This window comes from Sphingomonas sp. BK481 (assembly GCF_014194875.1).
GTDB lineage: Bacteria > Pseudomonadota > Alphaproteobacteria > Sphingomonadales > Sphingomonadaceae > Sphingomonas > Sphingomonas aerolata.
Genome location: NZ_JACIAP010000012.1, coordinates 1 through 55,363, shown reverse-complemented (window position 1 = coordinate 55,363; position 55,363 = coordinate 1). Strand labels below are relative to the sequence as shown.

Sequence of the window (55,363 nt, the reverse complement as noted above, 5' to 3'; positions counted from 1 at the left end):
CATGTACCGGGCGGCGCGATCTCGATCGCGGCTGAGATATTTGGTCGCCGGCACGGCCCATCCCTGTGAGATGAGTTGTTCACCGAGATCAGATCCGTTCACGTCCACGACGGCGACCGGCCGGCCATAGCTGCTGTTGCCGACCAAATGGATCGTCGCCTCGCCGGAGCGCAGCATGCGCGCGGTCGCGTCCTGAGCAAGCTTGCCGCAGGGGTAACAGCCGCTGGCAATCTCGCAGAGCTGCTTCCGCTCGAACGCGTCGGCCCCGGAGAAACGGAAGTCGATGCTGACGGTATCGCCATCGAGTGCGCGGGCTCGCCCGGTAAGATCGTGGGCGAGCTCAGCCTGGGGTTCAGCCGCGCCACATGCCGCAAGGGTGATGACCGCAAGGAGAAGTATCGTTCTCATGCGTAACGCAGTTCGAGTTCGACGTTGGGACCATCGACAAGGGCAGGAACGACCTGGAACGGCTGCAGTATGTCTCCAGTGCGCACAACCGAGACGTGGCGCGCTCCTGCGGCAAACATGCGGGCGGCGACCGCCTGCGCATTGGCGCGGCTGCATAGACGCGAGCGTTTCGGACTCAGCGGGGCGGTGAGGTTATCGTGGCGAAGCATGGGTTTGATCCTGATGCTGGACGGCGTGGCGATCAACCGAACACCGTCTTGTGGACGCGGGTCTGGGTCGGTGGCGGTACGATAGTCCACGGCATGTCGCGCAGACCGGAAATACGATAACCCGCATAATCGCAACCGAGCTTGGCGAGCGCGATTTTCCGACCGCGCTTGTGAACGACAAAGTCGGTGCCCTCGTATCCGTCGACGAACTTGATTGGGTGCGGCAGTCGGATGTGCATGCCATGCTCGAGCGGGCGGTCCGTTCGCCGGGCAAGTCGATCGAGGCAGCGTCGTCGCCAGTTGAGCGCGGACGGGTTGTCGGTGTCGCCAAGCAGTGAGAGGATCCGCTCGGGGCACTCGGCCTCGTTCGGACCCATGGTCTCGTCCAGTCGGGTAGGGTTGGTGCTGCTCAAAGAGTCAGCCCTGACCCCCCCGCCGAACCGTACGTGCAGCTTTCACTGCATACGGCTCTCCGCTGCGATAATACCATTCATGTTCCGGGTATCGGACAAGCGTCCACGGTGTAGGTCAACATGACACAGGTCGCACAGGACTCTCGTCCTGCGTGACCGCGCAGCCTTCATCTCCGCAGCGAAACCACGTTGTGCAATATCGGCCAACCCTTCGACGTGATGAACCTGACACGGACGGTCCGTCCGCCCGCACGCCGAGCATTGCTTGGCGTTCTGACGATCGACTCAATCCGTCCGTGAATGGGAATAGATTTGAGTCCGCGGTGGGATATCCACCTTGGCCTTATCTACCCACCCACGGTCCAAATACATCAGCTTCCAGACCTTAACCGACCGAGGCTGGCCGTCGACCAAATAGTCGACGCGATATTCCTGCCCCGACCTCATACGGGCGGCAACAGCACGTACGCTACTCTTGTGCTTGCTGGCCATGGTTTTGAACATACTCCAGCGTTGGATGAACTCTAGCCTGTTGAGCTTTTGCTTCACGTCCCTCGCCAAGGCGTAATAATTCGCAAACCCCCGTAGTTCGGCATTATATGCAAGGACGATCTCGACATCGCTACAGCTAAGAAGGATGTTTCGATGCTTGGCCTTCAATACAGCCATGTCACCATACCCCTTCCTTGCGGCAAACCCGAAAACCTTCTCCCAAGGAACGCTGAGTTGCATCACCTCTGACGGAGGCCGACGGCTGAAGTGCTGCGAGCCGCGCTGGCTCCGCACTGTCCATTGACGTCCCGTATAGGTTCGCACCTCGTAACCGAGGAAGGCAGCTCCATCGCTCGCCTTTCGAATACCGCTTTTCTCCTCGGATACGCTCAGTGCCAACTCGGTGGTCAGGAACGACCCAACCTCCGCGAAGATACGTCGTGCATCGTCTTTGCTGCCGATCACACCGATAAGGAAATCATCAGCATACCGGCAGTAGCGAAGTCGGCGATATCCGGCGTCCATGGCGTCTCGCGACGGCAAGGTACGCATCTGTTTCGACAAAGCTTTGATCTCGAAGATTAAGACCTCGATCGCTGCCAAGTCAGCATTATCGCTGGCCTGTAGACGCTTGAGCCGCGCTCGCCTTTTAGCGATGCGTGCTGCCACTCTCCCGTACTCCGGGTTCGTGGCACGGACCTTTCCCTTCTCGAAGGCGGCTATCCGGCCTGCGATGAACTCATCGAGCTCATGCAGGTAGATGTTTGCCAAGATTGGAGACACGATCCCGCCCTGTGGAGTGCCGCTGTAGGTCGGATTATGCGTCCGCCCCTCCATGACGCCCGCCTTCAGCATGTCACCGATCAGGCCAACGAACTTTTCATCGTCGATCCGTTTCCGCAACAGCTTGAGCAGGACGTCATGGTCAATGTTCTCGAAGAACCCAGCGACATCCACGTCAACAAGCCATTTCACGCCCGTCCAGACGGCTTTAACGTGTTCAAGCGCCGTGTGACAGGATCTCCTCGGCCGGAACCCATGCGAGGCGTTCGAGAACACCGGCTCATAGATCCTTTCGAGGAGTTGGCGCGCCACTTCCTGGACGAGGCGGTCGTCGCGCGTGGGTATCCCCAGCGGACGCCGCTTACCCTTGCCTTTCGGGATGAATACCCGACGCACTGGTTTCGGTTTGTAGGCTCCAGCCACCACACTGGCGATCAATGGGTCGAGGTCTTCAGGACCGAAGTCCGCGAAGGTCTCGCCATCGACACCCGGCGTCATCGCCCCCCGATTGGAGACGATCTTCTTGAGTCCCTGCTCCCAGAGAAGCCGAGACCCCATCAGACGATGAAGCCCATTTACTCGTTTGCCCGACGCTGCCAGCGTCGGAATGGCCTCCAACCGGGCCATCACAGTTTCAGGTAGCATCAGCACACCCCATGATTTCGGTTGAAGTATCGCAACTGCCGCCCTTCCCCCGGCGGTCTCCGCTTTCGGCCCGGTCGCCCGTTCCTTATGCGGATGCACCGTCTCCCCGACTGGGAAGCTGTCCCGGGCATTACCCCGGGCGTTTGAGTACTATGGCGGCTCCGTACCCATGCAGGTCGGCCGAAGCCGCCTGTTTAGGGCATCCCGTAGTTACACTGATCGGAGATACGACGCGGTTAGGTGTCCCGTTCATCCACTAAACCCCTCGACGAGAGGCGCGCCGGACGGGCTGAGGAGCAAAGAGCCAAGACATGAGACTCTTGCCATCGTCCGGGACTGGCGTGTCAGTCGCTTTCGCCAGCTTCCGCTATATAAAACGCTGCAGACTGGGATTTAAGCAGTGTAGCTTTCACCTTACGCGTCTTGCCCTGACCGGCATCGCTCCTTTACGACTGGAGCGCCTTCGGCCTTACTCCAAGCATGCTGTTGTCCCCTGTCCGTTTCCGGATTTCAGGTCTTTCGAACCCAAGGTTAGCTTGGCGGGCAGAGGTTTCCTCAACTTACCTCATCATTACTGATACTCCTTTCAGCGCCACAACGGCGCACTATCCTTATACGCAAAGACGTAGCCGTCTTTCGCGCGGGGGTTCCAGCTAACTAGGCAGACCACGGCGACGGTGGGCTCGTCGATGCCGTCGTTGCTGGGGGTCACGGCTGCGTACCAGACCTTGTTGCGGAGGCACGACGAGGCGACGACACGCAGTGCCCTGCCCTTACCTTCCGTATCGCGTCGATCGAATGTGAACTGTGCATCGAGGTAGCCCTTGGGCGTCGAGTGGGGGGCCATCGACGACATTGGCATGCTGAGCCAACCCATGGAGTGCTCCTTTCGGGAGGAATGTAGGGGCAGGATCGATCAACCGGCGAGAAGCGCTTGGGCCTGTACCATCGGCGTCAGCCGCAGTTCTCGACGAAGCCGTCCGGCGAACTTTTCGGTTGCGAGGAGCTCGCGGGCCATGGCGTATCGGGCACGATCGCCCAGGTGATCGTGACGGCCGCGGACGCGGCGGTAGTTCACCTCGTGGCCTGGACCGAGTGCGGTAAGCGAGAGTTGCACCCGGACCTCGTCGGTCTGCAGCGTGATCTCGCCCGATTGCGAGACATGGCCACGGTTCGATCGTAGGTCGAAGTCGCCCTCCCTCAGCCCCAGTGCGACAGCCAGGCGGTACAGGGCAGCTCGTCCCTCAACATGGAAGAGGTTCTTGGCGGCCTCGTCGTACGCGACCCCCCGAATAGCGAGTGTGGCGAGCGCCGGGTGTTGCTTCAATTCGGCGATCTTGTCTTCGCAACGACGCCTGAGGAGTGTGTCGTCCGAGCCCGCACCGGCTATGTGGCCCAGGTGACGGGCGAGAAGCAGCACGCCGGGATCGGCATCGAACGGCACGCCGGCGTTTCGGCAGTCGTCGATCGCGGTGGTGACGGCATGGAGGGCGGCGACGATTGTCGTCAGCGCGCTGGGATCAAGCGCCTGCTGATGACGGAAAGCGACGTCGTAGGGCATCTCTGAGGTCTCCCGAGCGCCCAATTGCGCTCGAAATCTCGCTCCCCCTTCCCTCTACTCCGACTGGATGTTCGGCCGCGCCTCAAGGCTGTCGGCGACCTCGTCAAGGAGAGCTGCATCAATCTCCTCGCCAGGCTGCAAGGGACGCAAACCGCGTTCTGAATCGATCGCACCCTGCAGGAGACAGGCGGCGCTGGACGCACCGTCGCCAGCTGCGTCGTAGAGCGACAGCGCCCGTGTCATCAGTTCGAGACGAGTCGTCATGTCTGCTCCGGGAGATCAAGGATGCGTGGGGGTGGCGTAGCAGTTGCTACATCACTCCGAGCGGAAGGCTCCGCGCCCCAATCGAAACGCACCGACGACGGATCCACCATCCCAGTGACCGCCAAGGATGCCGCGTCGTGGCACGCTGCCGACTGGATAACGGCGAGCAGCGAGCAGCCGAGCTCGACGCGTGTCGCGGTCGACAGGCCTGTTCGTCATGAAGTGGGTAGCGAAGCGAAGGGCTAGCATGGGTCACCTCCTATCGAGCCTGATGCAAGTGTTCATGCCTTTCACAGCATAAGGCCCAGCGGATCGCTGGAACGGCGGGCGGCGTCGAAGCCGCGGTGCCAAGCGCTGGCACGGCGGCTGCCGGCACGGTAGCAGCAGACCAGATTGCCCATGACCTGGGCGCGCCAGCCCGCCTTCTCAGCCTCCCATTCCGCGTCGGGCGGACCCGACGCGAGCAGGGCCAGAACATTGTATGTCACGGCCCGTTGTTGAGCTCGTCGGCAGCGATCATGATTGTGATCGCTGCTTCCAGGGCGGCTTCATCGTCGTTCACGACCCGCGCGGCGGGCTTTTGCCGCTGGACAGCCGATGCCACAGCCGCGACCGATCGGCCCTTCAGCGGGTATGACCAGACCTTACCGGCCTCGATAACGACCAGCTTGGTGCGGAAGGCGCGCCGCAGCCGCTTCGTCTCCTCGATCCGGGTCATCAACGCGGCGACCTCGAACTCCAGCGTGTGTTTCAACACCGTGTCGCCGATGCGCGTGGGCGCGCGATTGTCGGCAAGCCACGCGTCGACGTTGGCTTCGCTGACCTGACCGACCGGGTGAAACATGTCGGCTGCGCCGTGGCCATGGTTCGAGGCGAGGAAGGCGCGCTGCCCATCCACCCAGACCTCCGCGGTGTAGCAGGCTGTCTCCTCGGAGAGTGCAGCGATGATCTTCAGCTTTCGCAGCTCGATGTGCATGTCGAGGGCTCCTGAGAGGTTGCGCGGTCATGCCGCGAGGGCTTGCATGTTGCGGGCGTCGGCCCCTTCGCCAGCAGCGTTCTTGAGCCAGGTGACGGCCTGCTCTGCTTTGGACGCGGCTTTGATGATCGCGCTCGAATCCCCTTTGAGGATACGCAGCCAGTGGTCGATGTAGCTGGCGTGATTGTCGTGCAGCTCGCCCGGCAAGCCGAGGTCGGCACAGATGAGGCACTGACCAATCGATGCGACAAGTTCCTCGAACGCGTAGGCTTGGTCGCCGAACTTCTTGCCGAACTCTCGGTCGAGCCGCGATTGGGCGCCCGAATAGTGCACGTACTCGTGACCGAGCGTGCTGGCATAGTGATCGTCCGAGCGGAACATCGTTCGATGCGGCATCTGGATGTAGTCGCCGATCGGCGAGAAGAACGCCTGATCCCCGCCATGGCGTACGGTAGCGGGCAGAGCGTCGAAGAACCCGTCGATAGCGGCCCGATGCACGCTTTCGATCCGCGGTTCGGGCGGAGCAGAGACCGGATAGTAATAGACCGGTAGTCCGTCGATCTGGTCGACGTTGAAGACGGTGTACGAGCGCAGGAAGCGAACGCTCTTGTTCGCCTCTTCGCCGGTCACCCGGTCTGTCTCGGTCTTGGAGAAGCTCGAGAAGTAGACGCTGTGCGAGCCGTGTTCGCCACGGCGGACCTGGCCACCCAGCTCCTCGGCCTGACGGTAGGTCATCCAGGTTCGCGCCGAGTAGCCGCAGGCGTCGCCGATCGCCCAGAGGTAGAGGTTGTTGATTCCGGTGTACGGCGTTCCGCAATGTCGCAGCGGTCGACCGCCGGCACCGGTCAGGCCCCACGGGCGAGACCACGGCAGCACGCCGGCTTCGAGTTTCTCGATGATCAGGTTCGTGATCTCGGCGGCGACATCGCGGCGAGGCTTGTCGGAAGGTTTGCGACGGAAAGTCATGTCGGGATCTCCCCAGAAACGGAAAAGGCGGCCGCCCCGGTGTCGAGGCGGCCGCTAGTCGGGCCCGAGATGGGCCAGGCAGCGTGTGGACGGCGGACCTATTCGGCCGCGATTAGCGTCGCATCGTCGTTGACGGGCTCGAGTGCGTCCTCGTGATCGTCGTGGCCGTGGTCCGCGAGCTCCTCGAGGGGATCGTCGCTGGTGAGACCGCCCTCGGCATCGCCGGCGTCCTCATCGTCGAGGGTCTCGTCAATGTCCGCGTCGCCAAGCGAGGAGACAGCATCGAAGCGCATTGCATCCGGAACCCAGGCAAGAGCCGCTTCCTTGGTCTCCGCCTCGGTGATGGCCTCGCCCGCGAACAGCTTTTCGCACGACGTCGAGATCTCGCCCTTCTTTGAGCCGACGTAGCGTGCGGCGAGCACCGGCCCCCCGACCTCCGTGAGGAGAGCAAGCAGCGTACCTTTCGACACGCGGTCGAAGAAGTTCGCCGATGTCGGCCGCCACCACTTGGCAACGTCGATCTCGAGGATCGATGCGAGACGGCCGTGTAGCGGGTTGGTTTTTGCCGAGCTGTAGTCCGGCTTCGCCTCGAGCGACGATGCGACTGTGACCGCAAGCCAGGATGCCTTGGCGTCGTCATCCAGCGCGCGGAACGCCTCGAACCTCTCGACCGGGCTGGCTGCCGTGGTCCAGTCGCTGACCAGCGCCTCACGCGCCTCACCGATCGCGAGCTGTGCCTGGGTCGCCGGCTGGTCCTTTGGCATCTGGGGATCCTGCGGGCGCCCGGCCGTGATCGTCGTGCCGTAGCGACTATAGCTGCGACCTTGGTCCGCCATGGCGAACAGCATGTAGTCGAGAGCCAGGGCGGGATCGGCAAGGATCGATGCCGCGAGGATATCGCGGCGCTGCACCGCGAGTTCGTCATGAAGCCGCGCACTCAACGGCTTGCCGCCAGGTGCAACCGCCTCGGGCGGCAGCGACGAGGTGTCGCGAGCGCTGCGGCTCGAGCTGGTCGCACCGTCGCCGGTTGCACCTTTCAGCGGCGTTTCGCTGAAGTACGTGGACTCGAGCGTCATTTTGCCGTCGCGGCCGAGCGTCAGGAAGGTGCCGACCTTGCCCTTCATCTCGTCGGCCAGCACGGGCGGTTTGGAGTGGAGCGCCTGATATTCCTCGCGGAGCCGCTCGAACTCCTCCTCGAGCGCTGCGTACGCCGCTTCTTCGAGATCCTCGTCTGCCATCTGCTCCTCGAGTGCCTCGCAGCGCTCGACGATGGCGTCGGAGCGTGCCGCCTCCTCGTCGTCGAGGGGTGCCGGCTCGAGCGTGACGCGGTGCAGGTCCGCGGTCGCGCCGTACAGGCTGGTGTTCGCGATCGGGCGAACCCAAGCGAGCCCCTGCTCCTCACCGACGCGCTTTGCCTCGGCCTCCATGATGGCAGCCGCGAGGGTTTGGGCAAGTTCCGGATCTGACCAACGGTCACCATCCTCGCTGAAAAGGTCGCACTCGACCTTGCCGCCTGCGGCGACGTAGGCGTCGGCGCCGACGAGCATCGCGACAGGATCGCTCGCCTTCATCGTGTCGTTCGCGATCGCGCGGCGGATCTGATCGGCGTTCACGTAGGAAGAGTGACCATACTGCTGGAAAACGCGCTCCTGCTTGGCCTTGTCCTCGGTGGAGCCGTAGGCCTTCGCCATTTCCAGCGTGATGCGCCCCTCGCTCAACGCTTCGAAAATCGGCTCGGCGAGATTGGCAAGCCGGAGTCTCCCCTCAATGAAGCGCCGGGTCTGTCCGAACCGGTTTGCGACCGCGTCGATGTCACCGTCGGATTTGAGGAAATGCTGAAATGCGACGCACTCCTCCGCCGCTGTCATCGGCTCGCGCTGGAAGTTCTCGGTGAGCGACACCTCGCGCAGATCCGCGTCGTTGCCCGAGACGATTTTGACCGGCACGTCGTAGGTGGCCGCGTCGATCTCACCGGCATCGGCGAGCATCATAGCGCCGAGATAGCGCCGATCGCCGGCGATGATCTCGTACGTGCCCTTCGGGCGTGCGGCGGTGACAAGGAGGTTCTGCATGATGCCACGGGCACGGATGCTCGAGGCCATCGCCTCGATGTTCCGCGGCGGCGTAGTACGGACGTTCTTCTCGGAGCGCTTCAGCTTTGCGAGTGGCACGGTCTGGGTCATCGTCGTCTCCATCGGGTGCCCGGCCGCGCGACGTCTCGCCGCACCCCAACCGGACACCCTCTCGCTCCCCCTCTCCTTCCCTGTCTCGGGCGCTCCTGTGCCCGCGCTCGTGCGCGGGTGGCTGATGTGGAGCGCTCTTGCGACGTTGGAGGCGTCGACGTCATCGAGGTCTGAGCATACGCTCCAGAACCGCGGCAGCCTCGGGCACCGGCACGAACACGCGTGTTTTGTAGGCGATCACCTCGGTGAAACAGCCGATCGACTTGAGCCAGGCGAGTTGGTTGGCGGGAGGGCCGACGATCTCGATGCGTGGTAGGCTATTCACCCGCGCGCGCTTGACCTCGCAGGCGAATGGACGCTTCAGCGGAATGGCATTGCCGCTCTCGACCGCCTGCACGACCTCGCTCGGCGACAGCGAGCTCTCCTCGGTAAGGCCGAGCTTGCCGAACAGCTGATGAAGGTCCCCGGGGAACACGATGCGTCCAAGCCAAGATCTCCCGTCGGCGTCGACGATCCGGCTGACAGCCAGATGCGTACTGGGAAGCGCGGACCAGATTGGTAGAAGAAGCCCCGTCGCGAGCCGGATTGTCTCGGTGTCGACGTGGTTGCGGGCCTGCTCTTCTTCCTCCGCCCACGCCTTGGAGAAGGTATCGCGAGGGCATTCCTCCCAGGCTGTCTCATAGAGGTCGTCGGCAGCCAGGTACTCCCGGCGCGTTGGCCGCATCAGTTCGATGCGCGCCACGGGCATGCCATCCTCTGTCATACCAGCCCGCGCAGGCGTCTTGAGGGCGACCTTCCCGGATTTCGCGTTGCGCACGAACACCGCGGTGTCGTCGGCATCCACCAGGCGCAGTACTCGGTCGAGCGACACCGGGTGGCGACGCCGGGTTACCTCGATAGTGAGCAGATGCGAGGTCGCGCCGCTGACCGTGTCCGTCCGCAGGACCCGATCGTCGAGAACGGTCGCGGTTTCCACCAGCATGGTCTCGACACCGACGTCGAGAGTTCCCGCCTCACGCGCGGCCGCAACGCGCGTTTCGACCAGTGCGAGAAACTCGTCGAAGATGAGGTTTTGCAGGCCGATCGGCAGCGCCAGCAGACGGTTGAGCCAACGCTGGATGGGCGGAAGCTCTTCCTTCAGAACACCGTCCTGGTCGGTCAGTTCGAGCCCGGTGCGGTGGGTGAAGTCCTGCAGGTTGGTGCTCTTCAGCTTCCCGCTTCGGAGCAGGTGATACCAGCTGATCAACGCTGCCTTGGCGTACTCGCTTTCAAGATTGTCGGCAGGATCGAACAGGTTTTGCCCGCCGGTCTGACGCTGCCCGCGGGTTAGCGCACCGAGGCTGTCGAGCCGACGGGCGATGGTGGAGGTAAACCGCAACTCACCCTTGCAGTCGGTGGTGACGGGGCGGAACAGCGGTGAGCAGGCTTGGTGCGTACGATGGGTACGACCAAGCCCTTGGATCGCGCGGTCGGCGCGCCAGCCCGGCTCCAGCAACAGGTGGACTCGCTGCTCCTGGTTCGCCGCGTCAAGGCTGGCATGGTAGGATCGTCCCGTCCCGCCCGCGTCCGAGAAAACGAGGACCCGCTTGCTTCCCGCCATGAACGCCGCAGCGTCGGCCTGCGTCGAGCGCCCCGATCTTGTCTCGAGCTTTTGGGTGCCGTTTGCAGCCGGGACAAGGCGCTTCGTCCGACCGGTCACTTCAGCGACGGTATCGTGGCCGAAATGGGTAAGGACGCCGTCGAGAACCGCGGCGATCGGCGGGAGCGCGCAAAGCTGTTCGATGAGATCGTCGCGGGCCGCTTCCGCCTCGGGGTTAGTGACCGAGTGACCGTCGTCGTCGATGAGCGGACGTGAGCGCACCTCGCCGGTATCGTCACGGTAGTCGCGCATCTGCTGCACCGGAAAGGCGCGGGTCAGATAGTCGATGACCGCCTCGCGCGGCGACAAGTCGATATCGAGCTCCGCGCGCTGATCGGGAGTGAGTTCGCCTAGGCGTCGATTGAGGATCGCCTCGGCGGTGCTGACGAGTTGAAGGACGACCGACTGGCCAGCATCGAGATGCTGGCGAACGGCTGCGAGCACGGTTGGCAGCTTGCAGGACAGGAGCAGGGAGCCGAAGAAGCGTTGCTTGCAGCTCTCGAAGCGCGATCGCGCTGCCGCCTTGGCGCCGGCATTCTTGGTCGCACCGTCCAGTGCGTCGACGACGCCGGTGATCTCAAGCGCCTTCTCCATGTTGCGGTGGATGATACCCCAGGCGTCGGCGTAGCGATCATACACGTCGATCTGATCGGGGGTCAGCTCGTGTCGCAAGATGTCATATTCGACACCTGCGAAACTTAGCGCGCGCGCCGTGTAGAGGCCGGTTGCCTTGAGGTCACGTGCAACGAGCTCCATCGCCGCGATGCCACCCTGGCGTATTTCGGAGATGAACGCTTCACGGTCGGCGAACGAGGTTTCCGGTCCCCAGAGTCCAAGCCGAACGGCATAGGCGAGGTTGTTTACCTCGGAGGCGCCGGTGGCAGAGGCGTATAGCACACGGGCGGCAGGGAGACGGTTCTGGAGGAGGACGCCGGCGATGCCTTGCAGTGAGCCTGCTTTGGTGCCCATTGCCCCTTCGCCGCCGGCAACCCCGCCCATCTCATGAGCCTCGTCAAAGGCGATCACGCCATCGAAGTCGTCTGCTGCCCATGCGATGATCTGTTCGAGCCTCGAAGCGTCGCCCCGACCCGATCGCAGCGTCGGATAGGTGACGAACAGCACCCCCTCGCTCATTGTGACGGGCTCATCGATCTTCCAGCGCGACAGCGGCTGCACATCTGCCGCCATGCCGCCAAGCGCCGTCCAGTCGCGTACAGCATCCGCATGGAGTGCCTCATTCTTTGACACCCAAATCGCTTTGCGTCGTCCAGCCAACCAGTTGTCGAGGATGATGGCAGCAACCTGGCGACCCTTGCCCGCTCCCGTGCCGTCGCCAAGGAAGAAGCCTTTGCGGTACTGGCGGCCGGCAGCGTCGAGAACGAGACCGACCCCTTCCTTGTCGCAGGTGAACATGCCCGGGATGAACTGCGTCCAGGCGTGACCGGCGTAGACGACGGTTTCGAGCTGCGACGACGACAGAAGGCGTTCCGATACGGTCCGTTCCGGCAAATGTGGGATGTGTGACGGGATCGGCGCTGGAATGGAACCCATGGCCACGGACTCGACCAGCGACGTCGGGTGCTCCCCGGCCGCCTCGAAGACGATCCGGCTGGGGCGGTACGGCAGATAGACGCCGACCTGCTCCGCGATCGGCGCTGGTGTCTCGAGCACTTGGTAGCCGACCGGCAGTACCTCGTTGCGGGTCGGCGCGCGGAAGATGCGCGGCGCTACAGCCGGCCGCGATTTCATGGCTCGTAAGAGCGAAACGGCCCCTCCCCGCTTAACTGGGGTCCCCAGGGCTTCGATTTGTGGCGATCCCCGCTTCGGGACGATAAGCGCTTCGATCAGTTCACCGACGTTCCGGCGCGATATCGTGACGGTCGTGGTATCACCCACTGCCTTGTCGATCACGTACAGCCGGACCGAGACCCCGGTCCCGTGTTTTCCATAGCCGTTCGTCAGGCGGATCGAGGTTCGCAGCGCCATGCCGGCGAACGTCATGGCCCAGATATCGGCCATCCGTGCGGAGTTGGCGAACCAATCCGGCATGACGGCGACCAAGCGCCCTCCCGGCAGCAACCGCTTCAAAGCAGCCTGGAGATGGCGGACGGCCGCAAGCGCGTCGGAGCCGCGGCCGACGGATCGGGAGAACGGCGGATTCATGAGGATGAGGCTTGGACGGGGCAGATTGGTCATTGTGCTGCCGATCGCCGCCCCGTCGTGGCCGGAAACCTCGGCACCGGGGAAGGAAGCGGCAAGCCGCGCGCGCCGGGCAGGGTCGATCTCATTGAGGTGCAGAGCAGCCACCCTCGGTAGTTGGGCGACAAGCAGACCGTTACCTGCGCTCGGTTCGAGAACGACGTCGGTCGGCTGCGCCGCGGCAAGCAGGACCACAACCGCCGCGATGTCGACAGGCGTTGAGAACTGCTGCCAGTCGATTTGATCCTCGCTGCGTACAGTCTGCGTCGGCAGGCGGTCGAGCAGGTCTAGGGCGAACTGGATGTCAGCCGGTGACTGCAGCGCCGGAGCGCTGCTCACAAGGTGGAGTGCGAGCGCATGTTCGAGGACCTCGAAGCTGTCACGCTGGGTCCAGCACCCGTCAGCGTCGGTGCCTCCATAGGCCGCAACCATCGCGTCGTTCAGGTCTCGGCGGCTGAGCTTCGTATCGCCGCTGAAGAGCGGCAAGAGGCTGCGCGCGGCGTCGGTGCAAGCGGATGCACGGTCATCTTTGGGGTCGAACAGGTCGGTCATGGTGCGGGTCTCCGGGACTGGCTGCGTGCTGCAGCTCAGTCCCCCGCTCCCCCTCCCCTTCTCAGCCCTTGGGCTTCAGTACGTCGGCCCAGTCGCCGTATTGTTGCGGCGGCGCCATGCGGGCGAGCGTCAATCCGCGTTCCCGATAGGCGCGCCAGGCCTTGGTTCGCGCTCGACGTCCTTCGGGATCGTTGTCTTCGGCGATGATCAGCCGTGTCACGTCTGTCGGGATCTGAATGCGGTCGAGCCGCGCCGCTCCGAGGGTCGCCCAGCACGGTATCTGGTTGATCTGGGTGAAAGCAGCGGCCGTCTCGAAGCCTTCGGCGAGAGCGAGCGTGTCGCCTGTCCTACTGCCACACCACGCGCCCGCACCAGGAGTGCCAAGCATCACCTTGTCGAGATAACCGCCGTGCGCGACGTCCAGGAAGATCCGTTGGATCGCCCGAAGAGTGTTGCCCTCGTGGACTGCTACAATGAGCGCCGGGAGAAAGCGGGTCGAAGGCTTGGGACCCCACGGGCACCGGGGATGAAACCGGAGGTTTTCGAGGGGCAAGCGGAGCCCGCGGCTGGAGAGGTATTCAGCAGCTGGCGTGGCGTCGACCGGTAGCCCCTCGTGCCAGATACGGCCGACGTTGCTTCCGCTGGACACCCTTCTCGAGGGAGGAGGATGAAAGCTCGTGGATGGACGCACCCGAGAGATCTCGCGGAGCACATCGCCTGGATCGCACCCAGCGAAGCAATGAACGAGGATCCCGTCGTGCCCCTGTCTGACGGACAAGCTGGGATCGCGGTCCTCGTGCGCGGGGCAGCGGCACGTCGCGATATAGCCACGCCAAGTGCCGCCAAGGGCACCTACAATGTCGACGACGCGCTGGGTTGGTCTGAGGGCAATCAGGGACATTCCCGTCTCCTTTCACCCCCTTTCACCCCCTCCCCTTCCTACAGAAAGGCACATTACCGCTTCTACGAGTAGACGGCGAAGCGTGAAGCCGATAAGCCGCTTTTGCAGTTTGCAGGTTTTACGATTACACGCTTTCACGGAAGGTGGCTTGGCCATGATAGTCGCATTGCTCAATCAGAAGGGTGGCGTCGGAAAGACGACGCTTAGCGTCAATCTAGCCTCCAGTTTGGCGCGCGATGGGTCGCGCGTCTTGCTGATCGATGCGGATCCGCAGGGCAGCTCGCTTGACTGGGCCGCTGCCCGCCAGGATCAACCGATGATCTCGGTGGTCGGTTTTCCTCGCCCCACGATCCATAAGGAACTGGATCAGATCGGCCATGGATATGACCATGTCGTCATCGACGGTCCTCCCCGGGTAACCGAACTGGCACGATCGGCGATCATGGCAGCAGACGTGGTGTTGGTTCCCGTCCAGCCCTCGCCGTACGATATCTGGGCAGCCGACGAGGTGGTGAAGCTGATCGTCGAAGCTTCAGTATTTAAGGAAGGGCTGAAGGCCACATTTGTGGTAAATCGTAAAGTCGCAAAGACGGCGATTGGGCGGGACGTGGTCGAGGCGCTGGCAGCTTATCAGATCCCAACCATGACCGCGCAGATCGTGCAGCGGGTGGTCTTCGCCGAAGCGGCTGCAACGGGGCGCGCCGTTTTCGAGATCGACAGCAAGAGCGCGGCCGCAACGGAGATAGAGGCTGTCCGCGCCGAACTGATGGAGTTCGTGGCATGAGCAAGAAAGTGACCATCGGGCCGCGGCCGTCGATCGCTGCAGCACCGCCCGCGGAGGCCGACGCTTGGGTAGGGGCCGGTGCGGAGAAGGCGGCGGAGCCGCGCGCCGCGGACGTTAAGATGAAGCGGCTTACGATCGACATTCCCGAAGGCCTGCATCGCGCGATCAAGTCGCAGTGCGCCATGAGGGGTACAAAAATCGCTGATGAGGTACGCGACCTCCTAATCCAGAAATACGACGCGTCGTAAAGGCGTAATTCCGGTTATCCGTAAAGCCTGCGATACGGGAACACGAAAGGGCGCATCGTCGTATTTGCGGGAATCTGGGTAGCCAGCTTTCCGCAAAAGCCGGTCCGCAGTGTTCGCCGCGCTGCAGGCCTCGATGAACCGCATCGTCGAACGCTCGTCGACAGGGTAATTTTTTTCCACGTTGACCACGCTCGGCGATGCTGGCTGTTTCGCGCAATGAAGCACATCGGCGCGCTAAGATTTGTCACAGGCTTGGTAGCGGCATCTGCCGTTACCGGACCGGTTGTCGCTTCACAGCGCCAGGCGGAACTGGTCGCGTTCCGAGGCTTATCTGATGGCGTCGTGATTGAGGTCGGACGGGCGACTGCAAAACCGCCAACCGTTGATCTCGCGGAACAAGGCGTATCGCCGACTGCGTTGCAGAACGATTTTCAGAGCATCGCAGGTCTCGAGCAGGCGCCGGCCGTTCCGGAGGTCCCAAATCCGCCGATCGCGATCCCGCTCTGGATGCAGACGGGGAGGGTGATGACCGGCGCTGCGCAGGTCGCTCGGAGCATCGTGGCTCCGTACATGTACAGCCCGGCCGCCTGTTCGATGACGCCTTACCATCCTCGTGGCGATCTGGTGCCGTGGCAGGAGGCACGCCGCGCGCGGTATTTCCCGCTGATCTCGGCGGTCGCCTGTGAGGCCGGCGTGCCAACCGGGCTCCTCGATGCGCTCGTCGCGCAGGAGAGCCGCTACGATCCTCTGATCGTGTCCAACAAAGGTGCGGTTGGTCTGACCCAGTTGATGCCCGACACAGCTCGCGGCCTGGGTGTCTTCGACTCCCGGGATCCGCTGGCCAATCTAAGGGGAGGGGCCAAGTACCTTCGATCCCATCTCGATGAGTTCAAGCGGGTAGACCTCGCCCTGGCAGCCTACAACGCCGGCCCCGGTCGGGTCCGGACCTTAGGCCGGATCCCACCATTTCGGGAAACGATCGACTACGTTGCTGCTATAACCAAGGGGTGGAGCAGCGGCGCCTACAGAGCCGCGTCCGTGCAGACCGCTGCAATGCCGATCGCCGCAACATGGCGGGGCAGGGGGGTCCAGATGCTGGCTTATACGTCGACGAGCGTGCCGAACCCAAGGTAATGAGCGAAGTAGAGCGCGATACCGAGGATGGCCGGCGCACCTAGGAGGTAGTTGAGCTGCCAACGGACCCACATCCGCGGCGCCACAAGGACCTTGTCGAGCACCGTCGCGGTCGGAAGTCGGCTAGTTCCGGAACGATAGTCGTACGCCGTCTTGATGACAGCGAAAACGGCACACATCGCCACCATGACGCCGACGGCGGCATAGAGGGAGAGCCAGGCCTGGAGTGTCGCTTGGGGCATGTTGACCACCTAGCAGCAAGATGCTGACGATCGCTTAACCTTCCTAGCGCCGGTAAGTTACCAGCGGTCACCCGACAAATCGACGGCGCGATCGCTTGGAGGGGAGGGGGAGGGGGCGTCATCAGTGCGCGGCCATTCGCTCGGTCCTAAATCCCCAGAGGGTCTTCTGAAGATCGAGCTCTCCTCTTTTAGCTCTTGCGATCATCCCCGCATAGTAGGCGCCGGCGGTGAGGCGGATCTCGTTGCGAGCTTCCCGCTCGGCTGTAATCATCACCGCGACCGCGGCACCGTCACGCCCCAGCGTGTCGATTGCGTCGACCCAAGTTCCCGAGCGGATGCCAAGATCCTGCCGCAACCGCGCGGCAGCGTTGTGGGCGTCGGACCAGCTTGGCCTCGTCTCCGTCAGATACATCGCCGTCGTCGGAAACATGTCGGCTAGATCGGAGGGCCGTACCTTGAGGATGCTCTTGGACGGGGAGGGAGGGAGCACCGCCTGGTTTGGAACCCCCACCTCAGGGTCAGAACTACATCCTCGATCAGCTTGTACGGACTTTTTAGAGGGAATGGTTTGTATATGTATGCAGGGAGATTCTGCTGACCCCGACGGGTTATTTTCAACTGAAAACATGAACTGATCGATCGTCTCGCCAACAAGGTCCTCGACCCCGCTTAGGCTGTCGAGCGCGATTTGATAGCCATCTGCATCGCCCATGGCTTTGGCCTGCGCTGCTGCGAAGGCAGCTGCATCGATCGCGTCCTGCAATGCCATCCAGTGCGAGCCTGTGAGGTTGAGATCCGCCGCTTGGGCGAGGGCCTGGCCAACGATCCGCCTGACGCGGGCGATCTCCTTCTTGCCGCTCTTGAAGAGCGCATAGAGGGCGTTGAGCCGATCGCCGGCGTCTTTCAGTTCGGCATAGCGCAGTCGGATCGGTGACAGATCGAGACCGTAGGCCTCGACGATAACGCCGTCACGGTTCCGGAAACCGCTCCGCCGTCCCGATGCGCTGTCATGGCCGAGAATAAGGCCGGCAGCGCGCAGCTCGCGCAGCCGTGCCTTGATGCAGGCCACGGTCTTCCTGACCTCGTCGGCTAGATGTTGGTTGCTTGGCCAGACGACCAGCGGGCGATCATCCGTCCAGTCGGCCTCCCAGGTGAGCTGCACGAGGTCCATCAACGTCTCGATTGCGCCGTTGCTGACACCAATCGCGCCTTTCAGCGCCTTCACGGCCCTGCGCGCATCCTGTTTGGAGACCTGGATGCCAGTCGCGTCGACGACCTTCATCCGGCGGGTGAGCTCGCGTGTCAGCGCCGTGATCGGCCGCGCGCCGGTGCGGCCCGTGAAAGCGGTTTGGGTATAGGTCATCGTTCGCCCCCTCGAGTGGAGGGACCGTCAGCAGGCAAAACTCGTGCGTGGCGCGAATCGCGCTCCCTTGAACCTTCCGTCGGAAATGGCTAGATAGGAGGTCTATCGAGTGACCGGTCAGCGTTTGGCGACGCTGCCCATCTAACGGTTCCAGGGTGCCCGGCCTTCGTGCCGGGCATTCGTTTATGTGGCCACGGTCATAGCTCCAGAAATACGACGGTATGTCGCTCGAGCACACTGCCGCAGATGCAAAAGTTAAGGAACAACGAGTATTCGTGGTATCGGCTACGCTTGCCGAAAAAGGTTCGTGGTATCGACTACGCCTGCGCACGTAAGTTCGTGGTATCGACTACGCAGCCAGGCAATCTTCGCGGTATCGACTACGCTTTCGCAGGTAGACAGGACTACTGGTGCGATTCGCAGACATCGACGGCAGAGCGCATTCGGTCGACCGTTGCTGCTAAGCCGGCGAACGGGCCAGATCAGTTGTCCGGAGTAGCTTTCGCTCGCTTCATTGGGGCCGCCACTGTCGGCACCTCCTTTATGACAACGACGTCGTCGAAAACCTTGGCGCTTTTAGACGCTCCGTCTGCCGGTTGAATGGAAAACTCAAAGCCCGGAACTGTGCCGTTTGCGGCCTCAACGACGTAAGGCTTGAAGAGCCGCGTTAGGCTTTGATGGCCAATCTGGTGTTGAAGGTCGCCCAGTCTTATCGATGTCACGCCCGAGAAGCGGAGGAAGCAAGCCACCTCGTAGAGCCTACGGTTGATCGGGCTCAACTGGAAGTAACTGGGCGCATATTGCATGACGCTACGATCCTTGAGGATCGCTCTGAAGAGCCAATCACACAGACGGACGTTCACCGCCTTCAATCGGCGCTCGCCTGTTCGCGTCTTGGTGTATTGGAGGCGAGCCGTCTCGACCCAAGAGAAGAAGCCGGCCTCTCCCTCCCCGCCAGTCTCGATATCTGTCTTGATCTGGGTGCTTTGCAGCCGCTCCAGCGCTTCATACAGTCGCGTGTAAGCGTTCGCAGAGGGGGTAGCGCCGGTGACCCGAAAGAAGTCATTAGCCGTGAACACAAAGTTCTGGCTTACCTCCTCGCCATTCTCGATCTTCGTGGCCATGAGGCTCGCGATGTAGAGGATGACTTCCTTGTCATAGATATTTGCCACACCCTTGTGACCGGGGTTCACCTCAATAGTGATATCCCCGGTGCTATAGGTGAGTGGCTTCATCCACGCCTGCTTCGTCAAGGCGAAGAACGGGTATGCCATCAACGAGAGCTCGCCGTGAACGCCGCCCCGCAGAGGGCTGTCCATGGAAAACAGGTCGCCTTGCATGGGCGCCACTGCACTTTTGTCGGCGCCGGCCGGGGCCTTCGGGCTCGATGTTCGCGGCTCGGCCGCCTTACCCTTGGGCATGACAGGCTCCGTTCCTTACAGGCCGGAGGAATTGGACCTCAGCCGCGCCAAGACGCCGGGCGTAGCCGATACCACGAGCGCGCCGACGGTTCAGCGAGGCGACCGGGCCAGGCGTAGTCGATACCACGAACTCTGCACCGCATTTCGGGGGTAATGACATTCCCGTGCAGGGGAGAGGGCCGGTAGCGCCGTCCGACTTCGTATTATCGACTACGCCTTTGGTCGGTGCTCCGGCCTGACCGCTCGGCGTCGTCGCAAACGACCGGGCCTGTTGAAAAATGCCGGACATGCCGGGTTGCTCCTTCGTTTTGACCCTACTCAGAGGAGCAGCGCCATGATGGGACCAACCTGTCGCGGTGGGCGGGAAGGGGCGTCCTGCCGCACCATAGAAGCCATGTTGCCCACAGACCACCTGCTGCGTCGCATAGACCGATGTCTTGAGACGAGCGAACTCAGGCAAGCGCTGGCTGGTCACTACAGCACGCGGGGACGACCATCGATCGACCCGGAACTCCTCATCCGGATAACGCTGATCGGTCGTATCTACGCGATCCCATCCGAGCGGCGTCTGTGTGAGGAGTTGCGTTATAATCTGGCTTACCGCTGGTTCTGCCGCCTCGCACCAGGAGACAAGGTTCCGCACCACTCGACATTCAGCAAGAACCGGCACGGTCGCTTCCGCGACGCCGGCGTGTTCCGGACCCTGTTCGAGGGCACGGTTCGACGCTGCATCGGCGAAGGTCTTGTTGGCGGTAAGGATGCCGCAATCGACGCCTCGTTCATCGAGGCTGACGCATGCTGGCAGCGCAAGACGATTCCCGGCTACTTGCCTTACGTGGCCAACGCAGGTCGCCCGGTCCGTGAGTGGCTGAGCGATCAGAGCAGTGTTGTTACGAAGCCGCGCGGCTCCAAAGACTTTGACGGCGTATCGCGGACCGACCCGGCTGCAGCTTGGTCGGCGCGACCGGGCCGTGCGCGGTTCGGCTATGCACTGAACGCGCTCGTCGACACCCCGAGCGGCGTAGCGCTCGATATCGAGGCCACGCCCGCTCGCTTTGCGGAAGAGGTCAATGCCGGCCGCGTCATGCTCGGGCGGTCCGCCGATCGTTTCGATTACCACCCCAAGCGGGTTGCGGCCGACAAGGCCTATGGCAGCGCCCACTTCCTCGGCTTCGTGCGGGACCACGGTGCAATCCCGCACATCCCTGTGATCGACCGCACGCAGCAGACCAAGGGCAAGCTGCCAAGAACAGCCTTCACCTATGATCGGGATACCGACAGCTTTATCTGCCCGACTGGCAAGCCGCTCCCGCACCACGCCTTCCATCTGCCCACCGGCGTGCATCGCTATGCCGCCGATGCCCGAGACTGCGAGACGTGCGTGCTTCGGAAGAAATGCACAACGGCGCGGCGTCGTACTCTGGTCCGTCTGGATGATGAGGACGTCCGCGATCTTGCCAGAGCCGAGGTAGAAACCGGCCTCTACAAGCGGTCGATGCGGTTGCGGCGCGGGGTGGAACGGTTCTTCGCTGACGCCAAGGGCAAGCACGGCATGAGGCGGCTTCACCTGCGCGGCATCCGCGGAGCGGAAGAAGAGTTCCTGATCGGCGCGGCGGTGATGAACCTTATGATTCTGGCGCGTCCACACCGGCTGACGGGCAAGCCACGCCGGGGTGCCTGCGTTCCCGCGGCCCTGACCCCAGCTGCAATCTCGGCCCGATCGATCGAACACGACGTGATCGTCCCGCCAGCTCGGCGATATTCCTGATTGCTGAGGCACGATCCGCTTCATCACGCGGCGCGCAGTCGTTCTTTGCGGTACGGTACACCGTCAAGCAGCGCCTGGCCCGGCGCCTTGGGAGTGCCGTCACCATTTACGTACATATAGAGCGTCGTCGTCGTCATCCCGAGACGCCGTGCGACATCGGCTGCGATCGCATTGCGATCGGACATTGCGGCCATCGCCATCGCCAGCGTCGCCTTATCCATCTTGCGGGGTCGTCCACCCATCCGCCCCCGGGCACGCGCCGCGGCAAGGCCCGCCTGTGTGCGCTCGGCGATCAGTTCGCGCTCGAACTCGGCAAAGGCGGCGAAAATGCCGAAAGCGAGGCGACCGTTGGCGGTAGTAGTGTCGATCTGCGCGCCGGCACCCGTGAGGACCTTCAAGCCAATGCCACGCTCGCGCAGCGCCTCGGCAGTGATGACCAGATGCCGCAGGTCGCGCCCGAGACGATCCAGTTTCCAGAGGACCAGTGTATTACCGGGCTGCAACGACTTGAGGCAGGCAGTCAGGCCGGGACGCGCATCATGGCGGCCCGAAGCGAGATCTTCATAGATGCGTGAGGGATCGACGCCAGCGGCGAGCAGCGCATCGCGCTGCGGCGCTAGTGTTTGCGATCCGTCAGCCTTGGACACCCTCACATATCCAATGAGCATCATTACCCCGCCAGAAAAGATATCCACCACCCTGCAATGTGTTGGTGGTTTCCGCAACGGGTTTTCCGATCTCCAGGGGGCGCCATCGAGGCAAAAGCTGCTACCGCCAGAAAACCGGTCGTTTTTCTTGTTGCCCAGTGACAATCACGATGAGCGCCTGCGCGTCATTGCAATGCGCGGTTGGGGTCTGCTTCGGGAGTGCGTACCCGGACCGGAAGCAGCCTCCAACCGCTTCGGCTTGATCTGCGGGTTGCCCTGCTGCCATCCTGCCGTGGCACCGTGGACGAGGCAGACCCTGATCGTGAGTGACAAGTTGTCATATCCTGTCGGCCCTTCAGGCCGGGGACGTTCGGCGTCAGTTTCTCACAAGTGCGGCAAACACTTCACGCATCTGGGTCGAGGGAGAGGGATCGTGCACTTCTTGAAGGATCGAACCGGACCACTGCGAGAGAAGGATGCGCGCCAGTTGGATGCTCGGCATCGCTGGCGTCAGGCCGGTACGCCTCAACAGATGGGAGGTGACGTCGGCGAAGGCGGCCTCGTACGCGACCTTGACCGGTTCGAAGCGCGTGCGGAATGGCGCATTGCGTCGTGCGTGAAGGTGAAGCTCAACCATCAGTACGGAATGGCGTGCATCAACGGACAGGGCATCCAGGCTGCGCCCGATCGTATCCAAGATGGATTCTGCGGTTTGATGACGGGTATCCGCCACCAACGTGTCGAGCTTTCGGGCCAGGCTCGCCATGTGCTCTTCGACCAGCGTGAAGAGAAGATCGTCCTTGCTGGCGAAATACGAATAGAATGCGCCCTGCGAGAAGCCAGCGCGTTCGCAGATGCCGCGGATCGAGGCGGCTGCGACCCCGCTCACGACGATCAGCCCGATCGCGGCGTCTAGCAGTCGCGCCCGCGTCTCCATCCGCATCTCGGGACGCTTCCTGCGGCCTGGCATCCCCCGCGTCGTTAGTGTTGCCTCGTATTCCACCAGACCGGAATGCAATCTGTTAGGTCCGAGGGCAACAGCCGCGCCGGCATTGCAACTAATATATCAGGTGATATGTTAAAGGCATTCTCGTCTAGGAAAGCTGCCACGCGTGATACCCAGCCGCCCCATTGCCTATCGCGACGATCTTGAAGTCGAGCAGCCGGACGAGGCTGCGCTGACGCGAGAGATCGTGGCTCAGATGGCGGCGACGCAGGCTGCCCATGCGGAGCGGCATCGTCATGCGCATCGGGATGCACATGCGAAGAGCCATGCAATCCTGAAAGGGCAGATGACGGTTCATCCGGACCTCCCGGCCGAACTGGCCCAAGGCATCTTCGCCCACCCTTGCGAACATGAGATCGTGGCCCGGCTGTCATCGGCACCGGGCGATATTCACAGCGATTCGGTGCCAGCACCACGTGGCTTCGCGCTCAAGGTCATTGGCGTTGGGGGCGAGCGCCTTACGCCCGATCTCGGCGGAGCCAATCAGGATTTCCTGATGGTCAATTTTCCGACTCTCGCCTTCGGTACGATTGCCAAATACAAGGTCATGCTAGGCCTGCTCGAAAAGAACGCGGATGCGCCTGAGGCGGCGCAGAGGCTGATCGCCGCTGCCGCCCGCGGCGTAAAGGGCGCGTTGGAAGCACTGGGTGCTTCCCCCGGTGCCACGCTCGACGGACTGGCGCGCGACCACGCGCACATGCTGGGCGAGACATTCCACACGCAGGCGGCTATTCGCTACGGCGATTATGTTGCGAAGCTGTCGCTGGCACCGGTTGGAGCGGTGGCCGAACTGACCGGACGGCAAGTCGAAGCGGGCTTTTCGACCATGCGCGACGCCGTGGTCGACCATTTCCGCCACGCCGGCGCCACCTATGAACTACGCGCGCAACTCTGCGTCGATCCGAATACGATGCCAGTCGAGGACGCGGCAGTCCTTTGGGATGCTACCCTCTCGCCGCATCGCGCCATCGCGACACTGACCTTCCCTCCACAGGATGCCTACGCCCCGGCTAGGCAGGTGCACGGGGACGATCACCTCGCCTTCAATCCGTGGAACGGAGTTGCAACGCACCGGCCGCTCGGCGGCATCATGCGGATCCGCAAGGCAGCGTACGAATCATCTTCGGGCCAGCGGCACAGACTGAATGCCGTGGCTCGACGCGAACCGCGTTCGCTCGATGAAATTCCGGATTGATTCGTATCGAAAGGACATCATCCATGGCCGACACCACAGATCCCCGGCTCGACGACGAAAGTCGTCTTGCAGAGTTTCGTCGCGTCGCTGCAGAAATAGCTGCCGATGCCCCGACACTCGCCCGAATTGCGATCGAGGGCATGATCCGCAATCACAATCCGCTGTTGAAGGGTACTGCCGGGTCGGCGGGGAGAGCCGGGCGGCAATCGGGCAACGTGTCCGAACTGACAGCAATCGCGACGCTGAAGCCCGGTGGCGCCGACCGGCTGCGCCGCATCTTTAACCTGACCGGCGGCAATTTCGACGGCGCGCAGAAGGTGTCCACGCTTCACGACATGCGCTTCGTCCTGTTTGATGATGATACGCGCATCCTGTTCGCCACGGCGTACGACGGTGATTGGGATACCTATATCAACGACTTCGCGACGAAGATCCCTGAGTTGATGGACCTGTTGTTCGCCAATATCGAAGGGTGGCCCGGTATTGCATCGGCCGCCGTCAAGGATTTTATCGCCGATCACCAGATCGACGCAGCCGGTTGGTTCGTTGCCAACCCGCAGGTGACGGTCGTGGACGTGCGGCGCCTCCAGCGTATGGAGACGGCGCTTGATGCCTTCCTCGATTCTATGGCTAGCAACACCGCCGCGGATCCTGCGACACGGGACGCGCTGGCCCTGCTGTCGAACCAGGTGTCGGTGCCCCACGGGGTGGATTACTGATGGGTATCCTCCAGCACCTCAAGGACCGCTTCCGCCCTGACCGTGTGACGCTCCAACTGGATGACATCCAAGCGTTGATCCTACGTGCGCGACCTGAACCCTATGTCGGCATACATGCGATGCTCCACGTCGACGACGCCGCGGGTGGTCGCGATCTCTTACGACGGCTCGCGCCGGATATCCCCGCTGCAGCAGACTGGACCGAAGAACTTACTGCATGGACCGGCGTGGCGATCAGCCACGCCGGTTTGAAGGCGCTTGGGGTGCCCAATGCTTCGCTCGCCAGCTTTCCCCTGTCGTTCCGCCAAGGGATGGCGGCGCGCGCGGACCAGTTGCGCGACGCGGGCGAAAATGCTCCCGAGCAGTGGGAGGAAGCCTATCGCCACGATCAGTGCCACATCGCGCTCACCATCTTCGCGTCCGATCAGGCCCGGCTCGACGAAGCGACCGACCGGGCGATGTCCGAATATCATGCGTCGAGCGGCGTGACGCTGATCGGAACGCACCGCTTCGGAGCTGATGCAGATGCTAAGAACCCATTCGGCTTTCGTGACTCAGTGTCACAGCCGACCGTCGCGGGAGCCGGGGTCGATCCACAGCCGGGACAGGAACGCGCAATCGCGCCGGGCGAGTTTATCCTCGGCGAGGACAGCGAAACGGGAGCGCCGCTGCAGATACCTCATCCTGACGCGCTGGGGCGAAACGGTTCCTATGTCGTGCTGCGTAAGTACGACAGTCGCCCAGGGGCGTTCAACGATTTCGTGCGCGGCCACGCAAAGGATGAGGCGGCGCAGGAGCTGTTGGCCGCCAAGATGTTCGGCCGCTGGAGATCGGGTGCACCGCTGATCCTGTCGCCGACTCGCGACGACGAAGTGCTGGGTGCCGATCCATCGCGGCGTAATGAATTCGACTTTTCGGGCGACAAGTCCGGAACTGTGTGCCCGCACGGCGCGCACATGCGACGCCTTAATCCACGTGGCGAGCGGCTGACGATTCTGACAGACGAAAACATTCACAGGATCATTCGCCGTTCCTCGACCTTCGGACCGAGATGGTCGGCCGACTTGACCGCCGCAGATGATAGTCGGGACGATCGCGGCATCTTCTTCATCTTCATCTCTGCCCGTGCGTTCGATACGATCGAATTCCTGCAGCAGGAATGGATCAATCGCGGTAATTTCATCGACTTGGGCGATGAGCGCGATCCCATCGTTGGCCTACACGACGAGCCGGGTCGCTTCACCATTCCTGCCGAGCCGGCTCGTAGTCGTATCGATGGCGTTACCACCTTCAACCGGCTGCGTGGCGGCGAGTATATGTTCATGCCTTCGCTCACCGCCTTGCGGTGGATTGCTGCGGAATCGTGGAACTGACATGGAGCAGGATACCGGCCACTATGTCGAGTACCCCCATCCCATCCGGGCGGGTCCAGGCGCAATCGATAATCTCGCTCATGTGAACAATGCCATTTACCTCATGTGGATGCAGGAGGCGATCGGTGCTTTGTGGCGCAAAACGGCCCCTCTCGGGCAGGTGAAAGCACTGACCTGGGTCGCGCACCGGCATGACGTGGTATACAACCGGCCGGCTGTGCTGCACGACCTGCTCATCGCTGTGGTGCGCGTGACCGGCTATCAAAGCTGTTGCGCTCAGTTGGAAACTCGCTTCGAGCGTCACGGGAAATGCGTGGCAATGATTAAATCCACGATGATATGCGTTGATCGTGCGTCGGGACAACTCAAGTGTATCCGCCCCGATCTTGCCCGCCATTTCCGTCTTTTCAAAGACGAAGCGGTCGCGACCGCTGGAGCCACATCATGATACGGCTGTTCCTCCGCTCCAACGCGATCACCGCATTGGCGTTCGTCGCAGGGTGCACTACACTCGACCGTGCGCCATTCACCGCAGCGCAAAGCGCCACAGCCATGATCGCTGGTGCGCCGCAAGCCCGGTTCTGGGCGGATGCGCCGGACGCCGCGCAGCGGATGCGACCCGACGTATCGGCAGGGCAGCCAGTGACGATGTTGGCACTATCAGGCGGCGCGGACGAGGGTGCCTATGGCGCCGGCGTGCTCAACGGCTGGACACAGAGCGGTACGCGTCCGGCGTTCAGCATCGTCACCGGGGTCAGCACCGGCGCGCTGATCGCTCCCTTTGCCTTTTTGGGCAAGGAAGGCGATGCCTCGATCGCCCGTTTCTACACTAGCGTATCCGCCAAGGACATATTTCACCCCCGTTTCCCGCTTGCGATCCCGGGTTCTACCAGTGTTGCTTCCACCGCTCCGCTTGCGAAGCTGATCGCCCGTGAGGTGACGCCGGAGCTTGTGGCGCGCATCGCCGAGGAGCAGGCGAAGGGCCGACGCCTGTTTGTCGCTACCGCCAATCTCGATGCGCAACGCAGCGTTATCTGGGACATGGGGGCCATCGCCTCCAGCGCGCTGCCGAACAAGGTGGCGTTGTTCCGCCAGGTATTGCTTGCCTCATCGTCCATCCCGGTCATGTTCCCGCCGGTGGTGATTGACGCGTCCGCAGGTGGCGCACACGTGCGCGAGCTTCACGCCGATGGCGGGACCACCGCAGGTATTCTTGCGATCCCGCCGCACCTTGCGGTAAGCGATGTACCCATCGACGATGCCGCCCGCATGCATGTCTACCTGCTAATGAACAGCCGGCTCGGTGGCGATTTTCAGATGGTGAAGCCCCGGCTCGTCCCGATCCTGAAACGCGCCTTCGCGCTCAACCAGCAGGCGGCGCTGCTGACGCTGGCGGATGCCAGCTACGTCTATGCGCATCGCCATGGCATCGACTGGAACGTGACGTTCATCGGGAACGACGTCGCGCCAAGCGACAAGTTATTCGAGAGGGGGTACATGCGCCGCCTGTATGCTTATGGGGTGGAGCGAGGACGCGCCGGCACGTGGCTGAAAGCACCGCCCACAACGGCCGATCTTCTCATCGCAGATCATCGCTAGCGGCATTATGCCGGTATGGATCGTCCGTCTGAAGTAGCGTAATATCGAGATAGCAGGCGTGAAGATAATCGCCAGATAGGCTCCGCAATGCGCCGATGGAGACGCCGCTCGCGCGCAAGGCGATCGAGAAGCTGTTCGAAGGCAATCACGTGACCTACGAGGCGGCCTTTGTCGACCTGGACGAAGATGGGAAGCAGGACATCGTCGCTTATGCGTCCGGCCCTGAATATTGTGGCAGCGGTGGATGTTCGATGGGCGTCTTAAGGGCGACAGGGAAGGGCTACGATACCATCGGGCGTACGACTGTTACCCAGTTGCCGATCAGATTATTGTCCTCGCGTACCCACGGCCTGCGCGACCTGGGCGTAGCAGTGTCCGGTGGTGGCGCGTCGGGGCATGCAGTTCGGCTGCGCTTCGATGGCCGACGCTACCCCTCGAACCCTACCACGTTGCCCGAAACCGCAACAACGAGCGACGACGCAGGCAGCGTCCTGATCCCGTCGGCTCGGTAGAAATGGCGCGGGCAACCATCCCGAGCATGCTATGGCGCTCTGATCGTGTGGCCGTCGCAGTCAACTGGCCAGCTCAGGATCTGACTGACGTTAGGGGAGCAACCAGGGTCCACACGGCCCCTGTCACAGGGAAGTCCAACATCGCGCTTCCCTGCAGGCTACGACCCGTGGCCGTGCAGATCAGCCGTGTCCCGAACCCCTGTCGCTCGGGCCTCGTGACCGGCGGTCCGCCACGCTCGATCCATTGGAGCAGCAGGTCCGCATCGTCACCTGCCCCGCGCACCCGGCAGCATAGCTCGACGGTGCCTGTTTCGTTGGAAAGCGCTCCGTACTTGATCGCGTTGGTCGCCAGTTCGTGGAAGGCGAGCGTCAAGGTCATCGCTGCCCTCGGACCGATTTCAACCGTTTCGCCGAGGAAACTGAGTCGCTCGGTGTAAAAGGAGAGGTGAGCCAAGGCTTGATCCGCCAGGGCCGGAAGCGGCGCTGCCTTCCAGTCCGATGACAGGAGCTGCTCCACGGCACCGCCCAACGACGCCAGTCGCTCGTCGATCACGTCGCGTGCATCTTCGATCGAAGATGCCGCCCCCAGGCTCTGACTGACGATAGCACGCACGATGGTAAGGACGTTCTTGAACCGATGCTCCAGTTCCCGCACCACCAACTCGTCTCGGTCTGCCACGCGCGCCCCTGCGTCCTGTTTCATTCAATGCCGATTTGGAAGCAAGCCAAATGTCGTTCCAAGATTGCGCGCGCTTCCGGAGTTTCGAGCAACACCTCCGCTTGTTCAACTGTTTGTGGCCGGGGAGCTCCTGTCAATTCATTGATAGCCTGCTGCAGATAGGCCGCTGCTCCTGTCTCATTAACTGAGTCAAGCTGCTGGAGCGCTCTTTTCATGAGGCTAATCGCGGAGTCTATCGCCTGCGCCCGGTTCATAAGAGTGCTCCTTCGTGAAGGCGGCAACGCCGCGGTAAGCAGTTGACAACTATCCAAGTTCAACGGGATGCATATTGGTACGTAGCACTAACAGAGCTTAAAGTAATCCGTAGACATTGGCCGCCCCACTGAGGCCACCTGATCTCACTTATGCGCAAGCACAGCTGAGCATTCCCGGTTTCTCGTCCAGGCTGCGGGTGAGTTTCCGGCGTTCATTCGGCCGCCGCGGCATCATACTCGACCGGCGTCATCCAGCCAAGCGATGCGTGATGACGGCTCTCATTATAGTCCTTTCGCCACGCCTAGATCATGGCGCGAGCGTCGGCCAGCCACAGGAACCAGCGGACGTTTAAGCACTCATCGCGCAGGCGATCGTTGAACGTCTCCACGAAGGCATTGTCGGTCGGCTTGCCCGGCCGGCTAACGTCGAGCGTCGCGCCGTTCTCGTACGCCCAGCGGTCCAGTGCCTTCAAGATGAACTCCGGTCCGTAGCACATCGGGAAAGGCTTGTTCGGGAGTAGCTATGGCCCTGATGGAGACAAGGCCGCGAAGCGGCCCTAGGCTAAATCAGGGTAAGCCATGGCCGGCCAGCAGGTATTTAAAAGATATCGTCGATACAACACTTTGGAGGCCGACCGACCATGACCAAGCTCATCCCTACGCCTGCCGGAGCCGTGAGACTATGTCTCCGCCGATCCCGCTCTTCCCGCAAATTGAACCAGACCGTGCGAGAACTCGCCGTCACATGAGCACGGACGTCTTTTGTTAAACGGTGGAGCTGGGGGCAAATATTTTTGAGTTACTGCCGTGGTGGCGCTCTGGTGGCGCTGTGGTGGCTTCAAGGGGAAGCCATTGAGCGCTGCGCAGCAGATTTGGCGAGCTTGATCAGGCCGGTACGGCCCTGATCAACCCCGGCACGCCGATGAGGGTAATGGCTCTTCTTAGATTGTAGGCGAGCGCGGTCAGACTGAACTCGGCGCGAACCTTCTCCAGCCCGCGCATCAGGAATGCGCCCTGGTTCATCCATTGCTTGATCGAGCCGAACGGGTGTTCGACCGTCTCGCGGCGAACGGCAAGAATATCAGGGCGCGCAACCAAGCGCGCCGCCATGCGGTCCAGCACCGCCTCGTTTTCCCAACGGTTGATGCGCCGCCAGCGACTGCTGGTACAGTTCAACTTGATTGCGCAGTCCGAACAGGCGGCGGGGTTGGAATATTGGATGTTGGCGTGGCCGCGCGTCACCGCGCGATAGCTGATGTCGAGGGTCCGGCCACCCGGGCAGTGGTACGCGTCCGCCTCGGCATCGTAGCGAAAGAGATCCTTGGAGAAACGGCCATTGGCGATGGCGCTGCCCCGTCTCGGCCGGGCGACGAAGGGCGTGATACCATTCGCCTCGCATGCTTCGATGTCCTCGCCTTTGTAATAGCCCATGTCGGCGACCACATCGATCTGCTCGACGCCTAGCGCGTCTTTCGCCGCCCCAGCAGTGGGTGCCAGCAGACCCATGTCGGTGCCGGCGTTGGTAACGTGCTGCTCGACGATCAGCTTGTGTTTCGCATCCACCGCTACCTGCGCGTTGTAGCCGACCGTGGTCTTTCGACCCGTGACCATCGCGCGCGCATCGGGGTCGGTTAGCGATATCTGGCTCTCGCCGCTGGCGTTCAGCTCGTGCAGCATCGCCTCCTGGGCCTGACGCCGCTCGCGCACCCTGGCGATCTTCGCGGCCAGTGCCCCGCTGCGGCCAGGCGCATGGCCATCCTCGCCGCGGTCGATGGCGTCCATCTCGGCAATATACCCCTCAAGCCGCTCGTCGGCCGCGGCAATATACCTGGCCAGCTTGTCACGGGAGAAGTTGCGTGCCGGGTTGTTCACCGCCTTCAGCCGCGTGCCGTCCACCGCCAGCAGCTCGCGCCCGAACAGGTCGAGCTTGCGGCATAGGACGACGAAGGCGCGGAACACTGCCTTGAAGGCGCTCCGGTTGTCGCGCCGAAAGTCAGCGATGGTCTTGTAGTCTGGCCGAAGCCCACGCAGCAGCCAGATCAGCTCGAGGTTACGTGCCGCCTCGGCTTCCAGCCGTCGGCTCGACCGCACCCGGTTGAGATAGCCGTACAGGTACAGCTTGAGCATGTCGCCCGGGTCATAGCCTGGGCGACCCGTCGCCTTCGGCCGCGACCGATGAAAACCGGCCTCGCCCAGATCGAGGTCATCAACGAACGCGTCGATGAACCGAACCGGACTATCCGCTGCCACATAATCCTCTACCGATGCCGGCAGCAGCAGCGCCTGGTCGCGCGCATGACCCTCGATATATGCCATGATTACAGCATACGCCCGTCAGCAACCTTGTGGAATCACCCAGCGAGTTTTCGCACGGTCTGTGAACCTGATCGAGACAGTCCACGTCGGCAGCTTAGACTTTTTCAACAGCCACGACCTGTTTTGACGACCCCCTGTGGGAATCGCGTCACCGGCGCGATCGGCTGAGAGGTCCGCTTCGGAATGTGACTTCTCAAAACCCATCGCCAATTGTAATCCCGATCTATGGGCCTTGTCGATGAGTTTTGAGAAAAATCGATGCTGATTGGGTACGCGCGCGTGTCGACAGCTGAGCAGGATCTGACGATGCAGCTGGACGCGCTGGCCAAGGCCGGCTGCGAGCGGTCGTTCTCGGACAAGGCGAGCGGCGCGAAGATTAGTCGGCCCGGGTTGCTCGAGGCCATCAGCTACGCGCGGGCCGGCGACGTCCTGGTCGTCTGGAAGTTGGATCGCCTCGGTCGCACCATGAAGGGTCTGGTCGACCTGGCCGCCGAGCTCGAGGAGAAGGGCATAGGCTTGCGATCGATCACGGACGGGATTGATACGTCTGGCACAGCCGGTCGGTTGGTGTTCAACATCCTCGCCGCCATGGCGCAGATGGAGCGTGAACTGGTCAAGGAGCGCACCACAGCGGCGCTTGAGGTAGCCCGGCGTCGAGGGCGATTCGGCGGTCGAAAGTCCGTCATGACCGATGATCGTAGAAATGCGGCCGAGAGCTTGTTGAAAACGCAGATGACGCCGCGTGAGATCGCCGGGGCGATCGGCGTCTCGCTCTCGACCTTTTACCGCCATTTTCCTGGGAAGTGACTGCCGGTCGCGTCTGGGTTCGCGGCGGCTAGTAACGTGAGATCGTCCTATGGACGCGAACCCCGTCCCGGCCACTACCGGGCTGACACAGGGTCGGCTGCTGCATCGGCTTCCGTATCCTGGTCGAGATCTGCGATCGTTGAGGCGTGTCCCTTCGTGAGGTGCGCCGCTGGAGGGGATCTGAAGCCCTCGGAACCGAGAAATTCGTACTTGATGTAGCGATCGCTCTCGATCCGCTCGAGAACGGCATTGATGACCGCTTCGCGAGAAGGGAGCTGAAGCCGCTGCTGGAGGCGTTCCGCGATTGCAACAGCAATCGGAGACAACGCGATCGTCGAGCGGCGATAACCAGCCTGGTCCTCGCGCTCCTTCTTCAGTCGCATAGATCGGGTGCTGCGTTTTAGAGGCTGATCGTCGTTCGTCATAGGGCGACGACATTCTGCCAGGGTCAGGCGCGACGCAATACGGCTGCTGCATACCGAAGCAAGGCTGGGCCGGGCTGCACGGCGATCAACGCGCGGCTCACTGCGCGTGGGTGTCGAGACTGGCGCCCGCCCCGCCGCGAGCAACGTAAGTAGGATCCTGCTGGGCACGATAGTCGGTCAGCATGCCTTCGTAGAGGGTCATCGTCTTGTTCAACGATTGAAGAAAGACGGGGTCGAAATAGATCATCGGCTCGTTGAGGATATCGACGGCGAAGAAAGCTCGGATCACGTCGATTTCGAGGATCTCGGCGAGTTGATCGATCAGGTGGCCGGTTAACGGCGTTCTTCCCGCCTTGATCTTCACGACGAGGCTGAGGCTTCGCCCGAGACGATTCGCCACTTCTGGGTTGGTCAGGCCGCGACGCCGCCATTCCTCTCGGAACAGCGTGAGAAAACCCCGTTGTCTGTCAGCGCTGACGGCGAATGCCTTGCCTTGGTGGTACATGGTGCGACCCCCTCACCGGTCGCAATACTCCAGTATTCCGAGGATTTGTCAATCAGGCTCGGCGACGGGAAGATATGAACAATCCTTAAATGTTCCATGAAATACGGCGAGCAGTGCTATTACGAAGGCGAGCCGAGTTGGGACTGGATGATCGGTGTACTGCATGGCTAGGTCACGCGCTTGCTGGAACATCGGTTTTTGGCTGAGCGGAATGCGCAGCGTGACCCGGACATCGCCCGGTAGATCGAGCTCCTGAGCCTCCTCTACCAACGCTTTCGGATTCTCTGCACAGAGGAAAATCTCCATCCCTTTCAGTGCGGTAGCGGACACGCTCTCGAACGCGAGCGTGTGATGCGAGTGGATACGAATGGCGTGACTCGCGAGCCGGAAAACCGACTTATCGAACGTGAATGTGTAGATCACCTGGGACATAGGCGACCATATTCCTTCCCCCAGGGGATAGGCCATACCCGATCAGCAATAGCCCCAAGCGCCGGTTGTCGGCGGATGCAGCTCACTCGCCCATCCTTCACAAAGGCGATCGCAAGTAAACAGGGTAATTTTTTTATCCTGTAGGGGCCTGCGCGTCCGGTCGCACCGATCCGGATCGATCTCCCTGAGCACCGCAACTGCGAACAACAGTGTTACAATCGCTGTCACAGACAAGGTAACTTTTTTCCTCTGTTCAAGTGTTACGATTTCGTTTTTTTTATCAGCGGCGCAGCAATTCGCTTCGTCTATCAAGGGGAAAGAGCATGTCTGCACTTGCGATGCCGAAGGAGGGTCGTACCAACGCCGTCCTTCTCGGTCTGGCAATCATCGCCATGGTGATGGTTCTGGGCGCGTCGGCGGCCTTCGCCGGCACCGATACGACGTTCAATACCGCTCTGACGAAGTTCACGGACTTCCTCGAGGGCTCGGGCGGCAAGATTATCACCGTGATGAGCCTCGCCGGCGGCATCGTCGCGCTCGCGTCGGGTCGCTTCAGCCTCGGCCAGGTGGCCGTTCCCGTCGCGGTCGGCGTCGGCGCCGGCACCGGCATTCCGATCGTCACCTCGACCGTCACTGCGACGATCTGAGGCGCGGCTGGAATCAACCGCTGGGAGGGCGGCTTAGCTTATGGACCGGTATTCCATCCCCTCGCATCTCGACGACCCGGAGCTGATCGGCTTCTGGACGCTGGACGAGTTCCTCGCGATGGCGATCCCCTTCATCTGGGGCATCCTATCGCAGCACGTCGTGATCGGGTTGGTGGTCTCGTTGCTCGGGTGGTGGGGGTTTCGGAAACTCAAAGCCGGGAAGGCCTCGTCGTGGATTCTCCACATGGCCTACTGGCATCTCCCGTCGAGCTTTACCGGGCTTAAAGCGACGCCGCCCTCTCACCTTCGCGTGATGGTGGGCTAAATGGATTACAGTGTCGGCCTCGCGCAGTCGCAGCGGGTCATCAAGCAACGCAACATGCTCGGCATCGTCGCGCTCGTGCTGGCGGGCCTTGTCGTCCTGCTCTTCCTGGTGGGCGCGACACGCGACCGGGAAATCGTGCTGCAGCCGATCGTGCGCACACCGCTGACGCTCTCCTCGAGCGGGGTCAGCAAGGATTATCTCGAGATGGTCACGCGCGACACCGCGTTGATGACGCTCAATCGATCGCCGGAGAACCTCCAGTATTGGATGGACTCGATACTCGCGATCGCCACGCCCGAGAGCCACGGCGCGCTCAAGCGTGATCTCATGAAGATCGTCAATGAGCAGAATGGCTCGACGATCAGCCAGTATTTCACCCTCACCGGCATGAAGGTCGACCCCGAGGGTCTGACCTCTGAGGTGAGTGGGACACTCCACACTGTCGTCGGTTCGAAGTCGGTCACCGCCGAGCCGAAGATCTTTCGTTTTTACTGGGCGTATCGCGGCCTCTCCCTGCAGCTGAAGGGCTTCGGGATGGTGAGCAAGGCCGACAAGGACGGCGCCGCACTCGGAGACGCGTCATGAGCCCTCTGCTTGCATACGGTCTTATCGGCGCTGGAGGAGCGGTCACCAGTCGGTGGTGCCATCTGTCGCGATTGATCGGCGGGTGCATGATCGTGGTTGGTGGGGTTGCGCTCGCGGCGCCAGCTTTCGCAGACGAGCACGTGCTGGCGCGCGACAACAGCGAGGTCGCCTGCACAATGTCCAAGTCGGGGCTGACTCGCGTCAGCCTCAAGGACGATCGCTTTGCCAGCGTCTCCAAGCTCACCACCGGCGTCGACAGCGAGGACTTCACCGTCGTCAATGAGCCCAACCGCGGCGATATCTACGTCTCGGTGCCTGAAGGCTACTCCCGCGCGACGGTCTCCTTCTTCGGCACAACGGCAAAAGGCTACGTTTACAAGTTCTCCTGCCGCCTCGCCGGCGACGACGCACAGCAGGTCTTTGTCGAGAACAAGGACGTCGAAACCGAGAAGCAGACGCAGGTCGCTTCCGCGGCGCCGACCCCGCAGGAGGCATCCGCGAACCTCGTCCAGGCGATGTACGAGAATGCCAATCTCGATGGCTTCGAGATCCGGCCCGCGTCGATGGCGGCCGTAATGATCGGCGCTCTCAAGGTGCAGATGATCTCAGAATACCGCGGCGCGCAGATCGCAGGCCGGGTCCTGCGGATCCAGAACACCGGCAAGGCGCCGGTATCGCTCGGTGAGGGGACGATTGCGCCGTCTAACGCGATCGCGGTCTCGGTGCCGCACCCTGACCTCAAGCCCGGTGAAGCCACCACCGTCTACATCGTCACGCCTTCGGGCCTCGCCAACGGAGTGCGGCCATGAGCCTCAGGGACATCTTCAATCGCAACAAGGCCAAGCAGCTCGATGCTGAGCCCGAGGAGGGCGACGACACCGGCATGATGGCCGGCAATGAGGCCGTTCGGAAAAAGCAGACGATGTGGTTGTCGATCATCGCCGGCTTCATCGTGCTGTTCGGAGGTTGGTACATCCTCAAGCCGTCAGGCAAGGCCACGATCGCGCAGACCGACGGCAAGGACGTGACGATCGCGACCGACGACATGGTCAACCGCAACATGTCTCAGCGCGAGTGGCAGGCCTCTTCCGAGGCGCAGATGCAGTCCATCAACAATCAGCTGAAGTCGGTCGATGGCCAGGCGGCGCAGATGCGCGCGCTTCAGGAACAGGTCGCGGCGCTGCAGGGCCAGAACCAGTCAATGGCCTCCGATGGCCAACGGGTCATGAGCGCCTACCAGCAGGAGAACGACCAGCTGCGCAAACAGATTTCCGACCGTTCCACCACGCCTGCACCAGCGCCGATCCCGACCCAGATGTACGGAGCCGGGCAGCCGAACTTCCGCACTCCCGGTGGAGCAGCGGGTCCGATGACGGCAGGGGAGGCGGCTGCGGCTGCGGTCGCTTCGCGCCAGATCAAGCTCGTCTCGTTCGAGGGTGGTCCCACCGGCACCGCCACCCGGATTTCCGGTGGCACCACTAGCTATACCGACAGCCCGAACTACCTGCCGCCCAACTCCATCGCCAAGGCGAAGGTCATCGTCGGCGTCGACGCTTCTGCGGGTGTCCAGTCGCAGTCCGATCCTCTGCCCGTCGTGCTGCGCATCACCGGACCGGCACGCTCGGTCTATCGGGACGGCAAGCTGCTCACGACACGGATCGAGGGCTGCCTCATCAACGGCGCGGCGCGCGGCGATCTCTCATCCGAGAAGGTCTATGTGAAGCTGCAGCGGATGACCTGCCCGCAGTCAAACGGCCGCTATGCCGTGTCGGACGTGAAGGGCTTCATCAGCTTCGCCGGCAAGACCGGCGTGCGCGGCCGGGTCGTCAGCCGCGAGGGTGGCCTGGTCGGTCAGGCGTTCCTTGCCGGCGTTGCGGGCGGCATCGGCCGCGGTTTCGCAGCCAACGCCAACTCGTCGCTGCTCGGCTCGAACATCACGGTGAACGGGAAGCGTCAGATGCTCGGCGCTGGCGAGCTCGCAACCGGCGGCATCGGCAACGGTGTCGCGGAAGCCGGCGACATGGTCAGCAAGTATCTGATCGAGCGTGCCGAGCAATACCAACCGGTAATCGAGATGCCCACCGGCATCGATGTCGAGATCGTCTTCCTCGAGGGCGTCTTCATCCAGAACTGAGCGGCCTCGACTAGGTCGGAAAGGCGGAAGAGTTATGATGCAGGGTTTGGGATCGTTGTCCCTCGCGGCCATGGCGGCGCTTCTCACCGGAAGCGCGGCGGCTCCCGACGGCGAAATCGTCAAGGCGGCGCTGGCCAAGAGGCTGCCTAAAACGCAGGTGACTTCGGTCGACTGCTCCAAGGTGGAAGGCTTGTGCGAGGTCGTCGCCGGGTCGAACCTCTTCTACGTCGACAAGTCGGCTCGTTTCCTTGTCATCGGCCGCGTCTACGACATGCAGACGCGCCAAGACCTGACCGCGGCGCGGTTGCTCGCGCTCAACCCCGACATGCTTGTTGGCGGCTCCGCGAAGGCGAATAGCGCGGCCGATGCGCCCGACGCACCGCCGGCGTCGGTGGGCGCGAGCACGCGCGTGACCCAGGCGGCGTCGCCGCAGCGCCTCGACCTATCAGTGCTGTCGAAGAAGGGCGCGATCGTCTGGGGCTCGGGCGCCCAGACGGTGACCGTCTTCTCCGACTTCCATTGCGGATACTGCCGGGCGCTCAGCCAGTCGCTCGAGTCGATGAACGTCACCGTGATCGAGCGCCCGATCTCGGTACTGGGGAGCCGCGAGGTTGCAGATCTCGTGCTGTGCGCGCGCGACAAGCATGCGGCGGTTCGTGCCGCCTATGCGCAGGACGAGATCCGCACGGGTCCCAAGTGCGACACCAGCGGGCTCGATGAGAACGAGGCGTTCGCCAAGGCACATGGCCTCAACGGTACGCCGGTCATCGTCCGCTCGGACGGCGCGGTGATGGAGGGCTTCAAGCCGAAGCCTCAGCTCGAAGCATGGTTGAAGGGAGCGAGGTCGTGAAGAGCGATGTCATCTACCTGCCGGCAGGCCCGGTGCCTGCGCCGCGGACCCGTCGCAATCGTCTGCTGACGGGGATCGCTCTCGCCGTCGCCGGGCTCGGCATGACCAGTTGCACGACGTTCGGTACGAACATTTCGGGCAAGTTCGGCTGCGGCGCGCCTGCAGGGGGAAGCTGTGCGCCAGCGACCGTCATCGACGACAAGGCGCTGGCCGAGATCACCGGCGACACTAGCTTCCGGCCGGCGGTGCAATATCAGCAGGGGCCGGTGCGACCCGCTCCGCAAAGTGTCGCGATCGCGGCGGCCGGGCCGGTCGGGGTCGGGCCGCAGAAGGTCCTGCGCATCGTCTTCCCCGCGCACACCGACGGCGCTGGACGTTACCATGAGACGAGCGTCGTCCAGGCGGTGGTCGACACCGGCCAATGGGTGGCGGCGACCAACGGGCATGGACCGGGCCTCGCTGCCTCGACCACACTGAACGTCAGCCCCGATATCCTGTCGCAGCTGGGCGCGCCGATCGACGCCGTGACCGCGAACGAGCAGGCGACCGCCGAGCGCCTGGTCGCGGATGCGCCGGCGGTGCCCCTTGCCGGATCGACCGCACCAACCGTCGGTGCGGTCGCGGCCGCGCGAGCCAAAGCAAAGACAGGTCGCCCTCTTGCCGCGACCAAGACGCCCGCGCCGGTGCCGACACCCTCGACGACCGTCGCAGCGGCAGCGCCCGCAGGGCAGCGGATCGCTTCCTCGTCGCCGACCAATCGGCCTGCGCGCTTCAGCCCGAACGTGGAGGACTGATCCCATGGCAGCCAAAAGGGGGTTTATCGCCCGGATGCTCGGCGACACGCGTGGGACGGACGAGGGTACGCCCGCCTTTGACGCGCCGATGCTCTCGAATTGGCTGCCGTACCGCAGCTACGACGCTCGACACGATATCTTCTACCAGACGAACTCCATCGGCTTCGCACTCGAGCTCGCGCCTCTCATGGGTGCAGACGAGCGAACCGGCGAGATCCTGGCTCAGCTTCTCTCCGAAAGCATCCCATCAAACGCGCGGGTCCAGATCCTCGCGTTCCAGAGCCCGCGCGTCGGCAAGCTGATTGCGCAATATGCACTGCCGCGTTTCAAGGCGGGCGGCGTCCACCGCAAGATCGCGGAGCATCGTTCAGCGTTCCTGCGCCAAGGCGCGTGGGTATCGATGTCGAAGGATGGTCCCTTCCACGTCCGCAATCACCGCATCTTCCTCTCGGTCTCGATCGCGAGCGGCAAAGCGACGCCCGAGGAGCTTGTCGGCGTACGGGACGGCATCGTCTCGACCCTTCAGTCGATCGATATGCCCTCGGTGAGGATGAAGCCGGTCGACCTCATCTCGCTGATCGATGACATCACCGCTCCCGCGTTCAACGTGGCGGAAGAGGTCCTCGAGTATTCCGAGCTCGATCCAATCGCCGATCAATGCATGCGTCGGGACGTGCAAACCGTGGTGCAGGCGGACCGGCTGCTCGTCTCGGTCGAGCCGCTTCGCGCGGTCACCAATCTGTCGGGTGAGACAGCCTACGAGGAGATCCGTCCGGACACGTTCGACTATCGCTTCTTCTCGGTCCGCAACCTGCCGAACCGCTGGGCGCCGTGGGACGTCCAGAAGCTGATCGGCGACATGTTCTCCGACAAGCTGCGCCCGGGGTGTCCGACGCTCACGTCGCTCTGCCTATGCTACCAGGACGAGCAGGCCGCATCCTCCAAGGCCGGCTATAAATTCATGCGCACCTCGAGCCTCGCTGACTCCAAGTCGGCGCGACTTCTCCCGCAGCTCAAGGATCAGAGCCGTGAGTGGGAGCACGTGACGCAGGAGCTTCGCCTCGGCAAGAAGCTCGTTCAGGCCTATTATTCGGTCGGCATCATCAGCCCGAAAGGGCAGGGCGACGCCAACGAGCGCACCGTCAAGTCGATGTACAAGGCGGCAGGATGGGATCTGCTCGACGAGCGTTTCCTTCAGATCATGGCGTTCATGTCATGCCTGCCGATGACGTTGGGCAACGGCATCGACAGCGACCTGAAGCGCATGAAGCGCCTGCGCACGATGCTCACCAGCACGACTGCGAATATGCTCCCCATCCAGGGTGAGTATCTGGGCGGCCACCTGCCGCACCTGATGTTCGTCGGGCGGCGAGGGCAGCCCTTCTTCTGGTCGCCCTTCGAGAACAAGGCGGGCAACCACAATGTGGCGGTGTTCGGCAAATCCGGCTCGGGCAAGTCGGTCGCGCTGCAGGAGCTGTGCGCCGCCTTCGCCGGCGTAGGTGCGAAGATCATCGTCATCGACGACGGTCGCTCCTTCGAACACATGGCCAAGAGCCTCGGCGGCAATTTCGTCGAGTTCCGCCTTCGCGACGGCTTCAGTCTCAATCCCTTCTCGATGATCGACGAGGCGCTTGTGGCTCAGGACGAGGACTATCTCGTCGACGCGCTTGCGATGCTTAAGTCGATCATCGGGCAGATGGGCCGTCATATCGACAAGCTCAATGACACCGAGCGCGGCTTGATTGACCGGGCGGTAAACCGGGTGTGGGAGGCAAAGGGTCGCGGCGGTAGCGTCGATGACGTGGTGCAGGAGCTGCGCACTGACGGTAGCCCGCAAGGCACCGATCTCGCCATCGCCATGTTTCCGTTCTCGTCTGAGGGCACCTACGGCCAGTTCTTCGTCGGCGAGGCGTCGGTCGATATGTCCAACGCGCTCACCGTTTTCGAGCTGTCCGACCTGGCCAGTCGCGAGGAGCTGCGCTCGGTCGTTCTCACCGCGATCATGTTCATGTCGAGCCAGACGATGCGCCGCATGGATCGCCAGATCCCCAAGGCGCTCTTGATCGACGAGGCGTGGCAGATGCTGCGCGGCGGATCGATGGCCGATTTCGTCGAGACGTACAGCCGTACGTGCCGCAAGTACGGCGCCTCGCTCATCACGGCCACGCAGAGCCTGAACGACTACTACAAGTCGGAGGGCAGCCTTGCGGCGCTGGAGAACAGCGACTGGTCGGTCATCTTAATGCAGAAGCCCGACACGATCTCGGACTTCCAGAAGCACGGCCGGTTCGACATGGACCCCTATACCGAAAGCCTTCTGCGATCGCTGAAGCGAAATGGGGCTGAATATTCGGACATCATGATCAAGGGGCCGGACAGCCAGGCGGTAGGCCGGCTCGTCCTCGATAAATATTCGGCCACGCTCTACTCCTCTAGCCCGCAGACGTTCGCCGCGATCGAGCACCTGATCGAGCAAGGCTTCTCGATGGACGAGGCGATCGAGCGCGTCGCGTTTCCGGAACAGTATCTGGAGGCTGCGGAGTGACCGCCACCAACGAGTTCGGCTTCGACAGCGACTGGCATGTCGCAAGCGGCCGGGACAGGACAGTCCGCTGGCAGCGCGACCTACGCCGGGCGATCGCCGACACCAGCTACATCGCGCTGCGGTTCTCGGGCTGGCTCGCCATGACGACGCTGGCCGCGCTGGGCGTCACCGTGCTGTTCTTCTTGATGCTGGGCAATTTCACCCCGCTCGGCTTCTTCTCCCAGGTCGCCAATTTGGGGTCGCACTTCGTTGCGGCTGACGCCGCGCGGCGCGCGACGTTCGTCGGCGAGCTGCGCATCGTTGCCCTCCTCATCTTCGGGGTCATCGCGCTGCTGCGCTGGCAGCTGCTCTTCGCGATCCTCGTTTCCTCGAAAGGCCCTCGTCATGGTTGACGTCCTCGACAAGCCCACGCCGGCCGCGGCCGCTCATCCGACATCACCCAGCGAGATGCTCGATCGTCCCGGCCTCGACGTGCCGAGCGCGCGCAAGCCGCCTCTTGCAACACCGCCGGCGACGAAGAAAGCCGAAGGCCTGCCTCCGATCACCTGGGCCATGGCAGCGATCGCGATTGCCATGCTGCTCTGGGGTGCTTGGGTCACGAAGCATATCGCCAGTCCCGCTGCTGCAGTGCCGATGGCGAGCGTCAGGCTCGAGGCGATCGTCAGCGAGTATGTTCAGGCGCAGAGCCACAGCAATGGCCAACCCGACGCCGTAGCGGCGCAAACTCGCGCTTTCATGGGCACGCTTGACCAGGAGCTGCAGAAGATAGGGGCCTCGGGTACGACGGTGCTCGTCGGCGAGGCCATCCTTTCCAAGAACGTCCCAGACATCACCGATCAGATCCGCCGTGCGGTCTATGCGAAGGTCCCGCTTCCCGTGGCCTCCGCAGCCCCGCCGGCTGGTCCCTCGGTCGGCGCGGTTACCCCATCAGCCTCCGGGGTAGCCGCGCCGATCGCGCCGGCCGCATCGCCGTTCGCATCGCCGCCACAGGGCTCCGGGCTCGACGCCGCGATCGCGCCCTCCGTCACGGGACAGGCCGGTGGCCAGTAACGCCACCTCTCTCGGCCCGATCCCGTCGGAGAGGGCCGTCCGCCCCGACGCGCTGGCGCGCCGCGTGCTCTTCACCAAGCGCGTGCGGCAGTGGAGCGCGGTCGCGCTGATGGCTGTCGCCTGGGCTTCCTACAACACCATCTCGGACTGGCAGAAGCACAACGCCTTCCTCATCAACGCCAGCGATAGCCTCCCGAACTGGGCCTTCTTCGTCCACCTCCACCATACACCCGCGAAAGACGACTACGTCTTCTTCGCACCGCCCGCGAACCCGCTCGTGCGGCGCCATTTTGGACCGGACTCCGGCCCGTTCGGAAAGCGAGTCATCGGCATGCCGGGTGCGCTCGTCGAGCACCGGGGATCTGACGTCTATGTTGATGGCATCCGCGTTGCCCATATGAAGCCGTTCACCCGCACCGGCGAGCCGCTCACCCCGGGACCGGTCGGCCGCGTGCCGCGTGGCTGCTACTATGTGGGCACTCCCCATCCCGACGGGTTCGACAGCCGTTATGCCGAGATTGGCTTCGCCTGCGCGAACCAGGTGATCGGAACCGGGACGCCGATCCTGTGAGCTCGCGTCGCCTCCTCGCTGCGAGCATGTTCGCCTCCGCGTTGGTCGCGAGCTCTTCATGGCCGCTCGTCCAGGGCGCGCTAGCCCGTGATCACGGCGTGATGGGTCAGACCTGGGGTATCGCCGAGCCTGACCTCCTGACGACGATCGACGGCCGTCTCAAGGCACTGCAGGCGAACGGAGGAATCGAGCGCATGCAGGCGACGATGCGCGCGAACGCCGAGAACCGCGTCCGTAATCCACTGGCCGTAAGTGGCATCATGCCGGTTCGCGAGGCGAAGAGCTGGACCTTCGATCCCTCGATCGTGCTCGATCGGGATTTGCGGGACGTGAAGGGCAACCTCGTCGCGGCGGCCGGCACACGGGTAAATCCGCTCGCATTCGTTTCGCTCAAGACGGACCTCGTCTTCATCGACGGCCGCGACGATGCGCAAGTCGACTGGGCGCTTAAGCGCTGGAGCGCGACGGCTGCCAAGATCATCTTCGTCGCCGGGTCGCCTTTCGAGCGCATGGGCGAGAAGAAGCGCCGCTTCTTCTTCGACCAGCAAGGCAAGCTGACAGGTCACTTCGGCATCACCCACGTCCCCGCGATCGTCGCGCCAGAAGGCCAGGCGATGCGGGTCAGCGAAATCGAGTTGCCGGGAGGCGCGTCATGATGTGGCTCGACATGCTTCGGACGCCGATGGCGGCGCCCGAGACACGCTCGCTCAAGAGCATGCGGTTGACGATCCTCGCTTCGTCGGCGCTGTTGATGCTGACCATCCTCGCGTTGGCGCCGTTGCGTAGCGCGATTGGCGTGGGGGCAGGGGGGATCGCAGCCGCGTTACTCGTCATGCTCGTCATCCTTGTGCCGGTCTATGCGACCGCCAAGAACCGAGCGGACAACGCCTATCTCGATCAACTCGGTGCGGCGCACGAAGCTGGTGACGCCGCATGATCCGGCGCTTGCTCGCCTTCCTCAGCGTCATCGCGGCGTTCGCCTTGTTGCCGGCGCCGGCGAGCGCAGTCCCATCGAACTGCACCGGCAAGTTCGTCAATCCGATTACCGACGTCTGCTGGTCGTGCCTGTTCCCGCTGTCGGTCGGTGGCTTGCATATCTGGCCGGGATCGCGGCCCGATACCAAGAACCCCGATCTCCCGGTCTGCGCCTGCGGCAGCCCGGTGCCGCGCATCGGCATCGCGATCGGCTTCTGGGAGCCAGCACGCCTCGTCGACGTGACGACAAAGCCGTGGTGCTTTCCGAACCTTGGCGGTCTTCGGCTCAACCCGGGCCTGGACATCGGGCAAGGCCAGTACACGGGGCCGCTGATCAGGGGGGGCTCCACCCAAGCGTCGGCGAACTGGCAGGCTCACTACTACGTCTATCCGCTGCTCTACTGGCTTGAGATCCTCACCGACTTTGCCTGTTTCGAGCAAACGACGTTCGACGTCGCCTACATCACGGAAATCGATCCGCTGTGGAACGACGACACGCTGACCACGATCATCAACCCCGAAGTCGCGCTGTTCAACAACCCGATCGCGGTCGCGGCGTGCGCGGCCGACTGTGCTGCGGCCACCGCTAAGCTGCCGATCGATCAGATGTTCTGGTGTGACGGCTGCAACGGCTCGATGTTTCCGATGAACGGGAACGTCGCTGCGCACAATTCGCCTGTTCAATCGTCCCGGCTCGCCGCAGAGCGGTTGTTGTTCAAGATGCACCGGCAGGGTCTCGCCTGGGGCACAGCGGGCTCCAAGGCGCTCTGCAACAAGTACATCATGCCGATCCTAAAAAAGTCGCAGTACCGGATCCAGATGACGAACCCAACGCCGACCGTGAGCGGGAAGTACGCCTGCTCTCCGATCGGTGCATCGACACTGCCGCCAGATGCCGGCCGCGCGTTCCCTGTGGGAGGCGAGGACTTTGGCTACCTGCTCTGGCGCAAGCGCAACTGCTGCATGCTGTGAGGGCCGGACCGATGCGCAAGATCCTCCTTTCCGCAGCCGCGCTCGCCACGCTAGGCACCGGCGCTGCCGTGATCGCGCAGACGGTCGAGGGACTGAACCTCGACGCAATCCGGGCTCGCTCGGAGACGATGTCGGCCGACGCGCAGGCTCTATCCAACGAAGTCCAACGCCGCGGCGACGCCTTCCGCAAGGACGCGGAGACTGTCCACGCGGTCGCGATGGAGAAGGTTCGGACGATCGATCGCGCGGCCCTTCCCAAGGGACCGACCGGCGCCGTCGACTTTGATGAGATGATCCAGACGGCCTCGGCGAACATGAAGGATAATCGCGGCAGCGCGCCGCAATTCATGGTCTTCGTCTCGACATCGATGCCGGAGCAAGCGCTCAAGCAGATCATCGCGGACACCTCGGCGGCAGGAGGCGTGGTGGTGTTCCGCGGCTTCCCGAACAACTCGGGCAAGGCCTTCATCGCCGCGCTCTCGAAGGTGGTCACCAAGGATCAGCAGTTCGCATCGATCGGTATCGATCCGCGCCTGTTCCGTGCCTTCAACGTCGATGCGGTGCCCGCCATGGTGGTCACCTCCACGGACTTCACACCTTGCGACGGCCTCACCTGTCGCAGCGAGCCGCCACCTTTCGACCGCATCGTCGGCAATGTGACGGTTCGCTATGCGCTCGAGACCTTCGCCGATGCGAACGGACCTGGCGCGCTGATCGCAAAGACCGCGCTCGGCAACCTCGGCCGGGCTCCCTGACCATGACGGGGGGCCGCCTCATCCTCGCCGGTTTGGCCGCGTTGCTGGCGGTTCCCGTCGCGCTCGATGCTCAGACGAGCGGACAGCCGCAGTCCCAGTCTGGTGGCGGCTATTACGACATGGGCGACTATTCCTATTTCAACGAGCCCAAGTCGGCGACGCCCGCGCCGACGCCCACCCCGACGCCCCGGGCAAATGTCACGACAGCCAAGACCCTTTCGGTAACCCAGGCCCCGAGCCAGACGAATGCGCAGGCGGCCGTGAGCGCGCAGGCGGCGCAGCAACCTACCGCGCAGATGGCGGGACAGCCGTACGTCTACCCCAAAGGGGACCTGGACAAGGCCAGGGCAGACGCGAAAGCGCTCGCCAAGCCGGCTCGCGCGAATGCCGCCAGTCTGCCCACGTCGACGCCTCTGACCGACGTTCCGGGCTACTCGCCGAACGCAAACCCAGCGGAAGCTTATGCCGACGACCCTGACGGGTTAACCGCGGCCGGCAATGCCGCGGTAGGCAGCAACGATGCTTGGAAGATGGTCACCGACCCGGACCGTGTGAAGGTGACCCTCGCGCCGAGCGAGATCGCGCGGGCGCAGGATGTTGAGAAGGATCCGAACAGCTTTCTCGATGGGCAATCGATGGGGGCAACTGACGGCAGCTGCAAACCTCTGCCCCCGGGTGGCAGCGCGGGGTATTACGAAGCGACTTGCAACTCGGGCACCAAGGTCGAGGAAGGCGAAGCGGTCTGCCGTACGCCGCTCGTCGTCGACGTGACCCCTGGGTCGACCAAGTATGTCTACACTTGCGAGAACTGGATCGGTCGTCGCCCGACGTCGAACGACAACACCTCGCGCCGCTGCACGCCTGCGTTTACCCAGCCCGTGGCTCAAGGCATCTGCCGCGAGCGGTCGCGCACCACCGTCCTTTATGACGTCTGCCGCCAAGGCACGATCACTAAGTGCTTCGAGCCTGACTCCGAAGAGGGCGAGGAGATCACCTACGAGTGCGATTCTCCGGCAGTGGCGCGTTATTATGCGACGGAAACGGTGGGTCAGGTCGTCAGCGAGCGTCGCAACGAGGCGATGTGCAACGCGACAACGTCAGGCAAGACGTGCCAGCTCAAAAGTGAAACCTGTGTCGATCCGGATCCGACCACCCGAACGATCAACGGTGTTCAGGTCACCCGCGCGTGTTGGAACTGGGAACGCAGCTACACATGCACCAGCATGACGCAAACCTCGGATTGCGCCAGCCTGGCCGGCAATCCGAAATGCACCTACGTCCGCGACGAATGCCTTGATGATCCGCAAGATGGCCCCTGCAAGGTTTCGACCAAGGTCTACAAGTGCCCGCTTCCTGACAAGCAGGACGACGCCAAGCAGTATATCTGTGGTAGTGATGTCTATTGTATCAATGGAGACTGCGAACCCGTCGAGCGCGAGGCATCGACCGAGTTCAAGGATGCGGTCGTCGGGCTCCACGCCCTGGGGCAAGCCAATGCGGAGTTCAACGAAAGCACGCTGACGCTGTTCTCGGGCACGCGCGAGACCTGCAACAAGAAGATCTTCGGCGCCTCGAATTGCTGCTCGGGCAAGGGCGTACCGCTCTTGACCCCTTGGTTATGCAGCTCTGCCGAGAAGCAGCTCGACCAGAAGGACGACAAGGGGCTGTGTCATAAGCTTGGATCCTACTGCTCTGACAAGGTGCTTGGCATCTGTGTCACTTCAAAGGATGCATATTGCTGCTTCGCCTCGAAGCTGACCCGCATCCTGCAGGAGCAGGGCCGCCCGCAGCTCGGCAAGCCTTGGGGCAGCGCCAAGAAGGGCACCTGCGAGGGCTTCACGATCGACGAGTTCTCTCGTCTCAACCTGTCGGTGATGGACTTCTCCGAGGTCGTCGCCGAGTTCACGGACGCCGCCAAGCTTCCGGACGAACTCGCGACCTCGACCATGATCCAGCAGCGGATCAAGGACTATTACGAAACGAGGAAGCCGAAATGAGCGATGTGGCGCCCTTCGACCGTCATCGCCGCTTCACCGACATGTCGGTCATGGAGTTCGCGTTGCTGATCGCCCTGATGCGGGTCGGTCCGCATCCGCTGGCCTTTCTTCTGCCGACGCTGGACGCGTGGTTTGACTGCAAGCTCGGCGTCTCGGATCTCGAGCCGACGGCAGGTCGGCTCGAGAGGGCCAACTACGTGCTGCGTCGTGGCGACACCCTCTACCCGCGCCGGCACACCGCAGGGATCGTGATGGGCCTCTACGGCTCTCTGTTCAGGGTCCTCGCGGACGACATGACCAAGCTCATCTCGGCGCATGAGCCGAACATGCTCTCGACGATGAAAGCGTACCTCGACCGCAAGGCGACCGAGGACCGGAACCAGGACAAGGACGGGGATCAATAATGCGCACCACACTCACGCTCGCTCTTGTTGCGTCTCTCACGACGGCAGCAATTGTGCCGCCTGCGGCGATCGCTCAGGCCCGGTATGCCGAGGAGCCGATCGCCGGCGTCGAGGGGCCTGGCGATCTGCCTGACAGCGTTTCCATGCAAGGGCAGGGCGGTGTTGACGGCGATCGGGAGGAGGAGGATCGTCGTACCGCGAGCCAGACGGGCGATGCTTTCTACTGCCAGCAGCGCAAGCTCGGGACCTGGTTCTATTGCGACAAACCAAAGCCGAGCCCTGCCGATCGCAAGGCAGCGCAGCCCGCGCAGTCCGCGCAGTCCGCGGCCGAGCAGCTGGCGGCGATCGGTAAGGAACTGGACGAGAAGAAGGCGAGGGCGATCCTCGACCCGACACCGGAGAACGTCTCGTCCTACATCAGCTACCAGCGCCAGCAGCTAAACCGCGCCTCGTCGTTTGCGGACATGTGGCGCCGCTCGATCTGGCAGAATCCGGAACTGGATTACACGCTGCAGCGACCGGTTAACCAGCTGGGCAAGCGCACATGGCTCGATACGCGCACGGCGGACAAGAACCGCGTCTTGGGCTCAATCTCCAAGCGGTACGGGGTCTTCTACTTCTACTCGTCCGCCTGCGCCGCGTGCGAGGTGTTCGGGCCGATCATGCGTAGCGTGTCGGATCGCTTCGGACTGACCGTGATGGCGGTCTCCCTCGATGGCGGACCCTCCAAGACGTTTCCGAACTTCACCGTCGACACCGGCCAGTATCGCGCCATGGGCATGCAGGGCGGCCAGGTGCCGGCGCTTGTCCTCTTTGACACTGTCACCAAGCGACCGATGCCCATCGGTTACGGCGTCATGGCCGCGGATGAGGTGATGGACCGCATTTTCACTCTGACCAGCGTCGAACCCGGGAGCGACTTCTGATGCGCCGCCTGATCCAGTGCTTCACCCCGCGCCGGCTTGCGAAACTCGCTGCGGCGACCTTCGCGCAGCTGACCATGCTGCTCGCGGTGTTTGGTCTCGTCTCGCAGCCGGCGATGGCCGACGTCGGATCGGAGATGAACAGCTACTTCAACGCGGCTGGCTCTTCCGCGAACGTCACCGGTCCGGCTGCGTTCAACGGTCAGTCGGCCGGATACTACTCAGGCGGGTCGGTTTGGAGCCGTTTCCCGCAGAAGTCGATCAATCCGGTTAGCGTGGCATTGCCCTCCGCGCGCGCCGGCTGCGGCGGGATCGATCTCTTCGCCGGCAGCTTCAGTTTCATCAATGCCGACGAGATGGTTGCCACGCTGAAGGCGACCGCGAACAACGCGATCGGTTTCGCCTTCCAGCTCGCGATCGACAGCATATCTGCGCAGATTGGCGGTGTCATGAAGGACATGAGCCAGCGCGTGCAGGCCCTCAACGCGTTCAATATGTCGAGCTGCGAAGCCGCACAGCAAGCGATCGGCTCGATCTGGCCGAAGATGGATGGCGCAAGCTCGACGATTTGCCAGCAGGTTGGTGGTGCCAAGGGCTTCTTCTCCGACGCCGCCTCGGCACGTCACGGCTGCACCAACAAGGGTGAGCGCGAGGATACGATTGCCAAGGGCGGCGACGACGCCGAGCTCGTTCAGTCGAAGAACTATACCTGGTACGCGCTCAACGCGAAAAGTGCGACCAAACCATCAAAGGAATACGCCGAGTTCTTAATGACAATGGTCGGCACGATAATCTACGATTCGACCAAGAAGGCCGACAGCATGGGCGGGTTCCGATTCATCGCTCCTGCAAGCTGGGACACGTACCAAGCCCTTCTTGATGGCACGGCATCGGCGCCGACCGATGTTTGGTCGTGTGACACTACGGACGACAAGGGCTGCCTTTCGCCGAGATCGGAAAAACTCAGCATCCCAACGGAAGTGGCGCTGCGTACCCGCGTCCTGAAGATGATGGATAGCATGAGCGCGAAAATTCGCTCGAACGCGGCATTGTCTGGCGACGAGATCAACCTGCTCGGCATGACCTCCATCCCGCTCTACAAGATCCTCGTCGTGAACGAGGCAGCGCACATGGGCCTCGGCTCCGGCGACAAGGCCACACTCTCCGAGATGGTCGCGATCGATCTCCTCATTTCGATGCTTGATCGTATGCTCGACACGATCTCCCAGGCGCAGCAGGGCGCGAACTACGTCTCGACCACCGAGTTCGAGACATGGCGCAAGCAGGTCGACAGCGTGAAGACCGAGCTTGCGCGGCGCAGCACGAAGATGGCTGGCGAGGTCCAGAACACCTACCGCGTGATCCAGCAAACGCAGTTCCTAGAGTCCACGCTCAAGAACACCATGAGCCCGCAGATGACCGCCTCGCTCCGTTTCGGACGCGGGTTAAGCTCGCAGGGTCTTCGGTAAGCGACAGGGCAGGGAGCCAGGACGATGGGCGCGCTCGAGGTTTTCACGATTGGCGGGGGCGAATACATCGTCAACGTCCTGAATGCGGTCGCAGCATGGTGCGGGGGCGGAGGCTACCGCTCCATGCTGCAGGTCGTCATGGTGATGGGGCTCACCTACTCGCTATTCGTCGTCGCCTTCTCGCTGGATTGGCGGGCTTGGTTTAACTGGTTCCTCCAGTCGACCCTCATCTACATGATGCTGATGGTGCCGACCGTGACGATCAAGGTCACGGACCGGATCAATCCGGGGCTGGCGCCGGCCGTGGTCGACAACGTGCCTCTGGGCCTCGGTGTCATGGCGTCGTTTACCAGCCAGGCAGGCGACTGGCTGACTCGATCGGCCGAGACAGTTTTCGTCATGCCGAACGCGCTCGCGCTCTCGACCAACGGGATGATCTACGGCGCGCGGTTGATGGATAAGGCTCGCACCTTCGAGCTGACGAACAGCGTGTTCCGCGCAAACATCGACGAGCACCTGAAGCAATGCACGTTCTATGACGTACTACTCGGCTTCAAGTCGATGAACCAGCTTACGAAGTCCAATAAACTCTGGGAAGACATCGGTCCTGGTTCGCCGGCGCGTAGCCAGCGTTGGATTACGTCAACTGGCCCCGACACGACGGAGAACTCGATTATCCCGTGCAACGAGGCCTACTCGCGGATGAACAACCAGTGGAAGGCCGAGTACGACAACGATATTCCCTGGTTTAGCAAGAGCGCCTACCCCGGCGTGGCCGATGACATCGCGGCGGAGCGCCTGAAGAACGATCTGCCGATCGTCGCGGCTCAGATGCACGGCTCGAGCAGCGACGCGTATGGCTATTTGCGGCAGGTTTCGATGATCGACGCCTTCCTTGCGGCGCGGGAGAGCTTCTCCGAGGCCGGGTGGGATGCCTATGCGGCGCAGCGCGCTGACGCCCAGGCAAAGAACACCTATACCTCGATCGCGCAGCAGGCGATGACATGGGTCCCGCTGCTCGGCATCGTCCTCACCGTCGTCTTCTACGCCATGTTCCCGGTGCTCTTTCCGCTCTTTCTGTTTCCGCGCACCGGAGTGCAGACGCTAAAGGGCTACGCGACCGGCTTCTTCTACCTCGCCTCGTGGGGGCCGCTCTACGTCATCCTGCACATGTTCGTCATGAGCAGGGCGGCGAGCCTGTATCATGCTGTCTCCCCTAACGGGCCAAGCCTCCTTGTGGTCGACGGCATGGCGAGCGTGAACGAGTCCATCACGACTTTGGCCGGCTTTTTAATGATGAGCGTGCCGTTCATCGCCGGCGGCATGGCGCGCGGCGCCATGGCGATCGCGGGACACGCGACGTCGATGCTTCAGCCCGCACAGAGCGCTGCCGAGCAGGCCGCGACCGAGCGGACGACCGGCAATTACTCGTACGGCAACACCTCGTTTCAAAACCTCACGGCTGGAAACACTCAGGCCAACAAGTTTGACGATCAGCCGAAGTTCAACTCCGGCTATGCCTCTAGCTCCTTCACGAATGCCGATGGCGGCGTGACGTATGGCTTCTCCGACGGGTCGAACTCGTTCGACACATCCCAGGGTATATCTCGCCTCGGCTTCCAACCCACGCGAACGGCCGGTTTCGACAGTCAGATGAGCCGCGCTCTTTCGGACGGGCAGTCCCACACCGAATCGTTGCGTAACTCGGCATCCCAATCGTGGAACGCGACAGCGACAACAGCTACCGATCTGCTTACCGCCTCGGAGCACCGCCGCGGCAGCTCGACCGAAACGGGCTCGGGCTTCAATAACAGCGTAGCAAAGATGACGGATGCGTCGCGCAGCCTTGCCACTGGCCTTAGCCATCGCTTCGGCTTGAGCGAAGCTGATGCTCAACAGGTCGCTCGTGCTTCACAGACCTCGGGGGAGGCCAGCGCTGGTATTGAGGCTCTTAAGAAGCTTTGGGGTGTCACCGGAAGAGCCGGCCTGAGCGGAAAACTAGCTTCGACAGCAATCGAGAACACTAACCGCAATGTCTCGGCAGACAATGCCTACGGCGAGCTAAACGAGTATCTAAATAGAGAAACTAACACGATACAGGCTCGAGCAGCCCGTGACGATTTCTTCCGAGAGACTAGCACTAGCGGTGACAGCGAAGTGCGATCGCTTTCCCAAAAGCTGGGGGTTAGTGTCGGCGAGTCGCGGTCCGCTTCTCTTGAAGCCACTCGCGCCGAGGAGACCTTTCAGCGCGTCAGCAACGACGTCCGCGAAGCGTCCTCGAGAGGCTGGTCGCTCAGCCGAAACGAAACGCAAGAGTTCGTCACATACGCGCAGGAGCGGCTTCTGCAGGACGACAACCTATCACAGTCGGGCTGGACGCCCGGCATGGTCATGCCGCGCACTCCACAGCAGGAGCAGGTTCGCGATATCCTCTTGAGCGACTTCATGGACCGGCGGGTATCGGCAGTGCGTGAGGAGCTTGGTGTCAACGTCCCTGATCGACTGAGCAACAACCTGCATGGACCCGCGTCGACCACCGCGGCGGGTGTTCAGCAGTGGGGAGGACGCCGAGCTGGTGGCGTTGCCGCGCAAGGACCAGAGGTCTCAGTCCGTGATAGCTCTCGTGACCACGATCTCGCCGGTGAGGTGTCTGACGCAATACCGAATGCGTCCGCGCGGATCACTCGCGGCGCCTTCGATGTTGGGAACCAGGTCGATGACGCCAGAGGGACCGCTGGGCGACTTGGCGATCATGTTCGTGAGCGGAACGATGCGTGGATCCCGACGACGCTGCCGGGCGTCGAGGGCGCCCGTGATTGGGCGCGCGACACGCTGGGCGTGGGCCAGGGGACGAGCCACGTTTATGAACTACCGCGGGGTGAGCGCGCGATCCTACCGATTTCGGGCCGGCTGAGCTCGAACATGGGAGGACGGATTGATCCGGTGACGGGGCAGCCGGGTCACCATCATCGTGGGGTGGATATCGCTGCTGCGGCTGGCACCCAGATCCGAGCGCCCGCATCTGGCCGGGTCATGAAGAACGAGTTTCAAGAAGGCGGGGCCGGAAACTACCTCGTGCTACAGCACAGCGATGGATCGCAGAGCAAGTACTTCCACATGCAGGACCGTTCGGCCTTTCCAGTCGGAAGCAGTATCGAAGCGGGCTCTGTTCTAGGTCGGGTCGGGACCACAGGTAGGTCGACCGGTCCTCATCTCCATTACGAGCTATGGAAGGATGGCGCCCCGGTCGATCCTAAGAAATATCAGCTCAAGAACGGCCGGGAATGATGAAACAGGCGACCAGCATGAACACTAGAATGGCCACGAAGAACGCTTTTGCGTACCTGTTGTCTTCGACCTCGGCGTGCTCGGCCGTCACGGGGCGAGGTGCATCGTAAAGTGCCTCGCGTCCCACATGTGTCATTTGATCATACACGTTGTTCGGATTGAGGTAGCCGTTATTAGTTGAAGCCGAGCTTGGATCTCGCCAGTCCATCTGGCCAGTATCATGGTTCAACATGGCCGCTCCTCCTGCACCCAATCGGCCCATGCGGACACGATTTACGCTTGCAAAGCGTAGCAGACCAGATTGAACTAGGCGAGGAGTTTCCCGCGTTTGTTCTTCTCGACGCTACAGGGAGCGCGATGACGGTGAACGAGGCAGATAAGGACCCTCGCATCGCCGCCCGATACGAGGAGCTGTTGGCGGTGCACCTCGGCTTCTACGAGGCGCTACGGCTGCGCGAACGGCGACCGAGAAGCGCTGCCCAGCGGCAGTTTCAGGATGTTGCCTGGGGAAAAGCCGAACCGGTCAGCGATCACGAAAAAGCTTACGTCTGGTGTCACTGTTCATGTCAATTGAGACTCTTTGCAACCAATTGAGACCAGTCTCACCTTGGTTGGATTTCGTAGATTGGCGAAAATTGTGTAAGCCAATGTAGTAGAATGGAAAATAAGACCTCGTCCCGAAAGAGGCAGGAGAACTGACAACCGACAACGTGGATGACCTTCTGACGAAGGGAATCAGACGGTCTCAGCCTCATCGTCCGTATATTGGCAGATTACCTGATGGGTCGGATTGCCGGTGGAAGGACGTTCAACGATAATAGTCTGGTTTTTTAGCGTAGATGGGAGAAGCTGAGAGCCGATCTGCGCAGCACCAGTTATGCCTCCAGCTTGGATTAAACCGAATAAATCCGTAGTCAGATTGTGCTCGCGATCGTTCCGCGCCAAACGGGGATCTAAATGTTGCAAATTGGTTCGAGGCGACGCTACCCACGTCGTGAAGTCAAGATGGACATCTCTCACTTAAGGCAGCACGGGGCGGCTGTGATCGAGAGGAGTCGGATGGATCGGATCATCGTAACTCGGGGCGGAAAGCCGATCCTTGTATTGATGCAATGGGAGGCGTTCCGTGCGCTCAAACAGCGGGCAGGTGAGAATGTCCGGACATTTCGGTCAACGCACTTTTTCCGAGCCGAAAGGCGCCAAAGCGCGACTTGGCGTCAAAGTGCTGCAAGATATTAGCGACCTGGTCCTCGTCGATAAGATCGACGAACTATATCTGAAAATGAACCATTTGGTCGGAGTGTGCTAGAGCGGCGAAAAGGCGCGACGGTCGCGGCTTTCGAACGGTTCGAACGGTCTCGAACGGTCGTGTCCCGGGTGGTGGTGTAGCTCAGCGGTAGTGAAGCTGACCGGCCGCGCGCTATCATCCAGCGCTGTAGCGGCCGGTCAGGTTCACGGG

58 protein-coding genes and 1 pseudogene (1 of these 59 cut by a window edge) are annotated in these 55,363 nt (G+C 62.5%); 32 read left to right on the top strand and 27 right to left on the bottom strand.

The window, feature by feature from the left end; translation table 11 throughout:
• The 14 genes from FHY04_RS18510 to FHY04_RS18450 form a co-directional block, all read right to left on the bottom strand.
• Positions 1 to 408, bottom strand: the 5' portion of a protein-coding gene (locus FHY04_RS18510) for a thermonuclease family protein (protein WP_133192210.1). Its footprint begins 108 nt before the window's first position; only the first 408 of its 516 coding nucleotides appear in the window; it begins with the start codon at positions 406 to 408; its stop codon lies off the left edge, out of view.
• On the bottom strand, positions 405 to 617 hold the full coding sequence (locus FHY04_RS18505) for a hypothetical protein (RefSeq protein ID WP_133192209.1): 213 nt from the start codon (positions 615 to 617) through the stop codon (positions 405 to 407). Before FHY04_RS18505 ends, FHY04_RS18510 begins: the two co-directional genes overlap by 4 nt.
• 32 nt (positions 618 to 649) lie before the next feature.
• Entirely contained in the window at positions 650 to 1,030 is a 381-nt protein-coding gene (locus FHY04_RS18500) for a DUF6927 domain-containing protein (RefSeq protein ID WP_133192208.1), read from the bottom strand.
• Positions 1,031 to 1,072: 42 nt separating this feature from the next.
• Positions 1,073 to 1,237: a hypothetical protein gene (locus FHY04_RS23075; protein WP_335925475.1), complete on the bottom strand. Its 165-nt coding sequence runs from the start codon at positions 1,235 to 1,237 to the stop codon at positions 1,073 to 1,075.
• A gap of 78 nt (positions 1,238 to 1,315) precedes the next feature.
• Complete coding sequence (locus FHY04_RS18495; RefSeq protein WP_240699137.1) at positions 1,316 to 2,950, bottom strand: reverse transcriptase domain-containing protein; 1,635 nt, start codon at positions 2,948 to 2,950, stop codon at positions 1,316 to 1,318.
• Positions 2,951 to 3,536: 586 nt separating this feature from the next.
• Complete coding sequence (locus FHY04_RS18490) at positions 3,537 to 3,827, bottom strand: hypothetical protein (RefSeq protein ID WP_133192207.1); 291 nt, start codon at positions 3,825 to 3,827, stop codon at positions 3,537 to 3,539.
• Positions 3,828 to 3,866: 39 nt separating this feature from the next.
• A complete protein-coding gene (locus FHY04_RS18485) occupies positions 3,867 to 4,511 on the bottom strand; it encodes a hypothetical protein (RefSeq protein ID WP_133192206.1) in 645 nt (214 codons plus the stop codon).
• 54 nt (positions 4,512 to 4,565) lie between these two features.
• Complete coding sequence (locus FHY04_RS18480; protein WP_133192205.1) at positions 4,566 to 4,775, bottom strand: hypothetical protein; 210 nt, start codon at positions 4,773 to 4,775, stop codon at positions 4,566 to 4,568.
• 290 nt (positions 4,776 to 5,065) lie between these two features.
• Positions 5,066 to 5,263 carry a hypothetical protein gene (locus FHY04_RS18475; protein ID WP_133192203.1) on the bottom strand — a complete coding sequence of 66 codons (198 nt, stop codon included), beginning with the start codon at positions 5,261 to 5,263 and terminating at the stop codon, positions 5,066 to 5,068.
• Positions 5,260 to 5,751 carry a hypothetical protein gene (locus FHY04_RS18470; RefSeq protein ID WP_133192202.1) on the bottom strand — a complete coding sequence of 164 codons (492 nt, stop codon included), beginning with the start codon at positions 5,749 to 5,751 and terminating at the stop codon, positions 5,260 to 5,262. Before FHY04_RS18470 ends, FHY04_RS18475 begins: the two co-directional genes overlap by 4 nt.
• A gap of 27 nt (positions 5,752 to 5,778) precedes the next feature.
• The gene (locus FHY04_RS18465) at positions 5,779 to 6,717 is read right to left on the bottom strand and encodes an ArdC family protein (RefSeq protein ID WP_133192201.1); all 939 of its coding nucleotides are present in this window, start codon (positions 6,715 to 6,717) and stop codon (positions 5,779 to 5,781) included.
• Between the two features lie 98 nt (positions 6,718 to 6,815).
• Entirely contained in the window at positions 6,816 to 8,900 is a 2,085-nt protein-coding gene (locus tag FHY04_RS18460; protein ID WP_133192200.1) for a ParB/RepB/Spo0J family partition protein, read from the bottom strand.
• Between the two features lie 160 nt (positions 8,901 to 9,060).
• Positions 9,061 to 13,290: a strawberry notch family protein gene (locus FHY04_RS18455; protein WP_133192199.1), complete on the bottom strand. Its 4,230-nt coding sequence runs from the start codon at positions 13,288 to 13,290 to the stop codon at positions 9,061 to 9,063.
• A gap of 61 nt (positions 13,291 to 13,351) precedes the next feature.
• The gene (locus FHY04_RS18450; RefSeq protein WP_133192198.1) at positions 13,352 to 14,191 is read right to left on the bottom strand and encodes a toprim domain-containing protein; all 840 of its coding nucleotides are present in this window, start codon (positions 14,189 to 14,191) and stop codon (positions 13,352 to 13,354) included.
• A 154-nt stretch (positions 14,192 to 14,345) separates the two neighbouring features.
• Between FHY04_RS18450 and parA the strand changes: the two genes are divergently transcribed.
• From parA to FHY04_RS22735, 3 genes are all read left to right on the top strand, one after another.
• Positions 14,346 to 14,975, top strand: coding sequence for a ParA family partition ATPase (parA, locus tag FHY04_RS18445; RefSeq protein ID WP_133192358.1), 630 nt, complete (start codon positions 14,346 to 14,348; stop codon positions 14,973 to 14,975).
• Positions 14,972 to 15,223, top strand: coding sequence for a plasmid partition protein ParG (locus FHY04_RS18440; protein WP_133192197.1), 252 nt, complete (start codon positions 14,972 to 14,974; stop codon positions 15,221 to 15,223). Before parA ends, FHY04_RS18440 begins: the two co-directional genes overlap by 4 nt.
• Positions 15,224 to 15,439: 216 nt before the next feature.
• On the top strand, positions 15,440 to 16,357 hold the full coding sequence (locus FHY04_RS22735) for a lytic transglycosylase domain-containing protein (protein WP_240699136.1): 918 nt from the start codon (positions 15,440 to 15,442) through the stop codon (positions 16,355 to 16,357).
• On the opposite strand, the gene FHY04_RS18430 is transcribed toward FHY04_RS22735, so the two are convergent.
• The 3 genes from FHY04_RS18430 to FHY04_RS18420 all read right to left on the bottom strand — a co-directional run bounded on the left by FHY04_RS18430 (position 16,324) and on the right by FHY04_RS18420 (position 19,383).
• Complete coding sequence (locus tag FHY04_RS18430) at positions 16,324 to 16,599, bottom strand: hypothetical protein (RefSeq protein ID WP_133192196.1); 276 nt, start codon at positions 16,597 to 16,599, stop codon at positions 16,324 to 16,326. The genes FHY04_RS22735 and FHY04_RS18430 overlap by 34 nt on opposite strands.
• A 121-nt stretch (positions 16,600 to 16,720) precedes the next feature.
• Positions 16,721 to 17,962: a plasmid replication protein RepC gene (repC, locus tag FHY04_RS18425; RefSeq protein WP_133192195.1), complete on the bottom strand. Its 1,242-nt coding sequence runs from the start codon at positions 17,960 to 17,962 to the stop codon at positions 16,721 to 16,723.
• A 482-nt stretch (positions 17,963 to 18,444) separates the two neighbouring features.
• Complete coding sequence (locus FHY04_RS18420; protein ID WP_133192194.1) at positions 18,445 to 19,383, bottom strand: replication initiator protein A; 939 nt, start codon at positions 19,381 to 19,383, stop codon at positions 18,445 to 18,447.
• A 334-nt stretch (positions 19,384 to 19,717) separates the two neighbouring features.
• Here FHY04_RS18420 and FHY04_RS18415 point away from each other — a divergent pair, with 334 nt between their 5' ends.
• Entirely contained in the window at positions 19,718 to 21,151 is a 1,434-nt protein-coding gene (locus FHY04_RS18415) for a transposase (RefSeq protein WP_240699135.1), read from the top strand.
• 23 nt (positions 21,152 to 21,174) lie between these two features.
• On the opposite strand, the gene FHY04_RS18410 is transcribed toward FHY04_RS18415, so the two are convergent.
• Both FHY04_RS18410 and FHY04_RS18405 read right to left on the bottom strand, forming a co-directional pair.
• Complete coding sequence (locus FHY04_RS18410; protein ID WP_133192378.1) at positions 21,175 to 21,819, bottom strand: recombinase family protein; 645 nt, start codon at positions 21,817 to 21,819, stop codon at positions 21,175 to 21,177.
• Between the two features lie 355 nt (positions 21,820 to 22,174).
• Positions 22,175 to 22,741: a TetR/AcrR family transcriptional regulator gene (locus FHY04_RS18405; RefSeq protein ID WP_165954597.1), complete on the bottom strand. Its 567-nt coding sequence runs from the start codon at positions 22,739 to 22,741 to the stop codon at positions 22,175 to 22,177.
• A 169-nt stretch (positions 22,742 to 22,910) separates the two neighbouring features.
• On the opposite strand from FHY04_RS18405, the gene FHY04_RS18400 reads away from it, so the two are divergent.
• The 6 genes from FHY04_RS18400 to FHY04_RS18375 all read left to right on the top strand — a co-directional run bounded on the left by FHY04_RS18400 (position 22,911) and on the right by FHY04_RS18375 (position 28,202).
• Positions 22,911 to 23,999: a catalase family protein gene (locus FHY04_RS18400; protein WP_234422826.1), complete on the top strand. Its 1,089-nt coding sequence runs from the start codon at positions 22,911 to 22,913 to the stop codon at positions 23,997 to 23,999.
• A 23-nt stretch (positions 24,000 to 24,022) separates the two neighbouring features.
• On the top strand, positions 24,023 to 24,718 hold the full coding sequence (locus tag FHY04_RS18395; RefSeq protein ID WP_133192355.1) for a hypothetical protein: 696 nt from the start codon (positions 24,023 to 24,025) through the stop codon (positions 24,716 to 24,718).
• A complete protein-coding gene (locus tag FHY04_RS18390; RefSeq protein WP_133192354.1) occupies positions 24,718 to 26,091 on the top strand; it encodes a peroxidase in 1,374 nt (457 codons plus the stop codon). The genes FHY04_RS18395 and FHY04_RS18390 overlap by 1 nt, the downstream gene beginning before the upstream one ends.
• 1 nt (position 26,092) lies before the next feature.
• Positions 26,093 to 26,539 (top strand): thioesterase family protein, encoded by a 447-nt coding sequence (locus tag FHY04_RS18385; RefSeq protein ID WP_165954596.1) that lies wholly within the window; start codon positions 26,093 to 26,095, stop codon positions 26,537 to 26,539.
• Positions 26,536 to 27,690: a patatin-like phospholipase family protein gene (locus FHY04_RS18380; RefSeq protein WP_133192352.1), complete on the top strand. Its 1,155-nt coding sequence runs from the start codon at positions 26,536 to 26,538 to the stop codon at positions 27,688 to 27,690. The genes FHY04_RS18385 and FHY04_RS18380 overlap by 4 nt, the downstream gene beginning before the upstream one ends.
• A 95-nt stretch (positions 27,691 to 27,785) precedes the next feature.
• Positions 27,786 to 28,202: a hypothetical protein gene (locus FHY04_RS18375; RefSeq protein ID WP_133192351.1), complete on the top strand. Its 417-nt coding sequence runs from the start codon at positions 27,786 to 27,788 to the stop codon at positions 28,200 to 28,202.
• A 73-nt stretch (positions 28,203 to 28,275) separates the two neighbouring features.
• Here FHY04_RS18375 and FHY04_RS18370 read toward each other — a convergent pair whose 3' ends face one another.
• The 4 genes and pseudogenes from FHY04_RS18370 to FHY04_RS18355 all read right to left on the bottom strand — a co-directional run bounded on the left by FHY04_RS18370 (position 28,276) and on the right by FHY04_RS18355 (position 31,451).
• Entirely contained in the window at positions 28,276 to 28,905 is a 630-nt protein-coding gene (locus FHY04_RS18370) for a sensor histidine kinase (protein ID WP_133192350.1), read from the bottom strand.
• Positions 28,902 to 29,135 (bottom strand): hypothetical protein, encoded by a 234-nt coding sequence (locus tag FHY04_RS18365; protein WP_133192349.1) that lies wholly within the window; start codon positions 29,133 to 29,135, stop codon positions 28,902 to 28,904. Before FHY04_RS18365 ends, FHY04_RS18370 begins: the two co-directional genes overlap by 4 nt.
• A 212-nt stretch (positions 29,136 to 29,347) precedes the next feature.
• Positions 29,348 to 29,623: pseudogene (locus FHY04_RS18360) on the bottom strand (integrase core domain-containing protein); the annotation flags it as partial.
• A 397-nt stretch (positions 29,624 to 30,020) separates the two neighbouring features.
• Positions 30,021 to 31,451: an IS1182 family transposase gene (locus tag FHY04_RS18355; RefSeq protein WP_133192348.1), complete on the bottom strand. Its 1,431-nt coding sequence runs from the start codon at positions 31,449 to 31,451 to the stop codon at positions 30,021 to 30,023.
• A 258-nt stretch (positions 31,452 to 31,709) separates the two neighbouring features.
• Here FHY04_RS18355 and FHY04_RS18350 point away from each other — a divergent pair, with 258 nt between their 5' ends.
• Positions 31,710 to 32,258 carry a recombinase family protein gene (locus FHY04_RS18350; protein WP_133192347.1) on the top strand — a complete coding sequence of 183 codons (549 nt, stop codon included), beginning with the start codon at positions 31,710 to 31,712 and terminating at the stop codon, positions 32,256 to 32,258.
• Positions 32,259 to 32,332: 74 nt separating this feature from the next.
• Here FHY04_RS18350 and FHY04_RS18345 read toward each other — a convergent pair whose 3' ends face one another.
• From FHY04_RS18345 to FHY04_RS18335, 3 genes are all read right to left on the bottom strand, one after another.
• Positions 32,333 to 32,683 carry a hypothetical protein gene (locus tag FHY04_RS18345; protein ID WP_133192346.1) on the bottom strand — a complete coding sequence of 117 codons (351 nt, stop codon included), beginning with the start codon at positions 32,681 to 32,683 and terminating at the stop codon, positions 32,333 to 32,335.
• A gap of 97 nt (positions 32,684 to 32,780) precedes the next feature.
• Positions 32,781 to 33,188, bottom strand: a complete 408-nt coding sequence (locus FHY04_RS18340; protein WP_133192345.1) for a helix-turn-helix transcriptional regulator — start codon at positions 33,186 to 33,188, stop codon at positions 32,781 to 32,783.
• A gap of 48 nt (positions 33,189 to 33,236) precedes the next feature.
• Complete coding sequence (locus FHY04_RS18335) at positions 33,237 to 33,620, bottom strand: hypothetical protein (RefSeq protein ID WP_133192344.1); 384 nt, start codon at positions 33,618 to 33,620, stop codon at positions 33,237 to 33,239.
• A gap of 392 nt (positions 33,621 to 34,012) precedes the next feature.
• Here FHY04_RS18335 and FHY04_RS18330 point away from each other — a divergent pair, with 392 nt between their 5' ends.
• The 20 genes from FHY04_RS18330 (at position 34,013) to FHY04_RS18235 (ending at position 53,904) form a co-directional block, all read left to right on the top strand.
• Positions 34,013 to 34,267, top strand: a complete 255-nt coding sequence (locus FHY04_RS18330; RefSeq protein WP_232307963.1) for a hypothetical protein — start codon at positions 34,013 to 34,015, stop codon at positions 34,265 to 34,267.
• A gap of 40 nt (positions 34,268 to 34,307) precedes the next feature.
• Complete coding sequence (gene traL, locus FHY04_RS18325) at positions 34,308 to 34,592, top strand: type IV conjugative transfer system protein TraL (RefSeq protein ID WP_133192342.1); 285 nt, start codon at positions 34,308 to 34,310, stop codon at positions 34,590 to 34,592.
• Positions 34,593 to 35,177 carry a type IV conjugative transfer system protein TraE gene (locus FHY04_RS18320; RefSeq protein WP_133192341.1) on the top strand — a complete coding sequence of 195 codons (585 nt, stop codon included), beginning with the start codon at positions 34,593 to 34,595 and terminating at the stop codon, positions 35,175 to 35,177.
• Entirely contained in the window at positions 35,174 to 35,986 is an 813-nt protein-coding gene (locus FHY04_RS18315) for a type-F conjugative transfer system secretin TraK (protein WP_133192340.1), read from the top strand. Before FHY04_RS18320 ends, FHY04_RS18315 begins: the two co-directional genes overlap by 4 nt.
• Positions 35,983 to 37,311 (top strand): TraB/VirB10 family protein, encoded by a 1,329-nt coding sequence (locus tag FHY04_RS18310; protein WP_133192339.1) that lies wholly within the window; start codon positions 35,983 to 35,985, stop codon positions 37,309 to 37,311. Before FHY04_RS18315 ends, FHY04_RS18310 begins: the two co-directional genes overlap by 4 nt.
• 70 nt (positions 37,312 to 37,381) lie before the next feature.
• Entirely contained in the window at positions 37,382 to 38,161 is a 780-nt protein-coding gene (locus FHY04_RS18305; protein ID WP_260171623.1) for a DsbC family protein, read from the top strand.
• Positions 38,158 to 38,955, top strand: a complete 798-nt coding sequence (locus tag FHY04_RS18300; RefSeq protein ID WP_133192337.1) for a conjugal transfer protein — start codon at positions 38,158 to 38,160, stop codon at positions 38,953 to 38,955. The genes FHY04_RS18305 and FHY04_RS18300 overlap by 4 nt, the downstream gene beginning before the upstream one ends.
• A 4-nt stretch (positions 38,956 to 38,959) precedes the next feature.
• On the top strand, positions 38,960 to 41,500 hold the full coding sequence (gene traC, locus FHY04_RS18295; RefSeq protein ID WP_133192336.1) for a type IV secretion system protein TraC: 2,541 nt from the start codon (positions 38,960 to 38,962) through the stop codon (positions 41,498 to 41,500).
• The gene (locus FHY04_RS18290) at positions 41,497 to 41,892 is read left to right on the top strand and encodes a hypothetical protein (RefSeq protein ID WP_183937395.1); all 396 of its coding nucleotides are present in this window, start codon (positions 41,497 to 41,499) and stop codon (positions 41,890 to 41,892) included. Before traC ends, FHY04_RS18290 begins: the two co-directional genes overlap by 4 nt.
• Entirely contained in the window at positions 41,885 to 42,550 is a 666-nt protein-coding gene (locus FHY04_RS18285; RefSeq protein ID WP_133192335.1) for a TrbI F-type domain-containing protein, read from the top strand. Before FHY04_RS18290 ends, FHY04_RS18285 begins: the two co-directional genes overlap by 8 nt.
• Entirely contained in the window at positions 42,540 to 43,121 is a 582-nt protein-coding gene (locus FHY04_RS18280) for a S26 family signal peptidase (RefSeq protein WP_311725525.1), read from the top strand. Before FHY04_RS18285 ends, FHY04_RS18280 begins: the two co-directional genes overlap by 11 nt.
• A 26-nt stretch (positions 43,122 to 43,147) precedes the next feature.
• The gene (traW, locus tag FHY04_RS18275; RefSeq protein ID WP_133192334.1) at positions 43,148 to 43,777 is read left to right on the top strand and encodes a type-F conjugative transfer system protein TraW; all 630 of its coding nucleotides are present in this window, start codon (positions 43,148 to 43,150) and stop codon (positions 43,775 to 43,777) included.
• Complete coding sequence (locus FHY04_RS18270) at positions 43,774 to 44,058, top strand: hypothetical protein (RefSeq protein WP_133192333.1); 285 nt, start codon at positions 43,774 to 43,776, stop codon at positions 44,056 to 44,058. Before traW ends, FHY04_RS18270 begins: the two co-directional genes overlap by 4 nt.
• Positions 44,055 to 45,068 carry a conjugal transfer pilus assembly protein TraU gene (traU, locus tag FHY04_RS18265; protein WP_133192332.1) on the top strand — a complete coding sequence of 338 codons (1,014 nt, stop codon included), beginning with the start codon at positions 44,055 to 44,057 and terminating at the stop codon, positions 45,066 to 45,068. Before FHY04_RS18270 ends, traU begins: the two co-directional genes overlap by 4 nt.
• Positions 45,069 to 45,079: 11 nt before the next feature.
• Entirely contained in the window at positions 45,080 to 45,823 is a 744-nt protein-coding gene (trbC, locus tag FHY04_RS18260; protein ID WP_133192331.1) for a type-F conjugative transfer system pilin assembly protein TrbC, read from the top strand.
• Between the two features lie 2 nt (positions 45,824 to 45,825).
• Positions 45,826 to 47,820, top strand: coding sequence for a conjugal transfer protein TraN (locus FHY04_RS18255; protein ID WP_133192330.1), 1,995 nt, complete (start codon positions 45,826 to 45,828; stop codon positions 47,818 to 47,820).
• Positions 47,817 to 48,224 (top strand): hypothetical protein, encoded by a 408-nt coding sequence (locus FHY04_RS18250; protein WP_133192329.1) that lies wholly within the window; start codon positions 47,817 to 47,819, stop codon positions 48,222 to 48,224. Before FHY04_RS18255 ends, FHY04_RS18250 begins: the two co-directional genes overlap by 4 nt.
• 143 nt (positions 48,225 to 48,367) lie before the next feature.
• A complete protein-coding gene (gene traF, locus FHY04_RS18245) occupies positions 48,368 to 49,150 on the top strand; it encodes a conjugal transfer protein TraF (RefSeq protein WP_409349179.1) in 783 nt (260 codons plus the stop codon).
• Positions 49,150 to 50,616, top strand: coding sequence for a conjugal transfer protein TraH (locus FHY04_RS18240; RefSeq protein ID WP_133192327.1), 1,467 nt, complete (start codon positions 49,150 to 49,152; stop codon positions 50,614 to 50,616). Before traF ends, FHY04_RS18240 begins: the two co-directional genes overlap by 1 nt.
• A gap of 24 nt (positions 50,617 to 50,640) precedes the next feature.
• Entirely contained in the window at positions 50,641 to 53,904 is a 3,264-nt protein-coding gene (locus FHY04_RS18235; protein WP_133192326.1) for a conjugal transfer protein TraG N-terminal domain-containing protein, read from the top strand.
• On the opposite strand, the gene FHY04_RS18230 is transcribed toward FHY04_RS18235, so the two are convergent.
• Positions 53,885 to 54,136 carry a hypothetical protein gene (locus FHY04_RS18230; protein WP_133192325.1) on the bottom strand — a complete coding sequence of 84 codons (252 nt, stop codon included), beginning with the start codon at positions 54,134 to 54,136 and terminating at the stop codon, positions 53,885 to 53,887. The genes FHY04_RS18235 and FHY04_RS18230 overlap by 20 nt on opposite strands.
• Before the next feature lie 125 nt (positions 54,137 to 54,261).
• Here FHY04_RS18230 and FHY04_RS18225 point away from each other — a divergent pair, with 125 nt between their 5' ends.
• Entirely contained in the window at positions 54,262 to 54,498 is a 237-nt protein-coding gene (locus FHY04_RS18225; protein WP_240699133.1) for a hypothetical protein, read from the top strand.
• The last annotated feature ends 865 nt before the right edge of the window (positions 54,499 to 55,363 follow it).

What these genes read in the sequence shown, in the direction of transcription:
- FHY04_RS18330 (WP_232307963.1), top strand. Translation starts at nt 34,013, where the DNA reads ATGGTGATGGTTCTGGGCGCGTCGGCGGCCTTCGCCGGCACCGATACG.
- FHY04_RS18345 (WP_133192346.1), bottom strand. Translation starts at nt 32,683, where the DNA reads ATGACGAACGACGATCAGCCTCTAAAACGCAGCACCCGATCTATGCGA.
- FHY04_RS18415 (WP_240699135.1), top strand. Translation starts at nt 19,718, where the DNA reads ATGATGGGACCAACCTGTCGCGGTGGGCGGGAAGGGGCGTCCTGCCGC.
- FHY04_RS18370 (WP_133192350.1), bottom strand. Translation starts at nt 28,905, where the DNA reads ATGAAACAGGACGCAGGGGCGCGCGTGGCAGACCGAGACGAGTTGGTG.
- FHY04_RS18380 (WP_133192352.1), top strand. Translation starts at nt 26,536, where the DNA reads ATGATACGGCTGTTCCTCCGCTCCAACGCGATCACCGCATTGGCGTTC.
- FHY04_RS18470 (WP_133192202.1), bottom strand. Translation starts at nt 5,751, where the DNA reads ATGCACATCGAGCTGCGAAAGCTGAAGATCATCGCTGCACTCTCCGAG.
- FHY04_RS18420 (WP_133192194.1), bottom strand. Translation starts at nt 19,383, where the DNA reads ATGCCCAAGGGTAAGGCGGCCGAGCCGCGAACATCGAGCCCGAAGGCC.
- traL (WP_133192342.1), top strand. Translation starts at nt 34,308, where the DNA reads ATGGACCGGTATTCCATCCCCTCGCATCTCGACGACCCGGAGCTGATC.
- FHY04_RS18385 (WP_165954596.1), top strand. Translation starts at nt 26,093, where the DNA reads ATGGAGCAGGATACCGGCCACTATGTCGAGTACCCCCATCCCATCCGG.
- FHY04_RS18315 (WP_133192340.1), top strand. Translation starts at nt 35,174, where the DNA reads ATGAGCCCTCTGCTTGCATACGGTCTTATCGGCGCTGGAGGAGCGGTC.
- FHY04_RS18250 (WP_133192329.1), top strand. Translation starts at nt 47,817, where the DNA reads ATGAGCGATGTGGCGCCCTTCGACCGTCATCGCCGCTTCACCGACATG.
- FHY04_RS18225 (WP_240699133.1), top strand. Translation starts at nt 54,262, where the DNA reads ATGACGGTGAACGAGGCAGATAAGGACCCTCGCATCGCCGCCCGATAC.
- traU (WP_133192332.1), top strand. Translation starts at nt 44,055, where the DNA reads ATGATCCGGCGCTTGCTCGCCTTCCTCAGCGTCATCGCGGCGTTCGCC.
- FHY04_RS18505 (WP_133192209.1), bottom strand. Translation starts at nt 617, where the DNA reads ATGCTTCGCCACGATAACCTCACCGCCCCGCTGAGTCCGAAACGCTCG.
- FHY04_RS18230 (WP_133192325.1), bottom strand. Translation starts at nt 54,136, where the DNA reads ATGTTGAACCATGATACTGGCCAGATGGACTGGCGAGATCCAAGCTCG.
- FHY04_RS18405 (WP_165954597.1), bottom strand. Translation starts at nt 22,741, where the DNA reads ATGCGGATGGAGACGCGGGCGCGACTGCTAGACGCCGCGATCGGGCTG.
- FHY04_RS18305 (WP_260171623.1), top strand. Translation starts at nt 37,382, where the DNA reads ATGGCGGCGCTTCTCACCGGAAGCGCGGCGGCTCCCGACGGCGAAATC.
- FHY04_RS22735 (WP_240699136.1), top strand. Translation starts at nt 15,440, where the DNA reads ATGAAGCACATCGGCGCGCTAAGATTTGTCACAGGCTTGGTAGCGGCA.
- FHY04_RS18270 (WP_133192333.1), top strand. Translation starts at nt 43,774, where the DNA reads ATGATGTGGCTCGACATGCTTCGGACGCCGATGGCGGCGCCCGAGACA.
- FHY04_RS18365 (WP_133192349.1), bottom strand. Translation starts at nt 29,135, where the DNA reads ATGAACCGGGCGCAGGCGATAGACTCCGCGATTAGCCTCATGAAAAGA.
- FHY04_RS18455 (WP_133192199.1), bottom strand. Translation starts at nt 13,290, where the DNA reads ATGACCGACCTGTTCGACCCCAAAGATGACCGTGCATCCGCTTGCACC.
- FHY04_RS18235 (WP_133192326.1), top strand. Translation starts at nt 50,641, where the DNA reads ATGGGCGCGCTCGAGGTTTTCACGATTGGCGGGGGCGAATACATCGTC.
- FHY04_RS18430 (WP_133192196.1), bottom strand. Translation starts at nt 16,599, where the DNA reads ATGCCCCAAGCGACACTCCAGGCCTGGCTCTCCCTCTATGCCGCCGTC.
- FHY04_RS18490 (WP_133192207.1), bottom strand. Translation starts at nt 3,827, where the DNA reads ATGGGTTGGCTCAGCATGCCAATGTCGTCGATGGCCCCCCACTCGACG.
- traW (WP_133192334.1), top strand. Translation starts at nt 43,148, where the DNA reads ATGTTCGCCTCCGCGTTGGTCGCGAGCTCTTCATGGCCGCTCGTCCAG.
- FHY04_RS18335 (WP_133192344.1), bottom strand. Translation starts at nt 33,620, where the DNA reads ATGTCCCAGGTGATCTACACATTCACGTTCGATAAGTCGGTTTTCCGG.
- parA (WP_133192358.1), top strand. Translation starts at nt 14,346, where the DNA reads ATGATAGTCGCATTGCTCAATCAGAAGGGTGGCGTCGGAAAGACGACG.
- traF (WP_409349179.1), top strand. Translation starts at nt 48,368, where the DNA reads ATGCAAGGGCAGGGCGGTGTTGACGGCGATCGGGAGGAGGAGGATCGT.
- FHY04_RS18485 (WP_133192206.1), bottom strand. Translation starts at nt 4,511, where the DNA reads ATGCCCTACGACGTCGCTTTCCGTCATCAGCAGGCGCTTGATCCCAGC.
- FHY04_RS18340 (WP_133192345.1), bottom strand. Translation starts at nt 33,188, where the DNA reads ATGTACCACCAAGGCAAGGCATTCGCCGTCAGCGCTGACAGACAACGG.
- FHY04_RS18320 (WP_133192341.1), top strand. Translation starts at nt 34,593, where the DNA reads ATGGATTACAGTGTCGGCCTCGCGCAGTCGCAGCGGGTCATCAAGCAA.
- FHY04_RS18450 (WP_133192198.1), bottom strand. Translation starts at nt 14,191, where the DNA reads ATGTCCCTGATTGCCCTCAGACCAACCCAGCGCGTCGTCGACATTGTA.
- FHY04_RS18355 (WP_133192348.1), bottom strand. Translation starts at nt 31,451, where the DNA reads ATGGCATATATCGAGGGTCATGCGCGCGACCAGGCGCTGCTGCTGCCG.
- FHY04_RS18375 (WP_133192351.1), top strand. Translation starts at nt 27,786, where the DNA reads ATGGAGACGCCGCTCGCGCGCAAGGCGATCGAGAAGCTGTTCGAAGGC.
- FHY04_RS18390 (WP_133192354.1), top strand. Translation starts at nt 24,718, where the DNA reads ATGGGTATCCTCCAGCACCTCAAGGACCGCTTCCGCCCTGACCGTGTG.
- FHY04_RS18240 (WP_133192327.1), top strand. Translation starts at nt 49,150, where the DNA reads ATGCGCCGCCTGATCCAGTGCTTCACCCCGCGCCGGCTTGCGAAACTC.
- traC (WP_133192336.1), top strand. Translation starts at nt 38,960, where the DNA reads ATGGCAGCCAAAAGGGGGTTTATCGCCCGGATGCTCGGCGACACGCGT.
- FHY04_RS18480 (WP_133192205.1), bottom strand. Translation starts at nt 4,775, where the DNA reads ATGACGACTCGTCTCGAACTGATGACACGGGCGCTGTCGCTCTACGAC.
- FHY04_RS18465 (WP_133192201.1), bottom strand. Translation starts at nt 6,717, where the DNA reads ATGACTTTCCGTCGCAAACCTTCCGACAAGCCTCGCCGCGATGTCGCC.
- repC (WP_133192195.1), bottom strand. Translation starts at nt 17,962, where the DNA reads ATGACCTATACCCAAACCGCTTTCACGGGCCGCACCGGCGCGCGGCCG.
- FHY04_RS18495 (WP_240699137.1), bottom strand. Translation starts at nt 2,950, where the DNA reads ATGCTACCTGAAACTGTGATGGCCCGGTTGGAGGCCATTCCGACGCTG.
- FHY04_RS18410 (WP_133192378.1), bottom strand. Translation starts at nt 21,819, where the DNA reads ATGCTCATTGGATATGTGAGGGTGTCCAAGGCTGACGGATCGCAAACA.
- FHY04_RS18460 (WP_133192200.1), bottom strand. Translation starts at nt 8,900, where the DNA reads ATGACCCAGACCGTGCCACTCGCAAAGCTGAAGCGCTCCGAGAAGAAC.
- FHY04_RS18395 (WP_133192355.1), top strand. Translation starts at nt 24,023, where the DNA reads ATGGCCGACACCACAGATCCCCGGCTCGACGACGAAAGTCGTCTTGCA.
- FHY04_RS18440 (WP_133192197.1), top strand. Translation starts at nt 14,972, where the DNA reads ATGAGCAAGAAAGTGACCATCGGGCCGCGGCCGTCGATCGCTGCAGCA.
- FHY04_RS18310 (WP_133192339.1), top strand. Translation starts at nt 35,983, where the DNA reads ATGAGCCTCAGGGACATCTTCAATCGCAACAAGGCCAAGCAGCTCGAT.
- FHY04_RS18350 (WP_133192347.1), top strand. Translation starts at nt 31,710, where the DNA reads ATGCTGATTGGGTACGCGCGCGTGTCGACAGCTGAGCAGGATCTGACG.
- FHY04_RS18285 (WP_133192335.1), top strand. Translation starts at nt 41,885, where the DNA reads ATGGTTGACGTCCTCGACAAGCCCACGCCGGCCGCGGCCGCTCATCCG.
- trbC (WP_133192331.1), top strand. Translation starts at nt 45,080, where the DNA reads ATGCGCAAGATCCTCCTTTCCGCAGCCGCGCTCGCCACGCTAGGCACC.
- FHY04_RS18255 (WP_133192330.1), top strand. Translation starts at nt 45,826, where the DNA reads ATGACGGGGGGCCGCCTCATCCTCGCCGGTTTGGCCGCGTTGCTGGCG.